Below are 57,671 nucleotides of genomic sequence, written 5' to 3' on the forward strand. Positions count from 1 at the left end.
GCTCAGTTGGTTAGAGCAACCGGCTCATAACCGGTAGGTCCGGGGTTCGAGTCCCTGAAGGTCCACCATTTTTGGGGGTATAGCTCAGTTGGGAGAGCACCTGCCTTGCACGCAGGGGGTCAGGAGTTCGAATCTCCTTACCTCCACCAAAAACTCTAAACATTTGTTTAGAGTTTTTTTATTTTTCTTAAATATATTCAAATCTAAAATAAATCTATTGATTTAACTAATCTTAAAAGTTTTCCACAAATTTAAAAAAAGAATAACAAGTTATCCACAGAAAACAAATAAGTTATCTACATATAGGGAGTATTTAGTGGATAAATATTTTAACGGAAAGATAATATATAATAATTATCTTTATATGGTATAATTTACAGTATTAATATCTTTAATGAGAATAGAAGGTGAATACCTAAAGATGTCGTATAGAATAAAGCAATTTTTATGGGCTATTTCTGCAAATTTTAAAGAGTTAGATTATAGTTATGTAAGATCAATCTTAAATGATTATGAGTTTAGTTTATTTAAGAGCTTGAAAAAAGGAGAACAGTTGCATTCTATAAAGGTTTCTAAAGATTGTGTTAATTTAGCTAAGAGGAAAGGAATAAATTTAGAGAGTGAATTAAAAATTTTTTCTAAGCTAGGATTATTACATGACATAGGAAAATTATATTATCCTTTAAATATAATGACAAAGTCATTTTTAGTGTTAGGTAAAAAAATATCTAAAAATAGAATAAGTAAATTTCAAAATATAAAACCAATATATATTTATTATAATCATGGTGATAAGGCATTTGATTATCTAAGGGAAGATGATTATGATAAAGAGTTTGTAGAAGCTATTAGAGGACATCACTCTATTAAATCTAGTGAAAACATATTTTTATGCATATTAAAAGAAGCTGATGATATGAATTAATTTTAAGAATAGGTGCATAGTTTTTAAATAAGTTTTATTAAAGCTAATATTCAGTATAAATCATGATGAAAATAAATTAAACAAGTGATAATAACTTAGTTTTACAATTTTTAGTCAGTATAAATTATGTTGAAATAATTTTAAGTTAATTTTATAGATTTAAATAATTTATTCCAATTTCAATTATAAGAATAATACTTTATATAAATATAAGAATTAAATATAAGGATAATATTTAATATAAATTTATAGGAAAATAAAAATTAATTCTAGAAAAATAAGCTATTTATGAGATGTTATTAAGATATAATCTAAAAAATATTTTATATAAACTTATATTATTTTAATTAAAGATTTATAAAAACTATATTATTTAAATTTAAGAGTTATATAAATTTCAATATTTAGATTAAGATTTATATAATATATTCTTTAGACTTTCATTTGCAAAGAGTAAAGTCTATTTAATATTGATTAAGATTTAAGTCTTATATGAATTTTAGTTTTAGTGAAATTTTATTTTATGTAATATATATGAAATGTCAAAATTTAAGGAGGGGAAGTTTTGAAAAATAAGATACTTAATACAGTTCTTATTAGTATCTTACTTCTAGTTGTAGTTTTTTTCGTTTCAACTAATTTTATTATTAATGTTCAATGGTTTAAAGAAGTAGGATATTTAAATGTATTTTTTACTAAGCTTATAGCTATATGTAAGTTATTTGTACCTATATTTATATTATATTTTGGTGTAATAGCTATATATTTATTTACTTTGAGGAAAAGTATTAGAAGCTTGGTAGGTGATACTAAGTTTAAGTCAGTTAAAAAATACTTTTTATTATCAAATTTAGTAATATCAATGTTAGGAGCTGGAGCTACTGCCACAACTCAGTGGTATAAAATTCTTCAATTTACTAATGCAGTTCCTTTTGGAGAAGTAGATCCTATTTTTGATAAGGATATATCTTTTTATGTTTTTAAATTACCTTTAGTACAGTCTATTTTTAGCACAGCTATTTCTCTAATAATTATTTTAGTTCTTATAACAGTTATCATATATTTAGCTTTAGGATTTAAAGATAAAATTTATCAAAACAAGGATAACGTTATAAATATAAATAGTAAAACTTATGGAATAAGAAAGTTTGCAGGAAAACAACTAGCAGTTTTGGCTTCAGTATTATCACTGCTTATAGGATGTAGCTATTTATTAAAGTCATATAATTTAGTTTATAGTACTAGAGGGGTATCCTATGGAGCTGGTTATACAGATGTTAAAATAACAATGATATTTTATAAGGTTATAGCTGTAGCTTGTGTAATATCTTCAATAGTAGTTTTTATTTCAATTTTAAAGTTGAAGTTTAGACCTATTATAATATCAATTGCATCAATTGCTGTACTTATTGTTTTAGAGCCTGTAGTGGCTATTCTTACTCAACAGTTTGTAGTTAAACCAAATGAAATGGAACTTGAAAAACCTTATATTTCATATAGTATTGATGCTACTAAAAAAGCTTTTAATATTGATGAAATTGAAGTTAAAGAAATGGAACCAAATGAAAATATAACTAGTGAAAAATTAGAAGATAATAAAGATATCATTGAAAACCTAAAGGTTAATTCAACAGGACCTTTATTAAGTTTTTATCAGCAAGTTCAACTTATAAAAAATTATTATGAATTTAATGATGCAGACACAGATAGATATAATATAAATGGTAAATATACTCAAGTATTTGTATCTCCAAGGGAAATAAACAGAGATTCTATGACTACATGGCAAAATAAGCATCTTAGATATACCCATGGGTATGGTTTAGCTATGAGTAGGGTTAATAGTGTAACAGAATTTGGACAACCTGACTTTGTTATGAAAGATATACCAACAGTAAATACAACAGATATTAATATTGAAAATCCAAGAATTTATTTTGGAGAAAGTGATAATGATTATGTTATTGTAAATACTGAAGGGGGAGAGTTTGACTATCCAACAGGAGATACAGAAAATACATTTAACTATAATGGAACTGGTGGATTAAAGATGACACCTTTTAATAGAGTGTTATTTAGTATTTATGAAAGAAATCCTAAAATATTAATGTCTAGTTCCATAACTTCAGAAAGTAGAATAATTCTTAATCGTAATATAGTTAAGAGGGTTCAGGAAATAGCTCCATTTTTAACTTATGATAGTGATCCATATATAGTAGTTCATGATGGAAGATTGGTTTGGATGATGGATGCATATACATCAACAGATAAGTACCCATTTTCAGAGCCTCATGAAGGAGTAAACTATATAAGGAATTCAGTTAAGGTTGTGGTTGATGCTTTTAATGGAAATGTAGATTTTTATGTAACAGATGAGAATGACCCTATAATTAATTGTTATTTAAAAATATATAAAGGTTTATTTAAGCCTTTATCAGAAATGCCAGAGGATTTAAAAGAGCATTTTAGATATCCTCAAGACTTATTTGAATTACAAAGTAAGGTGTTAACAAAATATCATGTAGATGATCCTATTAAACTATTTACTGAGGAAGATTTATGGGATAGATCACTAGAGGTTGTTAAGCATGGAGGAGAGAACCTAAGTCAAGGAGATGAAGGTAAGGAAGAATCTATTCTTAATAAGGCAAAAGAAAATAAAAACAATGAAGCTGAAAATGAAGGCCTTTATCTTATGACGAAATTACCTGATGAAGAAAATGTTGAAATGATGCTTCTAGATTATTTTAATATGAGAGGAAAACAAAGCATGGTAGCACTTTTAGGAGCTAGAATGGATGGAGATAATTATGGAGAACTAGTTATGTATAAATTCCCTCCTCAAAGAACTATATATAGTCCAATTTTATTTAAGAATAGAATACAACAGGATCCTAATATTTCTAAGGAAATAAGTCTTTGGGCTGGAAAGGGATCTGAGGTTATATATGGTGATATAATCATTGTTCCTATAGAAGATTCATTACTATATTTAAATACAATTTATTTAAAGGCAAACTCAGAAAATAGTATGCCTGAAATGAAAAGAGTAATTCTTTCTAATGGAGATAAAATAGTTATAGAAGAAAATATAGAAAAGGCACTTTTAAAGCTATTTAATTATAATTCATCTGAAGAGAATAAAAACTCAAATAAGGATGAAACTCCAAAGACTGAAACAACTTCAGATAACAGTGGAGTAAAAGAAGCTGCTGATTTATTTAATAAAGCTATAGAAGCTCAAAAAAATGGTGACTGGGCAACTTATGGAGAATTTATAAATAAATTAGGAGATGTTCTAAACAAAATGTCACAAGAGTAAATTAATTATTAGTTCTTAAAAAATAATTAAGGACTAGTTAAAAATTTTATATTTAAATTTATTTTATATAAATTTAAATAAACTTGAGTATTTTAAGTAGATTTTTTAATTTTAATTTATTAAGATTTTATAGAAATTTACTTGAATACTCTTTTTTTATATTGCTATAATTTTAGGAATCATTACAATAGTATATATATTTTATGATATAATTTTTAGTAGAATATATCTAAGAGCTAGGGGTGAAACATATGGATTATGATGTGTTGATATTAGGTGGAGGAATCATAGGATGCTCTGTTGCATATGAGTTATCAAAGTATAACTTAAATATAGCTCTTATAGAGAAGGATTTTGATATTGCAGATGATGTTTCCTTTGTTAATACAGCAATTGTATATGACGGTTCTGAATGCAAGGACAATTTAATGAGTTACTTAGAGAATATGGGAAACATGATGTTACCTGAAATAACTAAAAAATTAAATGTTCCATTTAAGAGGGTAGGACATTTAACTATAGCTGATAATGATGAAACAGTTAGAATAATTGAAGAGAACTATAAGAGAGCTAAATCAAGAGGAATAAATAATATTTATTTAATTGATGAAAAAAGAGCAAGAGAAATAGAGCCTAATTATAAAGGTGAAATAAAGAAAGCTATGTATTCAGAAAATATAGCTGTTACAAGTCCATATGATTTAGCTATAGGATTTGCTGAAATAGCTTATGATAATGGAGTAAGTTTTAGATTAGAGGAAGTAGTTTTAGATATTCAAAGTATAGCTAAAGGCTTTAAAGTAACTACAAATAAAAATAAATTTACTTGTAGATTTGTTATAAACACAACTCCAAGTGAACATTATACTATAGATCAAGATAAGGATTATGAACAAAAAAATGCTTTAAAAACATATTATCTATTATTAAATGATGAAATAAAAGAGAAAACATCAAATATAGTTGTTAAATTAAAAAATGAAGAGGAGTTTATAATTCAAAAGAATACTGTTAATGGAGATACTTTAATAGGTATAAACTCAAACAATTCATTAGGTTTTATGAAGTCATTAAAAATAGCTAAAGAGATGATAAATAGCATTAGTAGAAAGCATGTTAAGGATATTTTCTATGACAATCACAATCAGGATAGACTGATTATAGATGATAGTAGAAAAAATAAGGGATATATAAAGGTTATGGGAAATCACTATGGTGAGGTTACTATAGCACCAGCTGTATCTAAGATAATATGCGATGAGATAATAGATAAATTAAATTGTAGTTTAAATAAAAACTTTGTAGATAAAAGAAGGGAATTCTATCGTTTTAGGGAATTATCTGATGATGAGAGAAATGAACTTATATCTTTAGATAAGAGATATGGAAAGATAGTATGCCTTTGCAATGGTATTAGTGAAGGAGAAATTGTAGACTGCATAAGACGTCCACTAGGGGCAAGAACTGTTGAGGGTGTAAAAAGAAGAACAGGTGCCACCTTTGGAACTTGTCATGGAGCTTACTGTATAAGCAAAATAATAAATATATTAGCAAGAGAGCTTGAAAAAAAGCCAACAGAAATAGTTGAGGATTCAAAGAATTCCAAGGTTTTAGCATCTAGAATTAAGGAATTTGATAGAGTCTAAAGGGGTGGTTTAATGCATAAAGATATATTTACTAGTGTGGTAAGAGTTAGAGGATCTAAAAAATATAATGTAGTTCCTGTAAAAAGTAATAAACCAGTTGAGATATCTAAGTGGATTGATTTTTCAAATGTTTTAAGTAGATTATATGTTGGAGTGCCAACTAAAAGTGGAAATGTGGTATGCAAAAATATAATGAATACTGGTGTAGACATTATATGCACAAAAAATCTACCAAAAGATAGTTAAGAATTGACAAAAAGCAAATATTAAAGTATATTTTTTATATATTATGTTTAAATTAATAATAAACCGTTGATCAGGCTAGTAATGTTATATATTGCTTTCAGAGAGCTAGTGGTTTTGGTGTGAACTAGTACAATATTTTCATGAATCCACCTGTGAGGGACTGTGATGAGCAGTACGGAATTAACCGTTAAAGTTTTTAAGAGGATAAAATCTTTTTTTGATTTTATCAATTAGGGTGGCAACGCGGAGTCTTTTCGTCCCTTTTTATAGGGAATGGAGGCTCCTTTTTTATATATTTTTTTAGTTAATAAAATTTTAAATATAAATAAGGTTCTTGAAAGGAGAATGGCAATGTTAGATTTAAAAAAGTTAAGAAGTAATACTGAAGAAGTGAAAAAAGCTTTATCTAATAGAGGAGAAGACTTTGATGTAAATGTTATAGACGAAGTTATAGCTTTAGATGAAGAAAGAAGAAAAATTTTAGTTGATGTTGAGGCTTTAAAGAAACAAAGAAACGAAGTATCAGCTGAAATTCCAAAGAGAAAAAAAGCTGGAGAAGACGTTACAGAAGTAATGGCTGAAATGAGAGAAATAGGAGATAAAATAAAGGCTGATGATGCTAAAGTTGCTGAGTTAAACGATAAAATTAACTATATAATGCTAAGAATTCCTAATATACCAAACCCAGCTGTTCCAGAAGGGGAAACTGATGAGGACAATGTTGAAATAAAAAGATGGGGAGAGCCTACTAAATTCAACTTTGAACCAAAAGCACACTGGGATTTAGGAACAGATTTAGATCTTTTAGACTTCGAAAGAGGAGGAAAAGTTGCTGGATCAAGATTTACAGTTTACAAAGGAATGGGTGCTAGATTAGAAAGATCTATAATCAACTACTTCTTAGATAAACATACATTTGAAAATGGATATACTGAAGTATTACCACCATACATGGTAAATAGAGATAGTATGACTGGTACTGGTCAACTTCCAAAATTCGAAGAAGATGCTTTCAAAGTAGAAAACAATGGATATTTCTTAATACCAACAGCTGAGGTTCCTGTAACTAATATGTACAGAAATGAAACTTTAGAGGGAGATAAACTTCCAATAAAACATGCTGCATATAGTGCTTGTTTCAGAGCAGAAGCTGGTTCAGCAGGAAGAGATACAAGAGGTCTTATAAGACAACACCAATTTAATAAAGTTGAGTTAGTTAAGTTCTGTAAACCTGAGCAAAGCTATGAAGAATTAGATAAATTAGTTCAAGATGCTGAATCTGTATTACAAGGTTTAGGATTACCATATAGAATAGTTAGAATATGTAAAGGTGATTTAGGATTCACTGCTGCATTAAAATATGATATAGAAGTTTGGATGCCAAGCTACAATAGATATGTTGAAATTTCAAGTTGTTCAAACTTTGAAGATTTCCAAGCTAGAAGAGCTAACATTAAATATAAAAATTCTCCAAAGGAAAAACCACAATTTGTTCATACATTAAATGGATCAGGGGTTGCTATTGGAAGAACTGTAGCTGCTATATTAGAAAACTATCAACAAGAAGATGGATCAGTAGTTATACCAGAAGCTTTAAAAGAATATATGAGATGTGATTTACTAAAATAATTACAGTTTCTTTTAGAAGAAATATATAATTAGATTTATAGTTATATATTAAAATAAATAAGTTTAGTATAGAGTTAAAAAAACGGTATTTTAATACCGTTTTTTTATTTTTTGTGTCAAAAAATAAACCATTAACATAGTATAAATTAGGTGAAATAAAAGTGAGGTGTAATTATTATGGATAATTGTAAATATAACTATAAATGTAATTGTGGATGTAATTGGGATAAATATGAGGATAATTGTCATAAATGCAGAAAGTTAGAGAAAGTAGCTGAAGAGTTAACTAGAGAATCTGCTGAACTTAATGAAGCAGTTGAAGAAAAATTTGAAGGTATAAAATACATTCAAAAAGAGATTGATGAATTAGAAGAAAGATTAGAATGTTTAAGAAAAAAACAAAAATCTTTATTCTGTGAAGCAATGGAACTAGATAGGGAATTAGACAAGACAGTTTTTGAAGCTTTTAAACACTTATTTGCTACAATTGAATGCTATAAAAAATGCAAAAATAATGAAAAACCTGAAAGACCAGAAAAACCTGACAAACCAGGAAGACCTGGATGTGGTTGTAAATATTGCTGTAAGGATAGATAATAAACTTATTTTTGTATAGGTTTTAAATTTTATATAAAAGATACTGTATTTAAATCAAATATAGTATCTTTTATTTTTATTTTTTTTATAAAAAAAGTATTGACATAAATTTAAACCGTTGATATAATAATTATCGTACCGCGGAGAGATGGTCGAGTTGGTTTAAGGCACCGGTCTTGAAAACCGGCGTGCGTGTGAGCGTACCATGGGTTCGAATCCCATTCTCTCCGCCATTTTTTTTATAAAAAATAAAAATGGGATATTATGGAGAATTACTCAAGTGGCTGAAGAGGCTCCCCTGCTAAGGGAGTAGGTCGGGCAACCGGCGCCCGGGTTCAAATCCCGGATTCTCCGCCAAAGCATCTAGTTTTACTAGGTGCTTTTATTTATGTTTAATGTAAAATAATTTGAAGAGACATTTACTTTATAAAGTATTTTAGATAAACTTCTTTATGTAATTAATAAGTCTTAAAAACAGGTTTAAGCAAAATATTTTTATAATTTATTAAATACAAAAATTGTTAATATAAAATTTATAGATAATATAATCTTGTTTGTAGTTAAAAATGTATAATTTAATTATATGAATTTTATTGGGAGGAGATATTTTGAAAGGATCATCAGGGCCAGTTAGACCTAAAAAAACAAAAAGATCAACAGCATATACACTATCTTTATATTTAGGATGGAGTAGTATTTTTGCAGCACTATACTTTTTTATTGTAGGATTACCTTTTTCAATTCCTGGTATTATTGCTGGTTACATAGCTTTTAAAAAGCACAATGAAGGTAAATTACCATTAATATTAAATATAATAGGATTTCTTTTAACAGTATTTACTTGGGTATTATTTATGAAGATACCATTAAAATAATTATTAAGAAAAAAGATACTATAATGGAATAAAAAATAGTATCTTTTTTTATAAAAAAATAGTTGACATATAAAATGAAAATGATATAATAATAAATGTGTCAAACATGGAGAGATGGTCGAGTTGGTTTAAGGCACCGGTCTTGAAAACCGGCGTGCGTGTGAGCGTACCATGGGTTCGAATCCCATTCTCTCCGCCACAAGTGGAGAATTACTCAAGTGGCTGAAGAGGCTCCCCTGCTAAGGGAGTAGGTCGGGCAACCGGCGCCCGGGTTCAAATCCCGGATTCTCCGCCAAAAGCATCTAGTTTTACTAGATGCTTTTTTTGCTTAATTTTTATTTCTTTTAGAGAAGTCATGTTCTCTAAGACATTCCTTAATAAATAGCTTAAGCTTTTCATTGTCTTCATTTAAAAGTTCGATAAAAGCTTCCTTAAAAACCTTTTTAAAAAATCCAGTAAGTAATATATAAATAATAAAAGTAAAAAATATAAAATAAAGAAATGTACTCATATAGATTTCCCCTCCTTAATTAAAAAATATTATACCATAAATTTGAATTTAAGTAATTAAAAGTGATTAAAATAAAGAATTTTTATGAAATTTAACTAATTAACATAGTATTATTCCTAAGAATATTCCTAAGAAAAGTGATTTGAATTAGATTTATTTTCAATAAAGTTTAAATTATTTATCATAGAGCATATATTAATCCAAGAAAAATATAAATATATATGAAGCAGTATTTTATGGAGTTATGAATGAAAGTTGAAAAACTAAATGATATTAAAAATAATTCTAAGGAAATTATTTTTAATAGTAATTCTAAAATAGTCTTATTTAGTGATTGTCATAGGGGAGATGGCACATATAAAGATAGTTTAGCTCCTAATATCAACATTTATCTATCAGCTATAAGGTATTATTATAAAAATAAATTTACTTATATAGAAGTTGGAGATGGTGATGAATTATGGAAGTTTAAAGATATACAAGAGATATATGATATGAATTATGAAATCTATGAAGTTTTAGAAGAATTTAAAGAAAAAAATAGACTTTATATGATATATGGAAATCATGATAAAGATAAGAGTAAGATAAAATTTTTAAGGAAAAACAAGAGAAGAAATAGGTTTAATCACTCTGCTTCAGATTTTTATAGTACTTTAAAGATATATGAATCTTTAGTACTAGTGCATGAAGAAAGTAAAAAAGATTTTTTTGTAATTCATGGTCATCAAATAGATTTTTTAAATAATGAATTAGCTTTTTTATCAAAATTTTTAGTGAGATATGTTTGGGCTATTTTAGAGGCTTTTATGGGGTTTAAAGATCCTACAAGTCCTGCAAAGAGTAATAATAAAAGAAATTTATTTGATGAGAAAATAAGCAAGTGGGCAGAGGAAAATAAAACTAGAGTTATTTTAGGACATACACATAAAACACTATTTCCTAAAAGTAGGAATGAATCAACATACTTTAACATAGGGTGCTGTGTATTACCTAGAACTATTACAGCTATAGAAATTGAGCGTGGCGAGATTTCACTTATAAAGTGGACAATAAAGGCTGATGAAAAGGGATCTCTTTTTGTTGGAAGAGATATTATAGGTGGGCCTATTAGAATAGAAAATTATTAAAGAAAAAACTCTAATGTTATACACAAAAAACATTAGAGTTTTATATTTTCTGTTGATAATTTCAATTTTTATGTTAATAAATTATATTTTAATTATCATTCTTTCCATTATCTTTTACTTCTTTATGGTGTGCTTTTTTCTCTTTTTCTTCTCTTTCTTGCTCTTCAAGGAAACATGCCATTGGATTGCCAAGCTTAGTTTCAATTTCAGCTGTAGTATCCATAAATTTTTTGAAAGTATCACCTATTTTCATTTAAAACACCCCTTATTGGTTAATAACCATCTTTATGATTATTTATGATTTCACCATTATTATATAATGTATTGTAATCTATTTCTATAATAAAATGCCTTATATATTTTTTTTGTCATATTGCTATTTAAAAGGCATAATTAAGTATAAAATGTTATTATAAGAGGTAATAATTTGGAAATATATAAATAAATTTCGAGGTGTAAATATGGGCTTAAAAATTATATATGGAAGAGCAGGTTCTGGTAAAAGTACTTTTTGTATAAATCAAATAAAAAAGAAAATAAATAATTCACCTAATAATAAATTAATTTTACTTGTCCCAGAACAATTTACTTTTCAAACTGAGAATAAAGTGTTAAATGCCATAGGAGAAAGGTATGTTTTAAATGCTGAGGTTCTTAGTTTTAAAAGACTTGCTCACAATGTTTTTAATGAATGTGGAGGAGCAACTAGAACTATTATGGGGGATGCTGGTAAAAGCATGCTTATTTTTAAGGTACTAGAAGATTTAGGGGATAATATGACTGTGTTTAAAAATGCTTCTAGACAAAAGGGCTTTATAGACATAGCATCAAAGACAATAACTGAGTTTAAAAAGTATAATGTTAATAATGAAGTTTTAGATTTAACTATTAATGAAATAGAAGATGAAAATCTAAAAATGAAGATGGAAGAATTAAAGGATGTTTTTAATGAATTTAACTCAAGACTTCATGAGGGATATGTTGATGAAGAGGATCAACTTTTACTATTAAATGAAAAGTTAGATGGATGTTCTTTATATGATGGAGCTGAAATTTGGATAGATGAGTTTAGTTCCTTTACTCCAAATCAGTTAAGTGTTATAGGAAAATTATTAAAAAGAGCTAAAAGTGTTAACATAACTTTATCCATAGATGAGGTAAATTCACCTAAAGGGGAAAGTGATCTGTTTGTTGCTACAAAAAATACAGAAAAAAGATTAATGAATTTAATACAAGAAGAAGGAATTGCTTTTAATGGATATATTGATTTAAACGAAGATATTCCCTATAGATTCAAAGAGAATAAGGAATTAGCACATATAGAAAGGCAACTTTATGCATATCCTTTTAAACAGTATAGAGGAAAAAATAATAGTTTAAGGCTTTATAGAGCAAATAATAACTACGATGAAATTGAGTTTGTAGCTAAGGATATATTAAGACTTGTTAGAGAGAAGCAATACAGATTTAAGGATATTTCAGTAATATGCAGAGATGTAGATAATTATGAGAAGGTTGTATCAGCTATTTTTGCGGAGTATGAGATTCCTTATTATATAGACAAAAAGATAGATATAGCTAGTAATCCACTTATTGTTTTTATAAACTCAGCAGTAGATATAATAAGCAAGAATTGGACTTATGAAAGTATGTTTAAATATCTTAAAACTGGACTTATTAAAGAGTTTAGAGGGATTGAAGGAGCAGAGCTTATTGATGAACTAGAAAACTATGTATTGGCCTATGGAATAAAGGGCAAAAAGTGGATGGAAGAATGGATTAACTATAGTTCTAGCATTTTAAAAGAAGAAGAGATATCAGAGGAAAATAAGCAAAGATTAGAAAGATTAAATGATATTAGAGAGACTATAGTAGCTCCTTTAGATGAGTTTAATAAACAGTGTAAAGGAAAGAAAACCTTAAAGGAATTTGCCACAATTTTATATGAATTTTTAGACTCTAAATTAGATGTTATGGATACCATAGATAAATATGTTGATTATTTCAAGGAAAATGATATGGCTATTGAGGCAAAGGAATATTCTGAGGTAAGAGATATTTTCATAGATGTTTTAGAGCAGGCAGTTGATGTTCTAGGAAATGAAGTTATGGATTTAAATGAATTTATGAAGGTATTAAATATTGGATTATCTCAGTATGAAATGGGATTAATTCCTGTAGCATTAGATCAAGTAAACATAGGAGATATCACAAGAATAAAAAGTAGGGGAACAAAGGCTTTATACATTATAGGAGTAAATGATGGGGTACTCCCTTCAGCTAGCAAAGAAGAAGGAATATTATCAGATAATGATAGAGAGATTTTACTTGAAAAAGGAATTTCACTAGCTTCAGATACTAGAACTAAAATCTTTGAAGAGCAATTTTTAGTTTATACAGCTTTTACCATAGCAGAGGAATACTTAGTTGTTACTTATCCTTTAGCAGATTTTGAAGGTAAATCTCAAAGACCTTCTATTATAGTTCATAGACTTAAAAAGATACTTCCAAATGTAAAGGAAGAAAGTGAAGGCTTTAAATTAGTAAATGATAAGTATGAGAAGATTTCTGCTAAAATTCCTACTTTAAATGAGCTTATGATAGCAATTAGGAAAAATTATGATGGTGCTGAGATAGAGGACTATTGGAAATATGTTTATGATTGGTATTTAAGAGAACCTAAGTGGAAAGAAAGAATAGAGTATGTAAGGAAGGGGCTTGAATACACTAATTTAGAAAATAATATTTCAAAGGAAAAGGCTAAAAAGCTTTATGAAGATAATAAAAATAAAATTTCACTAAGTGTTTCAAGATTAGAAAGATATGCCCAGTGTCCATTTGCTTACTATATACAATATGGATTAAAGGCTAAGGACAGAAAAATATATGAGTTTACAGCGCCTGATTTAGGTAGCTTTATGCATGAAATATTAGATGAGTTTACCAATGAAATTAAAGAAAAAGATTTAAAATGGAGTGATTTAAGCAAGGAGAATTGCAGAAACATAATAAATTCTTTAGTTGATAATCAGATTAAAAACAATAAGTCATCCATATTAAATAGTTCAAAGAGATATTCTTATTTCACAGATAGATTTAAGAGAATTCTTACAAAATCAGTTATGGTAATTAGTGAACAGATGAAGAGAAGTGACTTTGAAATTTATAAAAATGAATTAGACTTTGGATTTTCTAAAGATGTAAATTCAATAAAACTAGACCTTCCTTCAGGAGAAAGTTTTTATTTAAATGGGAGAATAGATAGAGTTGATAAATTAAATTTAGATGGTGAAACATATTTAAGAATTATAGATTATAAAACTGGTTCTAAAAAGTTTGACTTAAATAAATTTTATAATGGACTTCAAATGCAACTTTTAGTTTATTTAGATGCTCTTATAAATAATTCAGAAAATATAGTTGAAAATCAAGCTATGCCAGGGGCAATACTTTATTTTAGAATAGATGACCCTATATTAAAGTCTAAGGGAGATTTAACAGAAGAAGAAATAAAAAGTGAGGTTTTAAAAGAGTTAAAATTAGAAGGGCTTTTACTAGATGACGTAAAAGTTGTTAAGGCAATGGATAATACTTTAGAACCTGGAACACACTCTCTTATAATACCTGCAAATATGAAAAAGGCAGGGGATTTAGGGAAAAATAAAGCTTTAATAACCATGGAGCAGTTTGAATTATTAAGAAGGTATGTAAATGAAAAAATGGTTGAGATATGCCAAAACATGATAGAAGGTAAAATTGATATAGAACCATGTAAAGAAAATAAAAATATAGTGTGTGATTATTGTAACTACTCACATATATGCCAGTTTGATTCTAGTTTAGAAGACAATAGATACAAAGTTATTCCTAAGAAGAAAGATGAAGACATATGGAAGAGTATAAATGAAAAAGTAGGTGGTGAAGTAAATGGGGACTAAATGGACTGAAGAACAAGAATTAGCTATAAACACTAGAAAATGCAATCTTTTAGTAGCGGCTGCGGCTGGCTCAGGAAAAACTGCTGTATTAGTTGAAAGAATTATAAAAATGATAACAGAGGGTGAAAATCCTGTTGATATAGATAAGCTATTAGTTGTTACATTTACTAATGCTGCTGCCTCTGAAATGAGAGAAAGAATAGGTGATGCAATATCTAAAGCTTTGGAGAAAGATCCCAGTTCTGAAGTGCTTCAAAGACAATTAGCTCTTTTAAATAGAGCTAGTATAACAACTATGCATTCTTTTTGTTTAGAGGTTATAAAAAATAATTTCCACTTAATAGACTTAGACCCAGGATTTAGAATAGGAGATCAAACAGAATGTGAGCTTATAAAGCAAGATATTTTAGCTGACCTTTTTGAGGATATGTATACTAAGGATGATGAGTGCTTTAAAGATTTAGTTGAAGCTTATGGTGGAAGTAAAAGTGATGATAACTTAAATAGCATAATATTAAAATTCTATAATTTTATAATGAGTGGTCCTTGGCCAGAGACTTGGTTAAAGGATAAGGTAGAGGAATTTAACATAAATTCTATAGAGGAACTTGAAGGTAAGAAGTGGATAGAGGTTTTAAAGGAAAGTATAATTTTAGACTTAAATAATGCCTATACAATGCTTACTCAAGCAAGGGATATAGCTGAAATGGGGGGAGGACTTGAGCCTTATTTAGTAAATATATATCCTGAAATAATTCAAGTTGAAGAGCTTAGAATTGCTTTAAGTGAAGGAATAGTAAAGTTTTATAATAATCTTATGGAAGCGAGTTTTGGAAGACTAAAATCAGTTAGAAAAGCTAGTGTCGATGATGAAAGAGCATTAGAAAAAACTAAAAGTCTTAGAGATGAAAGTAAAAAAATAATAGAGAATTTAAGGGATAATGTTTTTGAAACTTCTTTAGAAGAAGCTGTTTTAGGAATGAAAAAGATGTATCCTTTAATGAAATGTTTAAGTGGTTTAGTAATTGAATTTTCTAATAGGTATAGAGATAAAAAAAGAGAAAAGGATATTTTGGATTTTAATGACTTAGAGCATCTTTGCTTAGAAATATTAATAGATAAAGATGAAGAGGGTAATATAAAACCTTCACAGGTTGCTTTAGAATTTAAGGATAGATTTGAAGAAGTTTTAGTTGATGAATATCAAGATAGTAATACAATTCAAGAAACAATTGTAGGGATGGTTTCAAGAAGAGATGTAGAAAATCCTAATGTATTTATGGTTGGAGATGTTAAACAAAGTATATATAAGTTTAGGCAGGCAAATCCAGAACTTTTCTTAGAGAAATATATTAATTATAGAGAGTTTGAAGATTCTAATAGAAAAATAATGCTTTATAAAAACTTTAGAAGCAGAGAAGAAATAATAAATGGAGTAAACTATATCTTTAAAACCTTAATGAGCAATACTGTAGGAGAGCTTGAATATGATGAAAAAGAGGCCTTAAACCTAGGGGCATCCTATGGGGAATTAAATGAAGAAAATGTAGAGAAAGAATATATAGATGAAATAGAAAATCTAAAGGTCGCTGGTGATATAGAGATAAACATATTAAATAAAGCAGGTAACAAGGAATATAGTGATGAGGATGAACTAGGAGAAGAGGAAGAAGATTTAGATAGCATACAGCTAGAAGCTAGAATAATTGGCAAAAAGATTAATGAGCTAATGAATCCTGAAGATGGAAGTCACTATATGGTTTTTGATAAGGATTTAGTGAAATATAGAAAGATTAAATACAAGGATATTGTTATCCTACTTAGAGCAACTAAGAACTGGGCAGAAACCTTTGTTGATGAACTAGGGACTTATGGAATACCTGTTTATGCTGACACAGGAACAGGATATTTTCAAACTATTGAGATTAGAACTATATTAGCCTTATTACACATAATAGATAATCCAATGCAGGATATTTATATACTATCTGCCTTACGTTCACCAATATTTTCATTTACATCTGAAGAATTTGCAGATTTAAGATTATTAAATAAAGATAAATACTTCTTTGAAATCATAAAGGAAGTTGTAGATGGAACTTATGATGAAAGTATATCTAAGGAATTAAAAGGTAAGTGTAAGTACTTCTTAGATTATTTAAATAAGTGGAGAGAAAAGGCAGCTTATATGCCAATAGATGAATTTATTTGGTTCTTATATTCTGATACATCATACTATGGATATGTTGGAACAATGCCAAATGGAGTTCAACGTCAAGCAAATTTAAGAATACTATTCCAAAGAGCAAAGCAATATGAATCAACTAGTTTTAAGGGATTATTTAATTTTATAAACTTCATAAATAAGCTTAAAAAGTCTTCTGGAGATATGGGAAGTGCAAAGATTCTTGGAGAAAATGAGAATGTTGTAAGGATAATGAGTATTCATAAGAGTAAAGGGCTAGAATTCCCAGTTGTTATATTAGGGGGAACAGGAAAGCAATTTAACAAGATGGACTTAAGAGAAGATATACTTCTTCATGAAACCTTAGGTATAGGAACAAATTGTATAGATGTTAAGAAGAGAATAAAGTATGATACTCTTCAAAAGCACGCTATAAAGAAAAAATGTGAATTAGAAGTTTTATCAGAAGAAATGAGAATACTATATGTTGCCTTTACAAGAGCTAAGGAAAAATTAATTATAACTGGTGCTGTATCAGATTTAGAAAAGTCTTGTGAAAATTGGTGCAAAGCTTCAGCTTCTTCAGAGGATAATAGAATAAACCCTGGAAATGTTTTAAAGGGAAAGAGTTATTTAGATTGGATTGGCATGGCTTTAACAAAACATAAAGATGGAGATGCCATAAGAAATATTGGTAATGGAGATATAACTTTAAATTTAGATGACAAATCTAATTGGAGTTTTAAAAGCTGGGATAGAAGTGAGCTTTTAGAAACAAACAATAATAAAAAAGAAAAAAATAATATTGATATTTTTGAAAGTAATAATTGGATTGAATCTAAAAAAGATATAAAAGAAGTTATAGAAATAAGAGATAGACTAGGCTTTAAATATAAATATATAGAGTCTTGTAATACTCCTTCAAATATTTCTGTAACTGAATTAAAGAGAGCTCATCAAGAAGAAGAGTTTATGCAAGAAAGTTATAATATTATTGATAATGAAAGTAGTGAAGAAAATAAAAAAGAAAAAATAAAAAGAAAACCAAGATTTATGGAGGAAAGACAGGAAGAATTCTCAGCAGCTAAGAAGGGGACTATAACTCACTTTGTAATGCAACATATTGATTTAGATAAGGTAACTTATATAGATGAAATAAGAGAAGAAGTTCTTAAAATGGTTAAAAAAGAACTTTTAACAGAAGAAGAAGGAAAAGTGGTAAATGTATTTAAAATACAAAAGTTCTTTAAAAGTGATTTAGGTCAGAGAATGTTAAACTCATATAAATCTGGTAAAAAGGTATATAGAGAGTTACCATTTATAACTGAGATTCCAAGCAGTATTATAGAAAAAAATCTTGATCCTAAAATCTATGGAGAGGAAAAAGTAAGATTACAGGGTATTATAGACGCCTTCTTTGAGGAAGAGGATGGATATGTTCTCTTAGATTATAAAACTGATTATGTTAAAGAGGGAGAGGAAGAAGCCTTCATAAATAAATATAAAATTCAAATTAACTTATATAAAGACACATTGAATAAAATTTTAGGGGAAGAAGTTAAGGAAGCTTATCTGTATTCCTTCTATCTTGAAAAAGAATTAAAAATAAGCAAGGAATAATTTCCTTGCTTATTTTTCTATGTTTAGAGTAGATAAATTTAATTATATGAATAAAATTGCTTACTAAGGTTTAGTAAGTCTTCCTTATTGTTTAACTCTGGTGTTTGCATTACATTTTCAAGAAGAAAATTTAATATAACACCTATATTTTTTCCAGGTTTATAGTTAAGTTCAGTAATTAAATCATTTCCTGTTATGGCTAAGTCCTTAATAAATAGGGGTTCCTTTGAAGCTAATATATCAGAAACTCTGTTTTTTAATATATCTATACATTCAGTATCATATTCATCCATGTAAGATAGATATGATTTTTGTAAATCTAATAAATCAAAGATATTTTCAGTTCCAACTGAATTTATAAGTAGTTTTAGTTTTTTTCTTGTCATATTACATGAAATACTATTTATATTTTCTACTAAATTGCAAGTATCATTTATTGTATTATTATCATATTTAAGTTTCTTTAATATAGTTCTGCACTTCTCAACTGCATTTTCAGAATTAAAAACCTTATAGAATAATCCTGCTAATCTCACATGAAGCTTTTTAGGAAGTGAATTTATTAATCCATAAGTATCATGAATATCATCATATAAATCATAGCAATTTATTAGTTTTAAATTCTTAAATTCCTCAACTAAAAAGTCAGAAAATCCTAGCTTTCTAAGAAGCATAAGACCTCTATCAGGATCATTGCTTAGAATGATTTTAGTGAATTCGCTTTGAATTCTTTCCATGCTTATATTTTTTATTAATTTAAAATTCTTTCTTATAGATTCAGCAGTTAATTTTTCTATTTTAAAGTTTAATTGACAACTAAATCTAATTGCTCTAAGCATTCTTAAGGCATCTTCAGAGAAGCGTTTATCAGGATCTCCAACGCATCTTATTAATTTGTTTTTTAGATCTTCTTTTCCATTAAAACAATCCTTAAATCCTAAATATGGGCTATATGCCATTGCATTTATAGTAAAATCTCTTCTTGATAAATCTTCTTCTATATTAGAAACGAACTTTACGTCTTTAGGTTTTCTATTATTTAAATATTCCCCATCTACTCTATAAGTAGTTACTTCATAAGGATTTTTATCGATTAAAACTGTTACTGTTCCATGTTTAATACCAGTAGGAATAGTTTTATCAAAAAGCTCTTCTATTTTTTCAGGGAATGCATTGGTTGTAATATCATAATCTTGAGGTTTTTTATTTAATAAAGAATCTCTTACACAACCACCAACTATAAAGGCTTCAAAACCATTAGAGTCAAATTTCTCTAAGATATATTGGACATTGTTAGGTAATTTCATTAACATGTCACCTCCTAGTAGTTATTTTATCAATTAATATACATTTTAGCTATAAATAGAGTACTTATTTGTTTACAAAAAATAATAATATGCAATAATTAAAATAGAGATTAAAATGGAAAGAAAGGATAGACTTATGGAAATACCGGTAAAAAAAATAGGTGAGTTCGTTAAAGGAGAAAGAGTCGAAGGTTTTTTTCTTTTAAAATCAGTTACTTTAAAAACTACTAATTCTGGTGGAAAAAAATATTTAGATTTAGTTTTAAGTGATAAAACTGGTGATATATTAGGTAAAGTATGGGAGATTAAACCTGAGCATGAAGAATTAAAAAGCAATACAGTATTTAAGATTAGAGGTACGGTGAATAGTTGGCAGGGAACTTTACAGTTAAAGGTAGAACAGGCTAGCAAAGTTACTGAAGAAGATAATATAAACTTAGATGATTTTGTTCAGAGTGCGCCATATACTAGCGATGAAATGTTTAATACTATAAAAGACACTGTTGATAATGTGAATGATGTGGATATAAAAAATATTCTAAATAGAGTTTTAGAGATTAATAAGGATAAACTTATGTACTATCCAGCAGCAAAGTCAAATCATCACTCTATAAAGGGTGGACTTTTATATCACATAACAACTATGTTAAAGTTAGCTGATAATATTTGTGGAATATATGATTTCTTAAACAGAGATTTAGTTTATGCAGGGGTAATACTTCATGATATGGCCAAAATCAAAGAGATGTCTTCTAATGAAATGGGAATAGTGGATGAATATACTTTAGAAGGAACTTTACTTGGGCATATTACTCAAGGAATAAAGGAAATTGAGGTAATAGGAAAAGAAGTTAATGCAGATAGCAAGATTATAATGTTACTTCAACATATGGTCTTATCACATCACTATGAGCCTGAATACGGAAGTCCTGTTAAGCCTCTTATACCAGAAGCTGAGATGTTACATTATTTAGATGTAATGGATGCTAGAATGTACGATATGAAAAAGGCAATTAAGGAAACTAAGGAAAATGAATTCTCAGAAAGAATTTGGTCTTTAGATAGTAGAAGAATATATAATCACGGAATGTATGAAAAAAATAATTAAAAAAACAGCTCATAATGAGCTGTTTTTTTAATTATTTACTTAAGATTTTTATTGAGATTTTAATATTTTTTTATTTAATAGGAATCATTAATATTTCAGTGATTTAAATAATTTAATTCATTAGTAGATACTTTGACACACAAAGAGCAGTAGCAGCTAAACAACCATTAAAATCGTGATATTTTTTTATTATAAAATTTTGTCTTTCATTATCTGATAATAAATTAATATTTTGATTTAAAGATTCTTTTAGTAAGTCTACTAATAGTGGTTCATTAAACAGTTCACTATGAATTATTACTTTATCTGAATCAATTATCATAGCTAAATTATTTATGGTAATTGATATATATCTAATAGCGGAGTTAAGTATTGTTATTACTCCTTCATCTCCCAATTTATATGCTTTTAATATAGTTTCTATTGTTATCTCATCTCTTGAAGAAACTAATTGTTTTAGGTAAGTATTATTTGAATTATCAAATAGTATTTGAGATTTCTTTATAATACAAGATTCACTTCCGTAAGTTTGGAGACAACCTCTTTTACCACATCCACATAATTCACCATTTGGATGAACAACTATATGTCCTATTTCCCCTACTAGAAAATTATTTTCTGCATAAAGCTTTCCATTATACATATATGAGCAAAACATTCCTCTACTTATATGAAAGAATATAAAATTATCATTGTTATTGTTACTACCAAATAATCTTTCAGCTAATGTCATGCATTTAACATTATTTTCAAAATAAATTGGTAATTTAATAGTTTTAAATAGCTCTTTTAAATTGAAACTTTTCCAAAATGGATTATTAGTAATTATGGATTTATTTTTTTGATCAAAATGACCAGGAAGAGCAATACCAATAGCCTGAGGTTTATATTTTTTACAAGACTCAATAAATTCATTTAATTTATAAATATAAAAAGATTCTGTTAATGTGTTTAATTCAATAACATTTTTCTTTAGTATTTCACCAGTATTATTGGCAAGGCAAAACGAAATATACTTTGTTGATAATTCAGAACCTATATAGAAGCTATGGTTCGAAGTAATATCTAATAATATTTTTTTTCTACCAGATTTATTTTGTGGTGATAAATCTTCTCCTACTTCATGAACAAGCTTTTCATTAATCATATTATAGGTTATTTCGCTAACCGTTGCTGGAGTAATACCTGTTTCCTTTGAAATTTCAATTCTAGAAATAGGACCTTTAGAATAAATTTTATCTAATATTTTAAATCTTAATTCTTGCTGCTTTTTTGTAAGTTTCATGTATAATCTCCTCTATTTTAATATATTAAAATAAATTTTATAAATAGGATTTAATTAATTATTTATAAATTATAAAAAATAAAATACAATATAACTATTTACATTTATAAATAGTTAGTTATAAAAATATTATATACCTTTTTATGGATGCAATATAAACAAATTTATAAGCGTAATTAAGTATAATAATGAAATTTCATTCCTATCAATTATAACTCTTAATAATAAATTATAAAATATAATTTATTAACTAATATACAAAAAGAAAATAATAAAAATATTAGTATGAGATAAATTATTGAGTTTAATATAAAATTATATAAATAAATTAGTAGTTCTCTCTTAAATTAATAAAGTATATTTATTATAAAATATAATTAAAAAATACAAAAAAACATTTACATTTAGATAAAATTGATATATTATATATTTAATGATTATAAAATATAACAATGTAAATGTTTTATATGATATAATTATTTATTATTTATAATTTATTATTAAAATTAGGGGGTTGAAAAGTTTATGAAGAAAAATGAGTCTTTTTTAGAAACAAAGATGTTACCTATTGCAGCTAAAATAGGATCTAACAAAATACTAATTTCAATACGTGATGGTATTACATTAAGTATGCCTCTTATCATTATTGGTTCATTATTTCTTGTAATAGCTAGTTTCCCAATAAAAGCATGGACTGATTGGTTAGCATCTATAGGAATTGAATCTTATCTATTGAAGGGAGTAGATAGTAGTTTTGGATTAATGGGGTTAATAACTAGTTTTGGAGTTGCTAATAGTTTATCACGTCAATATAACGTAGATGGTATATCAGCAGGTGTTATTTCCTTATCATCCTTTATTGTTGTAACTCCTTTTATTTCGGGTGAATCTGGTGCAGGAATTCCAATTGGATATATGGGAAGTAAAGGATTATTTGTCGCTATGATAGTTGGTATAATTTCTGCTTTGATTTTTAAAGAATTTATAAAACGAAATATTCAAATTAAATTACCAGATTCAGTACCGCCAGCAGTAGCTAGAAGTTTTAGTGCACTTATTCCTGGCTCAGTTATTATAACTTTATGGTTAATAATTTTCGTGATTCTTGAAATTATTAACATAGGAAATATACATGATTTAATGATGATAGTTTTAGGGGGGCCTTTGGGATTACTTGGAAATAATATATTTGGGACAATCTTTGCGATATTATTAAATAGTTTATTATGGTTTGTTGGAATACATGGTGGAAATATTGTAAATAGTATTCTTAGTCCAATTTGGTTGATTAATTCGGATGCAAATAGATTATTATTCCAAGCAGATAATACTGCTAATTTACCTAATATTATTACATCTCAGTTTATGGATAATTTTGTGTATATTGGTGGTGGTGGAGCCACAATTGGATTAGTAATTGTTATTGCTGTCATTGCTAGAAAAAAACGAGCAAGTAAAGTAACAAAAGCTATGGCTCCATTAACTTTAGCACCTGGAATATTTAATATAAATGAGCCGACTATGTTTGGATTACCAGTAGTAATGAACTTTTCATTATTAATACCATTTATTTTAGCACCAATAGCTAACGCAATAATATCATACTCAGCTATGGCATCGGGACTTGTTGCTAAAACAACAGGAATTGCGGTTTCATGGACAATGCCTCCTATTATTAGTGGATTTCTTACAACTGGAGGTCATATAAGTGGATCTATTTTGCAGATTATATTGATAATTGTTGATATATTAATTTATTGGGGATTTTATAAAGTAGTAGAAAAAAGAAATTTAGAATTAGAGTCAGTACAGAATAATTAAATTATTATATAAATTTATGGTTAATTAAAAAAAGAGATTGGAGATAATAATTATGGGAAAAAGATTGATTAGTTCAAATGCTTCAGAAATATTAAAAATGAATGCTGCTGAATTAAAACAAAGTATTAAAGCTAGTGAGGGAAGAACTATAATTTCAGAAAATGTGGTTATTAGAGAATCATTTATAGGTGATATTACTAATTCTGAAATTGCTAGAGCTTTTGGAGCGGATTTAATTTTGCTTAATTGTCTAGATGTTTTAAATCCAAAAGTTTTTGGGTTAGATGTAAAAGAGGGTTCATTTGTTGATGAATTACATCGTTTGGTAGGACGTCCAATTGGAGTTAATTTAGAACCTGTAGATTTAAGTGCAGATATGTCTGAAGACATTTATACTATAAGTAAAGGTAGACAAGCTACTCTTGAAACAATTAATGAAATTGAAAAGCTTGGTATGGACTTTGTTTGCTTTACTGGAAATCCAGGAACAGGAGTTACTAATTTACAAATAGAAAAAACAATTAGTTTAGCTAAAGAAAATTTTTCAGGACTTATAATTGCAGGTAAGATGCATGGAGCAGGGGTCAATGAACCTGTTGCCGATATAAAGGCTGTTGAGAGATTTATAGAAGCTGGAGCAGATATTATATTAGTGCCTGCAGTTGGGACAGTACCTGGATTTGATGATAGCGAATTAAAGGAAATTGTTAAAGTTGCTCATAGTAAAGGTGCTCTTGTATTAACTGCAATTGGTACTAGTCAAGAAAGTTCTGATGAGGATACTATAAAACAGATTGCAATAAGAAATAAAATTTGTGGAGCAGATATTCAGCATATTGGGGATGCTGGTTATGGTGGATTAGCACCATTTGAAAATATATTTGCTATTAGTAAAGCAATTCGTGGAGTTCGTCATACTGTATCAATGATTGCTCGTTCAATTAATCGTTAATGTAATAAGAAAGGATTGAGAAATATGAAAGTAACAATTATGTTAGTATGTGCTGCTGGTATGAGCACTAGTTTAATGGTAGAAAAAATGAAAAAGGCTGCTGAAAATAAAGGAATTGAAGCGGATATATTTGCTGTCTCATCTGGAGAAGCGGATAATTATTTAGAGAGTAAAAAAATAGATGTATTACTTTTAGGACCTCAAGTACGTTTTATGAAATCAAAATTTGAAGAAAAAGTTGAGCAGTACAATTTTGCATTAGATATTATACCAATGGTTGACTATGGAATGATGAATGGGGAGAGGGTATTAGATCAAGCTATTAATTTATTAAATCAGTAAAAAAGTTTTTATATATAATTTTAAATTAGAAGATATAAGGGGTAAAAATAAAAGTTTTAGAGGTGAGTTATGAAAAAAAATAAAATATTAAGTTTTATTACAGTATGTACAGTGATGGTTCTCGTAGGAACTAATGTTACGGTAAAATCATTAACTCAAGAAAAAAATAATATAAGAACGCAATATGATTTGGTAAAATTAAATAAGAATTTAATTAAAAATAGTAGTTTTGAAAATGGATCTCAATATTGGAAAACTAAAGGAGAGGCTCAAGTTTCAAATTATGAAAATGCAGCGGCAACAGGAGATAAATTTGGATTATTACCTATCAATACTAAAGATTCTGTTATTTATCAAATTATAAATGTAAAACCTAATACTAAATATGTCGCTAGGGCTAAAGTATTAGTTGCTAAAAAAGGTGGAAAAGCATTTTTTAATGTAAAGACACCAGACTTAAGTTCATTAATTAATAATGCTGAAGTTACTGTTAATTATGATGAAAGTTATGATTGGAAGTATCAGGACATAAAATTAGAATTTAACAGTGGAAATAACAAAGAAATTGCTCTTAGTGTTATGAAGTGGACAGAGAGTAATATGGGGCCTATTTATGAAGGACAAGTCTATGTAGATGATATATATTTAGAGGAGAATAATTCAGAAGCCGAAAATAATGATTATAAAATTATATGGGCTGATGACTTTAATAATAAAGAGTTAGATGAATCTAAGTGGGAGTATGAATTAGGATCAATTCGTGGAATAGAGCAACAACACTATGTAAACGATAAAGAAAATGTTTTTATTAGAGATAATGAAAGTGGTGGAGAATTAGTTTTACAGGCAACTGATAGACCAAAAGATCTTCAATATATTAATCCTCGTTCTAAAGGTACAAATGATGAGAGAAAAGTTATTTATAACTCAGGAAGTATTAGAACACATGGAAAGCAAGAATTTTTATATGGACGTATTGAAATGAAAGCTAAATTACCTAAGGGACAGGGGGTATTTCCTGCATTTTGGACATTGGGATCAGATTTTACTCTTGATGGGGATATAAGTAAATCACAAGGGTATGGATGGGCTAGATGTGGTGAAATTGATATTATGGAATTAATAGGTTCTAGAGAAAATGGGAACGGAAATAAAACTGTATATCAAACAATTCATACAGCAGATACATCAGATGATAATACATATCAAAAATTAGGTGGAACTAGTTATAAAATTGATGATGATTTTTATGATGATTATCATATATTTGGAGTTGATTGGTCAAAGGGAAAAATCCAATGGTATGTAGACAATGATATAGTTGCTACTGTTGATTACAAAAATAACCCAGTAGCTTCTAAAGCATTAGATAGACCACACTATATTCAAATGAATTTAGCAATGGGAGGAGCATGGCCAGGAAAAGTTGCTACAGATTTAGGAGGAAAATTAGAATCTCAATATGCTATAGATTATGTTTATTATGCACAAAATAATCAACAAAAAGAAGATGCTGAAGAATATTATAAATCTTCGCCTAAAATAGAAGAGGCAAAAGATATTGTTATTTATGAAGGTGATACTGATTTATTATCTAATGTAAAAGTTAGTAATAATGCAAGTGTTGATTTCTCAATAACTGATTATCCACAATTTGGAGATAAGGAAAAAAGTGCTACAAGTGAAGACCCTATTACTAGTGTAGATTTAGTGTGTACAGGCAAGAATGATCTTACTAGTTTAGCTAATTTACCAGCTGGTAAATATTAACTATATTATACTGCATTACCAAAATATTTAAAATTAGATGATAAAGGTATACCAGATGGAAAGCAAAATTATAAGTTTGATAGAAAAGGATATAATCTTCTTATAAAGAAACGTAGTTTAGACTTAGAAAAGGATAAATAGATAATAGAAATAGTATTTAATCTAGAGTTAAGATTTTTATAGGGAATTATTAAATTAATTTAGGGAGTTGTTGTTAGTGGAAAATCAAAAAAATCTAGAAGTTATTATGAACTTAATTATGTATGGTGGAGATGCTAAAAGCAATGCTATTGAGGCTATACAAGCTGCTAAAAATGGTGAATTTGAATTAGCTAATACTAAGATTTTAGATGCAGAATCTTCATTATCAAAAGCTCATAATTCTCAAACAGAATTATTAAGCGAAGAAGCAAAAGGAAATGAAACAATAGTTTCATTATTAATGGTACATGGGCAAGATCATTTAATGAATGCAATAACTTTTACTGATTTAGCTAAAGAATTTATAAATATGTATGAGAGAATTTCAGATATTGAAAAGAATAGTATAAAATAATAGAATTTAAATTAAAGTTGTTAAGCTAAAGTAATTTTAACAATATAAGAAGAAGTATGGTTTATTAAATTAATCCATACTTCTTCTTATATAATGGTTTTATAAAAATATATTAAAATTAATAGAACATTTTAGTATATTATTATTTTTGAACCATTTTTTACATTATCATATAGCCATTTAGAATCTTCAACTGATAATCTTATGCATCCGTGGGAAGCTGGTACCCCTAAGGTTGGATCTGATATTGTAGTTTTATCAGAATCAAATGGGATTGAGTGAAATAAATAGTTACCCATAAATTGAACATAGTATTTTCCACCTTGTCCGTATTTAGGTGAGAAAAACCAAGGAGCTCTATTTTGTACAGTAAATACTCCTACAGGAGTTTCCTTTCCTTCAATACCAGTTGAACATGTAAATGTCTTAGCTAAAGTCCAATCATTTTTTGAGCCTTCATATACATAAGTTTTTTGTTCAGCTATATTTACAAAAACCAAATAATTAGTGTTACTAGTTATATCAAATTGATTTATTGTATCTTCATTTAATTTTTTATAATATTCCATAACTGGAGCAGTTCTAGCTGTGGCTTTATCTATATTCTTTTGGCTATAAGCTTCAAGATGCTCCAATCTAAGATTTTCTAATTCATCTCTTTTTTTCTGTAATTTTGGATCATCAGGTAGAGAATTTATTTTAGAATCTAAATATTCTATTCCTTTTGAATATTTTTCATTAGATATATATTCATCTACAGTTTCTAAAATAGGTTCTCTTATTTTATCTAAGCAAGTTTCTTCATATTCTAGTGCTTGAGCTTTACAATCTGAAAGATTATGTACACTTTTAAAGTAGTTTAAAGCTTCTAAATAATTTTCTTCATCTAGCTTAGAAATTCCAATATCAAAGGAATCCTTTGAATTTTTTATTAGAGGAAGTGTATTTTTAAAATTTAAAATTTCCTCATTAGACGTATTTAAGGATAATAGTCCATTTAAATCTTCTACAGTTTCTTCTTCAGATATATCTCCAGAATAATAATCATTTTCTATTTCTGATAATTTTTCTATGATTACATTATCTGATGATTTAAGAAAAGTTTTTCTTAATATAATATTCTTTGTCCCATTATTAAAACAATTGGAGGCAGCTTCATAATTATTTAATGCTAAATCCTCTTTAAATTTGTTTAAGTTGTTTGAGAATGACAATATAAAGTATGCAACAATTATAATTAATAATATTAATATTGTTGAAGAAATTGAAATTAAAAGTTTTTTGTTTTTCATTTTTTACCTCTATTTAAATTTAGTAATTTACCTTAATTATGGACAATAATACCAACATTAATCATTATAGGGTATTTTTACTCATTAATAAATGACAACTATTGTATTTTTTTTGTGAAACAGTCATAATATTAGTATAAAGTAATGGTTTTAACAGAATATTAACAATTTTTATGTAAGGTGGTGTTGAGCATGAAGAAAGTTCATGAAAGGTTTTTAGAATATGTAAAAGTAGATACTAAATCAGATGAGACAACAAGGGTTACTCCTAGTACAAAGGGTCAATTAGAACTAGGAAAAATGCTTGCAGAAGAACTAAAGGAAATCGGAGTAGATGAAGTAAGAATAAGCGAAGAAGGATATGTATATGCTTGCTTAAAGAGCAATTGTAATAAGGATATTCCGAAAATAGGATTTATTTCACATATGGATACTGCACCAGATATGAGTGGAAAAAATGTTAATCCTAAAATTGTTGAAAATTATGATGGTAAAGATATTGAACTTGGAAATGGATATACATTATCACCAAGCTTTTCACCAGAGCTTCCAATGTATAAAGGACAAACTTTAATAACTACTGATGGAACTACTCTTTTAGGCGCTGATGATAAAGCTGGAATAGCGGAAATAGTAACAGCTATTGAATATTTAATAAAACATCCAGAAATAAAACATGGTGATATTAAAATAGGATTTACTCCAGATGAAGAAATTGGAGAAGGAGCAGATCACTTTGATGTTGAAGGCTTTGGAGCAGATTTTGCTTATACATTAGATGGTGGAAGAATAGGTGAATTAGAATATGAAAACTTTAATGCTGCAAGTGCTAAGGTTGAAATAATAGGTAAAAATGTTCACCCAGGAAGTGCTAAAGGAAAAATGATTAACTCTATTTTAGTTGCTCATGAATTTGTTTCTATGCTTCCTTTAGATGAAGTTCCAGAAAAAACAGAAGGATATGAAGGGTTCTCATTCTTATTAGATATACAAGGTGAAGTAGAAAAAACTTCATTATCATTTATAATAAGAGATTTTGATAAAGAAGGCTTTAAAAATAGAAAAGAAAGATTTAATGAAATAGCTAATGAATTAAATAAAAAGTATGGAGAAGGTACTGTTACAGTAACTTTAAAAGACCAATACATGAACATGAAGGAAATGATAGAACCTAGAATGCATATTGTAGAAACTGCTGAAAAAGCAATGAAGCTATGTGGAATTGAGCCAATCAAAAATCCTATAAGAGGAGGTACTGATGGAGCAAGATTATCATTTATGGGACTACCAACACCAAATCTATTTACTGGCGGAGAAAACTTCCATGGAAGATATGAATATATATCAATAAATTCAATGGAAAAAGCTGTTGAAGTAATACTAAACATAATAAAAATCTATGCTGAAAAATAAGAGTAAATAAAATAAACCTATAAATATATTTAGATAATTAATCAAAATATATTTATAGGTTTTAACTTTTAATTTATTTTAATAATTTATAATAAACTTACTTTATTAAGGTTCTTTTGTATCCCCTAAAAAGAAGACAGCTAATGTTCCTATACCTGTGTGAGAACCTATAACTATTCCTATATAATCTATAAGTATGTCTTTTACAGGATATTTTTCTCTAATCATTTCTGCTAAAGTCTCTGCATCTTCAACACAATCACTGTGAGCTATAAAAATTGTTTGTTCATCAGGGTTTACAATACGCTTTTCAAGCTCTTGGAATAACATTTTTAAAGATTTTTTTCTTCCTTTAGCCTTAGCAAAGTTATGAAGTTCTCCTGCATCATTTACATATAGCATTGGTTTTATACTTAATAAACTACCAATAGCTGCTGCTGTAGATGAAATTCTTCCACCTCTTTTTAAATGATCTAGGCTATCTACAGTAAAGTAATGACATAACTTATTTTTGTTTTCTTCTACCCAAGAGTAGATTTCATCTATAGACTTTCCATCCTTCTTCATTTGAGCAGCATAATAAACTAGTAATCCTTGGCCTAAGCAAGCAGCTCTAGTATCTATTATCTTTATATCAGCATCAGGATATTTTTCTAATAATTCCTCTCTAGCTATAAGTGAACTATTATATGTTCCGCTTAGAGCTGATGAAAATGCTAAATATAGAATAGATATATCTTGTTTAACATATTCTTCAAAGGCTTCAACAAATCTGAATGAGTTTATTTGACTTGTTGATGGCATAACTCCTTCTCTTAATTTATTATAGAAAGCTTTTGGAGTTAATTCGCTATCAATATTGTCAATGTATTCTGTATTATTAATATTACATATAAGTCCTAAATAATTAATATCTAAATCTTTTACCATGCTTTTTGGCAGATCAGCTGCCGAATCAGTAAATAAAACAAATTTTTTCAAAATAAATTTTCCTCCTTTTCTTAATAGAGTTATTCTAAATAAGTATAATATTTAATGTAAAAAATATCTAGGGCGTATAACACAAGAATTGCCCATAAATAAAATATTTAATAATAATTTAAGCTTTGGGAATAATATGGAATATCTTGATTTATTAATGAATATATGATATTATAAGTCTGTTAATATGCGGTGGTAGCTCAGCTGGATAGAGTAGTCGGCTACGAACCGATTGGTCGGGGGTTCGAATCCTCTTCGCCGCACCAATTTTAAGGGTTACAAGTTTTTGTAACCCTTATTTTTATGCAATTTTTTAAATAGAGAATATAATAGGGTTATAATAAATTATAGAATTTAACTAGGGTAGAGAGAAAAAGATATATTTTGAAAAGTATATAACTTATAAAGTTAAATATAAAAATTAAAATATACAAAAGGAGAGAGTTATGAAAAAAGAGGAACAATATTTTTATCATGTTGTTACAGAAAAACCTATGAAATTAGGACAAGTTATAATTTTTGATAAGGATAATCATAATGGAGTATATGAGAGAAGTTTAAATTTTGATTTTAGAAATTCAAAGGGAAAGACAGCAATTGAAATAGTAAGAGAAAATATTAAGGATGGAAAACTTAATTTAAATAAAGAGGATACTGAGATATTAAGTAATTACTTAGAATGGTCAACAAAGGGTTATAGAGAGTTAATATTAGAAATTGAGAGAAGAAAAGAAAATATTAATGCTCCTTCAAGAATGGCCTGTTTATATGTATCAAGAGATTTAAAAGATGCTAAGAAATGGGCAAAAAGTTTTATTTATTTTGGTAGACCTACATTTCAAATAGTAAAATTAAAGGCAATGGGAAATTCCTTTGATGGCAATTCATACAATATAAAAACTGAGACAGTTTCAATAAAGAAACAATTTGAATTTGCTAAAAATTATTGGAATAATGAGTTTTGTGAAAATGAATTAATAGAAACAATTATAGATGGCAGGATAGAAGTTGTAGAAATTGTTGAAGAGTTTAATTAGGTATAATAGTGTATTTAAGTTAGAATAAAAAAATTTACTTAGGTGAAAATAATTATAAAATGAGCTTAATTCATCAAGAATTTTAGTCCGATTATCTTATAAATAAGATAAAATAATATGCTAAAGGTGATAATATGAATTATGATTTTATAATTACGATTTTAGATGAACATAATGAATCAAGTATTTTATTAGCTGAAAAGTTAAAGCCTAAAGAGATAATATATTTATATAAAAAGGATGAAGAATTAAAGGTTTTAAATTCATTGAAACAGTTTTATTTAAATAAATTTCCTAATTGCAATTTTAGTGATGAAAAATTAGGGAAGGATACTATTTCATCCATAGAAGAAATTATAAAAAAAATAAAAAGCAAGAACGTAGCTATATGTTTAAATCAAGGGGATAAAAAGGATATTTTAATAATGTATACCATAGCGTTAAAACATAATATAGATGGATTCTTTCTTGATATACCTAAAGAGGAACTTTTAAAGTTAAATTTAGAAAGTGTACAATGTAAAAATTGTAATTTTGTAGATTTGGATGTGGAAGACATTATAGATAGTATAGGGGCTTCTATTGTTGTGGATTCAACAGAAATTTCAGAGATAAATATTATAGAGATTATGACTAACTATATAGCTGATAATTTAGATCTTTGGAAAAAGTATAAAATAAGGTTAAGTGATAATTCTGTTTTTATCCATGATGAATCAAATCCTAGAAGTATAAAAATAGATAAGGAATTATTGAGCAGAGAAGAAGTTATGCTTCTTGATAAAATACTTAACTTTTTAGAGAAAAATGGCCAAATAAAAGTAAAAGAATTAGAGCAATGTTTAAAGGTAACATTCCAAAATGAATTTATAAAAGGATTTATTTTTAAAAGTGGAACATGGCTTGAAGTTTTAACAAAAAATATTATTGAAGAAATAAAAAGCATTGATGATATAAAAAGTGGTTTATTATTTCTTTGGAATGATAAAGAATCTAGAGTTAAAAATGAGCTAGATGTTGTTGCCATAAAGGATTCAGTGCTTATTTGTGTTTCTTGTAAGGATTCAAAAAAATATGATGAAGTTGCCTTAAATGAATTAAATGTTTATTCTGAGCAATTAGGAGGAGAAAATGTAATAAAAATATTAGTAGCAACACACCCTCCAATTAAATCATCTATTTCAAAAAGAGCTAAAGAGATGGGGATAAACTTAGTTGTTTTTGATGGGAATAAAAAAGCATTTAAAGAAGAATTAGAAAAAATAATAAAATAAAATTTTTATTTGGGATAAATAAAGAAAATAGGGAGAAAATAAATTTAAATTCTCCTATAATCTTATTTTATAAAAAGGGGCTGTATCAAAATATAATAAAACTTACAAACATATTCCGAGAATTACTAAATTTCTCTTCATACTGTTTGTAAGTTTTATAAAAGTTATTTTGATACACGCCCTTTTTAACTATTTGTGACCAATAGTTTCACCCATATTAACTTTAGTTTCAAAACCTAATTTAGTTTGTTCAACTATATCACTATCTATTTTTATAGCATCTTTCTTAAAGAATAAGATAGTAGTTGAACCACCAAACTTAAAGTATCCTTTTTCCTCTCCTTTTTTTACTCTCTTTTCAGGAGAATATGTTTGAAGTATTGTACCAACACAAGTAGCACCAACTTCTACATGAAGAATTTCACCAAAATTATCAGAGTTAAAAATAGACCATTCTCTTTTGTTCTTGCAGAAAAGTTCAGATATATTATTAAGAGCTATAGGATTAACTGAATAATAAAAACCTGAAATTTTCTTGCTTTCACTACAAGTTCCACTATCTACGAAGTGAAATCTATGATAGTCAGTTGGGCATAATCTTAGTATAAGACAAGTTCCACCTTCAAATTCTTCAGCTACTTTAGGATCATCTATTAATTCTTTTAAAGAATATGTATATCCTTTTATCTGAACAACTTTATTAAGATCTATATTTTCAAATGCAGATAATCTGCCATCTCCAGGAGAAATTAAAATATTCTCACTATAATCAATAGGTCTAGCTTCAGGAGTTAAGGTCCTTGCAAAGAAATCATTAAAGTTTTCAAATTCATCTATATTTTTATTGCAAAGAGACATATCAATATTAAACTCATCAATAAAGGCTTTAATTTTTTTCTTACTTAAAGAAGAATCGCAAAAATTTCCGTAAAGTTTTGAGAACATCTTCTTTTTAATAAATAATTCTAAGAAGCTTTTTCCTATAGGAGATGCATAAGACCAATTTATATATTTAAGACCAGCTACTTGCTCAACATCATAAGCTTTTGTTTTCCTGTTATAAATTTTTATCATAAATTATAATCTCCCTTTAAAAATTATGTTAAATACATATATTATATTATTATATATATAAATTCAACTTGTAAACAAGAAATTACAAATTTATATTATTGATTAAATAAAATAAGTGGTATATGATTAAATTGTTTTAAGAATAAGTGTTGGAGTGGGTAGTATGAATAGAACTAAGAAAGCTATTTTTGAAGCAGCTATAAACGTTTTTGCTACTTCAGGTTATAATGGATCAACTGTAGATGAAATTGCATCCAAAGCTAATGTTGCTAAGGGAACACTTTATTATAATTTTAAAAGTAAAGAGGAAATTTTTAATTTTGTAATTAGCAAGGGGTTAGAAATTTGGCATGAAAAATTAACTAAGATAGAAAATTTAGAAGATGAGCCTATAGAAAAATTAAAAAAACTTTTTAAAATGCAATTTGAATTATTATATGAAAATAGAGCATTTTTTAAAATGGTAATGAGTCAGCTTTGGGGAAAAGAAACTAGGCAGGATGAACTAAGAAATAAAATAACTGAGTATATTGAAGGAATAGAGAGAATATTAAAAGAAGCTATTTCAAAAAAACAAATAAGAGATTGTGATATTTCCTTACTAGCTCACAGTTTATTTGGAAGTCTTATATCAACATCACTATATGAATTAAGTAGGGATAAGGAGTTTAATGTTAATAAGGTTATAGATGAAATTACAATTAACATCTTAGATGGCATAGTGATAAAATAAGATTTGTTGACATATATTAGTTAAAGAGTTAAAATTATTATAAAATTCAAATAAGTCTCCATAGTTCAATGGATAGAACAATCCCCTCCTAAGGGATAAATGTAGGTTCGATTCCTACTGGGGATACCATGGTTTTAACTGTGAAGGAAAAACTCCATATTTATATGGAGTTTTTTAAATATTATTATTTAATATGAAATTTTTGTATAATATAATAATTATATAGGAAAATAAAAAAAGAAGAAAAATATATAGAATAATAGGAGGGGTTTATTTGGACCCATATACGTTTCAAATTGTGCTTCTTATTATCTTGATAATTTTATCAGGATTTTTTTCAGCCTCAGAAACAGCTTTAATGGCTTTAAGCAGAATAAGAGTAAGGCATATGGTTGATGAGGGAGTAAAAGGAGCTAAGTTATTAGAAAAATTATTAGAAGATCCTAATAAATTATTAGGTGGAATCTTAATAGGAAATAATATAGTTAATATAGGTGCATCATCATTAGCATCAACACTTGCGTTTAGAATATTTGGTGATGGTGGAGTTGCTTTAGCTACTGGAGTTATGACAATACTAGTATTAATATTTGGAGAAATAACACCTAAATCCTTAGCTAAGCAAAATGCAGAAAAGGTTTCTTTAGGCGTAGCTCCTATAATAAATATAGTGGTTACAGTTTTCAAACCTCTTGTTTGGTTATTTTCTTCAGTATCATCCCTAATAGTAAGATTATTAGGTGGAGATTTAAATAAAAGTGAGCCATTTATAACAGAGGAAGAATTAAAAACAATGGTTGATGTAAGTGAAGAAGAGGGAGTTCTTGAAGTTGAAGAAAAAGAAATGATATTCAATGTTTTTGAATTTGGAGATCTTCAAGTAAAAGATATAATGGTTCAAAGGGTAAATGTCATTGCAGTAAATGTTACAGCTACCTATGAAGAAGTATTAAAAGTAATAAAAGAACAACAATTTTCAAGAATACCAGTTTATAATGAATCAATAGATGATATTGTTGGAATTTTAAATGTTAAAGATTTAATTCTTTTAGATAGTGATGAAGAAAATTTCAATGTAACAGAATACATGAGAGAACCTTTTAGAACCTTTGAATTTAAAAAGATAACAGAATTATTTGCAGAGATGAAAACAACTAGAAATCACATAGCAGTAGTACTAGATGAATATGGTGGAACAGTTGGTATTGTTACTATTGAGGACTTAATAGAAGAAATCGTAGGAGATATTGAAGATGAATACGATGAGAGAGATAAAGATATAGAAGTTATCAAAGAAAATGAGTTCGTAGTAGATGGTAGCACAAGACTTTCTGACTTAAGCGATATGATAGGATTTGAAATAGAATCTGAGGAATTTGATTCTATTGGAGGATATGTAATAGGTTATTTAGGAAGAATGCCTAAGGTTGGAGAGGAAATTAAAACTAATGACTTTAGAGTTATTGTTGAAGAATTAGATAGAAATAGGGTAAAAAAGGTTAGAGTTTACACATATAAACGAGAAAAAGAGGAGAGTTAAGGGTGCTTAGTTTAGCTTTGGAAGAGGCAGAAAAAGCAAGAGAAAAGGGAGAAGTTCCTGTAGGAGCTGTAATAGTAAAGAATGGAGAAATCATTGCAAGGGCTCATAATTTAAAGGAGACCTTAAAAGATCCAACAGCCCATGCAGAAATTCTTGCCATAAGAGAAGCTTGTAATAAACTAAATAATTGGAGACTTAATGGTTGCGAGATGTATGTTACTTTAGAGCCTTGTCCTATGTGTGCTGGAGCTATTCTTCAAAGTAGACTTTCAAAAATTTATATTGGTACCTTTGATGATACAACAGGAGCAGCTGGTTCTGTAGTTAATATTCTTCAAAATCATAATCTAAATTATTTTCTTGAAGTAGTTTGGGAGAATGATGAAAAATGTAGTAAAATATTAACAAAATTTTTCAAAGATAGACGAGGGTAAGTAATGATTTACTTACCCTTTTTATGTTATACTGAGAATACAAATATTGGTGGGGGTGCATTATGAGCAAATTAGATATGATGGTAGGATATGAAATGAATTTCTATGAAAAGAAATTTGAAGAAAACATAAAGAAATTATCTTACTATATGCATAGATGTTTTAATGAAACTATAGGAGAAAAAGTGGCAGGAATAGCTATAGAAGAAAATCTTTTATATGCTTGGTCATATTACTTCGTTACAATAGCTGATGAAGATCCTAAAATGGGTGACAGAATAATGATGGGGCTTATAAATCACTTTAATACATTATTAGAAGATGAAAATGTAAGAATAAATGGTAAAGAAGGGGCAAAATTAATGATAGATCCTTCTTTCTGTAGAGTATGGTTTGGTACAAGTTTAAATGTTATGTTAGTTAAAAAATATGGTGAAGAGGACTATAAAGAAGTTTTCAACTATATAAAAGATAACTACTTACAAAAAGAATGTAAAATAAGATCACTAAAGGTTTCATAATATTTTTTAATCAGTAAGTAAAGCTTTACTTACTGATTTTTCTTTATGTGCTATAATTAATAAAAATTTATAGTGTTTTTATCTAAAGAAATTAATTTGAAAGAAGTGTTTTTATGAAAATAAATAAAAGATATTTAGTTGCCTTTTTAATCTTATTAATTATTGAGGTTTTTATTGCACTATTTGTACATGATAATTTTATTAGACCTTATATAGGTGATGTTTTAGTTGTAATAGTTATATACACATTTATAAGAGGAATAATAAAAAGAAAAATAAAAAATTTACCCATATATATCTTTTTATTTGGTGTTTTAGTTGAGATTTTACAATACTTTAGAATAGTTGAGTTATTACATCTTCAAAATAGTAGATTTTTTACAATACTTATAGGGACATCCTTTGATGTAAAAGATATTATATGCTATTTTGTAGGAACTTTAATTTTAATCTTTTGGGAAGTTATCAATAAAGAGTAATGATTTTTAGTGAGCTCAAGTTTTGGGCTCACTTTTTTTACATAAATAAGAATAGGATAGCATATTATTTATAGAGAATATTATGTAATAGTATTAGGAGGATCCTATTGTGAAGGAAGACCAATTTAACATAGAAACTTTAATAGTAGCAATATTAGTAATGTTAACAATTATAAACATAGATGTGGTTCATGTAACAGAGGCGCAGAGTGTAAAAATAGAAATAGAAACAGAAGAGGATATACCAATAGTTTCAGATGTTTTTATAACAGTAAATGATGCTAAGAAATGGGCACAAGGAAAAGGAGCCACTAAGGAATTTGTTGAACTTGCTGATTTATATTGGGAATATTCAGATGAACATGGGGATGTTAATCCAGCTTTAGCGTATGTACAAGCAGCTAAGGAAACTGCCTATGGTAATTTTGGAGGGGTATTAGATGCTTCATATCACAATCCATGTGGGTTAAAAACAAATAAGGGTGGGAGCGATAAAGACCCTAAAGCTCATATGAAATTTAAAAATTGGAATGAGGGAGTAAAGGCTCATTTAGATCATTTAGCCTTATATGCAGGGGCAGAAGGATATCCAAAGGCTGAAACAAAGGATCCTAGACACTTTGCTTCAATATTTGGGAAAGCTAATTCGGTAATTGATTTAAGCAAAAATTGGGCACCAAGCCCTACCTATGGAGAAGAAATTCTTGGAATGTACAATGAGATGATGGAAGGGGCAGGAAATAAAGACATGGAGGTAATGAATATATTTTAAGTTAGAGAAATTATATAAGAAATTTAGGTATAAAAATTGGGATATAAAAAGCTTATAAAAAAGCTTTTTATATCCCATTAATTTATATAATTAAATTTTAAGTTCCACAATATGTTACATAAGGAGTGTTACTTTTCTCAGGTAACTTAGTGTACTTTTCTAAATCCTTAGAATAACTATAAGGATTCTTTAGTGCTTCTAATAGATTATCCATAAAAGTAAAATCACCTTTTTCAGCATTTTTAAGAGCTTCTTCAACTAAGTGATTTCTAGGAATTATATAAGGGTTATTATTCATCATTAAATTCCTTACTTCTTCCTTTGGTCTATTTTCTTCTTTTAATCTATTTTTCCAAAGAGCATACCAAGTTTTGAATTCATCACTATTAAATACTTTTTCATCTTCAAATTTATTAAGAGTTAAAGATACAAAGGTATTAGTAAAATCTGCTTCATATTTTTGCATTGTGCTTAAAAGCCCTTCAATTAGCAATTCATCATTTTCTTTTTCTGTAAAAAGACCAAGTTTAGCTCTCATTTTATTGAACCAATATTTTTTATATAGTTTAGAAAAGTTTGATATGGACTTTTTAGCAATATTAACAGCCTCATCTAGGTTAGGGTTTAGAAGAGGAAGTAGTGCTTCTGAGAATCTAGCTAAGTTCCATAAGGCCATATTAGGTTGATTTCCATAGGCATATCTACCAGCATAATCAATAGAACTAAATACTGTGTTTGTATCATAAGTATCCATAAATGCACATGGTCCATAATCTATAGTTTCTCCTGAGATTACCATATTATCAGTGTTCATAACCCCATGAATGAATCCAACACTTTGCCACTTAACTATAAGTTCAGCTTGACGATTTATTACCTCTTCAAGAAATAAAATATATTTATTTTCACTCTTAGCTATATTAGGAAAGTGTCTTTTAATAGTATAGTCAGCAAGACTTTTAAGATCCTCTAAAGTACCCCATTGAGCTGCATAAGCAAAAGTTCCAACTCTAATGTGACTAGAAGCTATTCTTGTTAATATAGCACCTTGTTCGAATCTTTCTCTTAAAACTTCTTCACCAGTACTTACTACCGCGAGGCTCCTAGTTGTAGGAATTCCAAGACCATGCATACCTTCACTTATTATATATTCTCTAAGCATAGGTGCAAGGGCAGCCTTTCCATCTCCACCTCTTGAATAGATTGTTCTACCAGACCCTTTTAATTGAACATCATATCTTTTATCATCTTTAGTTACATGTTCTCCTAATAAGAGTGCTCTACCATCTCCTAGCATTGTAAAATGACCAAATTGGTGCCCAGCATAAGCCTGTGCAATTGGTATAATCCCTGGAAAGGTTTCATTTCCTGCAAATATATTAAGTCCAAAATCGCTGTTTAAAACTTCTTTATTAAGTCCAAGTTCTTCAGCAAGAGAAGTATTAAACTTAATAAGTTTAGGATTTTTTGAACCCTTGGGATTTTGCTCGCTAAAGAATATATTTGGAAGAGTTGAATAGGTGTTTTCTAAGTTAAAACCTGTTTTTGATTGAAAATTTTTATTATCCATATTAAAATCCTTTGCCTTATAATTTATTTCAAATTTTATTCCATCCCTTATATTATGCGTAAAATTTTTTATTAAATTAAAAAACAAGATTTAACTTATTATAGCACTAATAATTGTAAATTTTTATATTAAAAATAAGTTTAACAATTTAGAGCGGGTAAGGTTAGAGGTGTTTAATTGAAATTTGAATTGTATTCAAAAATATTTTAAAAAATATTCAAAAATTAGTGAGGTTATGGTAATTATATGGTATAATTTCAGTGCAAGTGTTAATCGTTATCAAAAAAGGGGAGATTAATACTTGAAAAAAATTAACGGGGGATATAAAAATGAAAAGAAAGATTTGTAAGGCACTTATTTGTGCTACGCTAGCAACTAGCCTATGGGCTGGGGCATCAACTAAAGTCTACGCTTGGGATGGAAAAATTGATGGAACAGGAACTCATGCTATGATTGTAACTCAAGGAATTTCAATCTTAGAAAATGATCTGTCCAAAAATGAACCAGAAAGTGTAAGAAAAAACTTAGAGATTTTAAAAGAGAACATGCATGAGCTTCAATTAGGTTCTACTTATCCAGATTATGATAAGAATGCCTATGATCTATATCAAGATCACTTCTGGGATCCTGATACAGATAATAATTTCTCAAAGGATAATAGTTGGTATTTAGCTTATTCTATACCTGACACAGGGGAATCACAAATAAGAAAATTTTCAGCGTTAGCTAGATATGAATGGCAAAGAGGAAACTATAAACAAGCTACATTCTATCTTGGAGAGGCTATGCACTATTTTGGAGATATAGATACTCCATATCATCCTGCTAATGTTACTGCAGTTGATAGCGCAGGACATGTTAAGTTTGAGACTTTTGCAGAGGAAAGAAAAGAACAGTATAAAATAAACACAGCAGGTTGCAAAACTAATGAGGATTTTTATGCTGATATCTTAAAAAACAAAGATTTTAATGCATGGTCAAAAGAATATGCAAGAGGTTTTGCTAAAACAGGAAAATCAATATACTATAGTCATGCTAGCATGAGTCATAGTTGGGATGATTGGGATTATGCAGCAAAGGTAACTCTAGCTAACTCTCAAAAAGGAACAGCGGGATATATTTATAGATTCTTACACGATGTATCAGAGGGTAATGATCCATCAGTTGGAAAGAATGTAAAAGAACTAGTAGCTTACATATCAACTAGTGGTGAAAAAGATGCTGGAACAGATGACTACATGTATTTTGGAATCAAAACAAAGGATGGAAAAACTCAAGAATGGGAAATGGACAACCCAGGAAATGATTTTATGACTGGAAGTAAAGACACTTATACTTTCAAATTAAAAGATGAAAATCTAAAAATTGATGATATACAAAATATGTGGATTAGAAAAAGAAAATATACAGCATTCCCAGATGCTTATAAGCCAGAAAACATAAAGGTAATAGCAAATGGAAAAGTTGTAGTAGACAAAGATATAAATGAGTGGATTTCAGGAAATTCAACTTATAATATAAAATAATAAAAGTAAAAAAATAATTATTGGTTTTGGTGGTATTTACAAAATAAAAGCTTAGGAAAGATAAAGTCTTTCTTAAGCTTTTATTTTACTTATTTTTAGTGATTTAGGGATTATTACTTTAAGTAATAATCCTTTTGTTTTAAGAATATAATCAATAAGAATATGGTTTCTATATTAGGAGGATTAAATGAAAGTAGATATAATTTCAGGATTCCTAGGAGCTGGCAAAACTACTTTAATAAAAAAGCTTTTAGATACCTTAGTAAAGGATGAAAAGGTAGCTATTGTGGAAAATGAATATGGAGAAGTTGGAATTGATGGAGATTTACTTAAAGATAGAAGAATTGAAGTAAAAGAAATTAATTCTGGGTGTATATGTTGCACCATAAAGGGTGACTTTAAACAAAATATCTTAGACATAATATCAAATTACAGACCAGATAGAATCATAATTGAACCTTCAGGAGTAGCTAATTTTTCTCAAGTTCTTGAATCTATAAAAGAAGCTCATATAGAGGGCTTAAGAATAAATATGAAAATAACCATGGTTGATGCTCAAAATGTTCATATGTATATGAAAAACTTTGGAGATTTTTATAGAAGTCAATTAGTAAATGCAAACACAATAATATTAACTAGGGTAGAAAAACTTTCTGATAAGGAAATTACTCATGTTTGTAATGAAATAAAAACAATAAACAATAAGGCTAACATTATAACCACTGAGTTAAGTAAGTTAAGCTCAGAAAGAATAATTCAAGTTTCAGAGAAAAAAGTTGAAAGTTTAATAGAAAATATAAATATTAAAAAGCCTAAAAGAATAGGTTTAAGAAGAGTTTTTGCACCTGAGTTCTTTGAAAATTGGGGAGTGGAGACACCAAAAACCTTTGAATATTCTGAGTTAGTAAAAATTTTAAATGAATTTCAAAACAACAAGCATGGTGAGGTTTTAAGGGCAAAGGGAATAATAAAATCTAAAGATAATAAGTGGTTTAAATTTGATTTTGTACCAAATGATATTTCTATTGTTAATTATAAAAGTGATTATACAGGCAGAGTTTGTGTTATAGGAAGAAATTTAAATAAAGATAGCATAGATAAATTATTTTCTTAAAAATAAGGGAGAGGGTTATGTGAAAAAATGTTCAGTTGATTTAATAACAGGTTTTTTATCATCAGGAAAAACATCCTTAATAAATCACATTTTAGATGATTTTTCTAAGGAGGAGGTTTTAGTAATACAATGTGAGCGTGGGCAGGAAGAATTAATAAATTGTAGGAAAAATATTAATGTAAAAAAGTTTTATAGCATGGATGAATTAAAGGAAGAGGATTTAATAAGAAGCTTAAAGTTTTATGCGCCTAAGAGAGTTTTTATTGAGTGCAATGGGGTTAGTGAAACTAAAAAGTTTATAGATAAAGTTACAAATAGTAAGCTTAAGGAATATTTAAAGATTGGGATTATAGTTAATTTAATTGATATGACAACTTTTAATATGTTTTTAAAGAACATACCTTCAATGATAATACCCAACATATCACTAAGCAATCTTATTGTCTTAAATAAATGTAATGAAATAAGTGAAAATGCTTTAAAAGAATATAAAGATATGATAGAAAGATTTAATCATAATGCCCATATAGTTAATTGCATAGGTAAGGAAGGAACTAATATGAACTTTAACAAAGAAAGACTTATAAACAGGATGATGGGATAAATATGGAGCTTTTAAATAAATTTTCTATAGTCTTTTCTAGTATAGTAATAGAAGCACTGCCTTTTATACTTATAGGGGCAGTGCTAGCTTCCTTTATGCAAGTTTATATTTCAAATAATATTTTTAATAAAATCATATCTAAAAATAAATTATTAGGATCAATTGAAGCTGGGATAATAGGAGTTTTTTTACCTGTTTGTGAATGTGCCACAGTGCCTATAACAAAGGGATTATTAAATAAAAAGGTACCTTTAAATGTGGCTATAACTTACATGTTGGCGGCTCCTATAGTTAATCCACTGGTTATATTGTCAACATATTATGCTTTTGATGGAAACATAAAGGTAGTATTGTTGAGAGTGGGCGTAGGCTTTTCAATAGCTGTCATAGCTGGGCTACTTATGCTTTGTTTAAGTGGAGAAAATAATATTTTCATAGATAATGGTGAGGGAGAATTACAAGGAAAATGTCTTTGTGGATGTTCAGAGATAGATGATAATTCTAGTAAACCAATAAGGCTTTTAAAACATACATCCTTAGAGTTTTATGAAATAGGAAAATATTTTATAGTTGGAGCAACTTTAGCTGCCATATTTCAAACCTTTGTACCAAGGGATATTATTTTTTATTTTGAAAATAGTGCAGTTTTATCAATAATAATCCTTATGGCTTTTTCATTCTTAATTTCCTTGTGTTCAGAGGCAGATGCCTTTGTTGCTAGTACCTTTATGAATAGATTTTCTTTAGGATCAATAACTGGATTTTTGATTATAGGTCCCATGATAGATTTAAAAAATACAATAATGTTATTTTCTATATTTAAAAAATCATTTGTTATTAAACTTTTATTTGTAGTCTTTTCACTTTGTTTCATAGCTTCAGCTTTGATATTTTAAGGAGGAACCTTTATGAGAAAATTTAATTTTAGTGAATTTATATGGTTTCTTATATTATTTTGCTTTGAATATTTAATAGTAAAAATGTTTATGAGTGAAAAGATTTTTTTGATTATATCAAGAGATATGAAGGCATATGTAATTTTGTCCATAATATTATTATTTTTGATTTTAGTTATACAATTTTTCAATATTTTTAAAACATCAACTAGAAGAAGTTTTAAGAGTGGATATTTAATTTTTATTTTTGCTTTAGTTATTTTAAATATAGCCAATGGATTAAATATTAATCAGGTATCCTTAAACTTAAAAGGGGTTAAGTTATATCATGATAGACATAAAGAGAGTGAACATAATCACCTGCACTCTAATGAAAAATTAAATAGTAATGAAGCTTTAGTATTTACAGAGAAAAATTTTCATAGTTCCTTAGAAGAATTAATACTTCATCTAGAAGATTTTGTAGGAAAAGAAATTTCTATAGAAGGGCTTTTATATGTTAGTGAATTATATGAAAAAGAAGAATTTGCAATTACTCAAATAGATATGACTTGCTGCATAGCTGATTCAGTGTACTTAGGAGTATTATGCAAGGGCGATTTGCCAGATTTAAAAAATGGAAGTGAAATAAAAGTTAAGGGATTAGTTGAATCTAAAAAGATTAAAAATAGTGCAGGAGAAGAAATTGAAATTCCATTTATAAATGTATTTTACACAGATACATTACAGTAAATTTAATCAATAAAAAATTAAAGAGACTTTTCAATAAATTATCTTATGTATGAATATATCAATAAAAATTAATACTAGCTTAAAACAGGATTCTAAATATAAAACTAAATAGATAAGATAGAAGCTTAATAATAAGACTGTTATATTACAGATTTTATTATTAAGTTTTTTTATAATATTTTTATTTAAATGAGAATGATACATATTTACTTAATAATTTTACTGTAGTATTATTATAAAAAATTAAAAGGAATGGGAGAGGTTAGATGAATCCAGTAGCATTTTCAATTGGTAGTTTTGAAGTAAGATGGTATGGCATAATCATAGCATTAGGAATTTTAATTGCAATGACCTTAGTAAGTATTAACGCAAAGAAAAAGAATTTAAACTTTGATGTTATCTTAGATTTATTTTTATGGTGCTTTCCTTTTGCTATTATAGGGGCTAGAGCATATTACGTGCTTTTTGAGCTTGAAAATTATCATAGCTTTTGGGATATGATAAACATAAGACAAGGTGGCTTAGCAATTCATGGAGGAATAATAGGAGCTTTCTTAACTGCGTTTATTTATTGTAAGGTTAAAAAAGTAGATTTTTTAGCCTATGCAGATATTGTTGCTCCAGCTTTTATATTAGCCCAAGGAATAGGTAGATGGGGGAATTTCTTTAACCAAGAGGCGCATGGTGGACAAGTAACTAGTGAGTTTATCAGTAAATTTCCTGAGTTTATTCAAAGGGGTATGTACATAAATGGAGAATATTATCACCCTACATTCTTATATGAAAGTATATGGGATATATTTGTGGCCATTTTATTGATGATAATTTTATATAATATTACAGATAGATATAAGGGTGTAGTTATTTCTGCTTATATATCTTTATATTCTCTAGGAAGATTCTTTATTGAAGGGCTAAGAACAGATAGTTTATATTTTATGAATATTAGAGTTGCTCAATTAGTTAGCTTACTAGGAATTATTATTGGAATTGTGGCAATAATAATTATTGTTTCAAGAGGAAAGAAAAAGAGAAAAGGTATATTTATAAATTAGATTTATATGTGGCTGTATCAATTTTATTTAGAAGATATTATTTTTAATTTTCTTTTTAAGCTTTGATACAGCTCATTTTTAAGTGATTATATTAAAATAAATATAGGATAAAAGTATTGTTCAAATTAAAATTTCTAATTTATACTAATTTTATTCATATAAGTATAATAATTATAATTAAATTTTCAGTATTGAATTGGTTAGACTTATATGTTAGAATGAAAAAGTATTACAAATTAATATTTATTATGGAGAGATGTCCGAGTGGTCGAAGGAGCACGCCTGGAACGCGTGTGTAGGGGAAACTCTACCGAGGGTTCAAATCCCTCTCTCTCCGCCATGCCGTGCTAGATGGGGAGTTAGCGGTGCCCTGTAACCTGCAATCCGCTACAGCAGGATCGAAGTCCTCATAGAGGCTCTAACTTGTGGAGTCTGCCCTATGTAAGTGGTGTTGAGAGTTGGGCCCCACGCAATGGAAACCTGTGAACCTCGTCAGGTCCGGAAGGAAGCAGCGATAAGCAGTCATTTTCATGTGCCGTGGATACGTCTGGCTTGAGCTAACTGCATAGGTAACGTTCATAAGTTATTGTCGAAGTGAGGTGCACGGTTTTATTATGTAATTAAACTTTTAACAGAGTATGTTAAGAGTTTTTTTTATTTTGTAAAATTATGTTTTCTATATGTTTACGAAACATTAATAAAAAGTTTTAGACTTGTTGGTATAATTATGTACGTATGCTTATGACAAAAATGTAATTTTACGGAGGAAGTTATGGGAAGAAAACTTTTAGTAGGAATACTGTGGGTAACTTTATCGCTTTTCGTTCTTGGATGTAGTACAAGCGGTGAAAAAAATGCAATCAATATTCCTAGAGAAAAGAGTAGGGAAGAAGAGAAACGTAAAGACGAAGAAGAGTATATAGAAAAAATTTCATCAACTATTGTTAATATGAGTGTAGATGGCTCTATAAAAAATATGAGAACAATATCTGAAACTGGCAAATTAAATGATATAATGATTCAGCAGTTAGAGAAGTCAAATAATTTTTTTCAGTGTTTAGTAGAAGATTTCCAAGGTTTAAAGGTTCCAGAGGCATTTGTTTCATATAATGATGATATATTGAGTCATTTAAATAAAGCTAAAACTTCTTTAGAGACAATGAAAAATTCTCATGATAAAGAAATTATAAAAAGTAATGCAAAGATTTTTATAGAAAGTAATAAGGAGGTATCTAACTTAGTAGATAAAATATTAGTTTACTATGCTGGATGCTAATAAATTAATAATATTAGTTATAAAAAATAAGTAAGTTAAATTTAAACAAAGTTATTTTATGTTATTTATAGAATTTTCAAAGTTTTTTTAATATTATATCATTAATTCCTATTGACTTTTTATGGTTTAACAATTAAAATTCTATTAAGATAATAAATTGAAATTTGGAGAGTATGATAGTATGAAAAATTTAAATTTAACTAGAGCTTCAAAATTAAATACCTTTTACTTTAGCTATTATAGTTAAGTTTGCGTTTATGATATATAAAAGACTCATAGATGCAAACTAGGGTTTGTATCTATGATGGCTAAGTTTAAAATGCATGTAGAGCCACATAGATAAACACTATGTGGCTTTTTATTTAAGGCACTAAGGCCACATAGTTTTACACTATGTGGCTTTTTTATATGAAAAATATAAATTAATTAGATTGGGGTTGTAAAAAATGAACAAAAAGAAAGATATATTAGTAATAGGATTTGCCTTATTCTCTATATTCTTTGGGGCTGGAAATCTAATATTTCCTCCATACATAGGATTAACATCAGGAAGTGAATGGTTAATTAGTTTTTTAGGATTCATAATATCAGACGTAGGAATAATATTTTTATCCATAGTTGCAGTTTCTAAGGCAGGATCTTTCCAAGGTGTTGTTGGAAGAGCAGGTAAGAAGTTTGGTATTACCTTAGAAATTTTAATGATGCTTTGTTTAGGACCTATATTAGTAGTGCCAAGGACTGCAGCAACAACATTTGAAATGAGTATTTCTCCACTTTTAGGGAATATAAATCCATATGTATTTTCAGTAATATTCTTTTTAATAGTTTTTGTGCTTACAATAAAGCCTAATAAGGTTATGGATATAATTGGAAAGGTTCTAACACCATTATTACTTATATCATTAGCAGTATTAATAATAAAGGGTATTATAAATCCTATTGGAGATTTAGAAAAAGTTAATTCAGGTAAGTTATTTATGACTGGAATTACTCAAGGATATCAAACAATGGATGCTTTAGGAACTGGAGGGATTGTAGCATTTGTTATGGCTTCATTTGCAAGTAAAGGCTATAAGGATAAAAACGAAAATAGAATGCTTACAATAAAATCTGCCTTAATTGCATGTATTGGACTAGCTATTGTTTATGGAGGATTAACATTCTTAGGGGCTACCTCTTCAACTTTATATGATAGCAGTATTTCACAAACAACATTACTTATGAATATAACTAATGCAATTTTAGGTTCAACAGGTACTATTATGTTAGCAATAGTAATAGGACTTGCTTGTCTTACAACGGCTGTAGGATTAACTTCTGTTACGGCTAAATATTTTGAAGATGTATCTAACAAAAAATTAAAATACAAATATATAGTAATAGCAATATGTGTATTTAGTGCATTAGCTTCTAATTTAGGAGTAGATAAAATAATAGAAATTGCAGTACCTGTACTAAGTTTAATTTATCCAGTTTCTATATTATTAGTAGTAATGAATATATTTGAAAAATTCATTCCAAATGATGTAGTGGTAAAAGGAGCTACTTATGCAACTCTTTTAATAAGCTTACTTACTGTAATTGATAGCTTAGGAATAAAAATTGAATTTGTTCATAAGTTACCTCTTGCAAACCTAGGATTTAACTGGGTTGTCCCAGCTATAGTTGGTGGCTTAATAGCATGGTTAGTATTTAGAAAAAGAGAAGTTGTATCTTTAGAAGAAGATTGTTAAATTAGTATAAATGTATTTAACATATAATTAGTTAAATAGTAATATATTGATTAAAAAATAAAGATATTTATAAAATTTATTTCAATTTTATAAATATCTTTAATTATTTTATAAAATAAAAATTAAAAAAATAAAAATAAAATAAAATAAATGAAAAATATGGTTAAATATTAATTGATTTACAAAAAAGGTATAAAAGTATAAAATTTTTATTGAAAATATGATTTATAGGGGGAATAAACATGAAAAAATCATTAAAAAGATCAGGATTAATTTTATCTGCAGCATTAGGTATATCTTTAATAGGACAAGTTGCTTATGCTGCACAAAGTACTTATGCACAAACTCCAATTATCTATAGTTTTAGATTGCCAAAAACAGGATATATGACTACTAGTAGCGTAACTAAAACTAATAGGGACAATTACGCAGAGAATTATGTATCATATTTTGGTTGGCCAGGTTCAGGGGTTGACTGGTGGATATGTAACAGTGCTGGAACTGAACTTACTGGTACTGGTCATTTTGAGGGCACTACAACAAGTGGGAATCCATCAAGGGCCTACTATAAAGGAAGTTATGGAAGTGATTATTATGGTCACAAAGTTTATGCCAAAATAAAAACAGATGCATATACATGGAATGAATGTGATGTGAAAGGAAAAATTTATCCTTAATAAAAAATGATAACAATATATAATTAACATTAAAAGATATTTTTAATTTATAACTCAACTATAAACATATAATCTATAGTTGAGTTATTTTTACAAGATAAACTACATTTTAGAAGATGAAGGATGTGTTTTAAATTTGAAATATTATTTTAAAAACGAATTAAAAAGAGCTTTGTTTGGAAAAAATGCTATTATATCTTTTTCAATTACACTAGGGATTTTCATTGCAGCATTTATGAAAGAGTTTGGCTTTGAATCAATAAGGTATATTTCGCAATATCCAACTTTTGATGCAATAGATGCTTTTCTAATCGTAATGTCAAGTACTATAGTTATAGTATTTCCACTATTATCAACTATTATATTTTCAGATTCATACTTACAAGAAAAAGAAAGTGGATTCACAAAGTTTATTTATACAAGGATGCCATTAAAAAAATATGTTTCTATTAAAGTTATAGTAAACAGTATTTCTAGTGCATTAGTTGCAGGGGCATCAAGCCTTTTTATGCTTATTTTTTTAGTAGTTGCAGTTGGTATTAGAAATCCTCAGATTGCTTCTTATACTAATAATATAAATGGACCATTAAGTTATTTACTTGATTCGAGAGATACAAGATTAATATATGCTTTAATAATTATTTTATTATTTAGTATAGCGTATATGGTTACAGCAACATTAGCTTTAGGTATATCAGCTTGGGTTAAAAATAGATATTTAGTTTTAATTACCCCATTCTTTTATTACATTTTTTGTGGAACTATAGTAGAAAGATTGGGAATTAATAGGATTTTTGATTTTCATTTAGCGAGAGTTATCTCTTTGAAAAGATCTATGACCACCCTTCCCAATGTAGTAATTTATCCATTATTAATATTTATTGTAGGAGTAGCTTTATTTTATATAGGAGTGGTTATTAAAAATGAAAAGGATTTATAATTATATATCATTTAAAATTCATTCTACAAAGTTATTAATGTTTTTTACTATATTAGTGATTTATCAGTTTTCATTATTATTATCATTAATTTTTGATGGTAGAAGTTATAATGTTTATGATTTTATTTGGTCTAACTTTTCATATTTAGCATTATTCTATTTCACAAGTTTAATTTTTTTAATTATGATTTACAATATTTTTGAGAAAAAGAATTTTTATAATTATTTAAGTATTAAATTTGCTTCAAGGCAAGAAATGTATATAGCAAATATACTTACAGCTTTAATTTTTTCTATAATGTTCCTTATAGCTATAAATATTATATCTATACTAATGGGAAGTTTTATGAGTTTTGATAATTCATGGAGTGAATACTTTTTGGATATAAGTTCAAATAAAATAAACTTAGATTTTGCTGATGATACTGTTAAACTTGTTACTGACAGTTTAACTCCTATATCATATGTATTTATTACCAATATCTTTGTTATGTTATACTTAGTTTTTATTTCTATTTTATTTATTGTATTTAATTTAATTTTTAAAAAAAGAGCTCTTTCTTTTATTTTAATAATTATATTAAATGGTATTAATATGGCTATTGATAATAGTAAATTATTATTCACTAATAATATTTACATATTAAATTCTAAAGCAATTGAAGTAACTAATGGCACTTATATAATATCAAGATTATGTTATTGGATAATTTTAATACTATTAGTTTCTTTTATAGGTTTTGTATTGACTAAGAAGAAAGATTGTAATTTTGGTGATTAGATATGAAAAAATATTTAAATATTATAAGTAATAATTTAAGATCAATATTTTCCATTAAAAATTTAATTTTTATAATTGTTATTTTTATTTATGTTTTTTCAGTAAAAATTAATAATTATGATTCCAATTTTAGTTTTAATGAAATTCTTGAAGTTATATTTGCTGGACCAATTAATTTAGATAATATATCTGAAATATTTACATGGACATTTTATCAAGCTTTTTTAATATATATTATTGGAAATTATATATTTAATGAACTTAGTACAAGAAGTATCTATGTTATACCACGATTAGGAAATAAACAGTATTGGAATATCTGTTTACAAATTACGTGCTTTTTAGCTTGTATTATATATTTTGCTTTAGGAACTTTTATTGAATTTATATTTACAGCTATATTAAATAAAGGTTTTAATTTTAGCAATATAATTGATACTTTACAAATTGTTGTATTATTATCATTATCCAGTTACTACGCTATAACTGTGTATATTTTTAATATAATGGTTACTAAAAGTCACATTAAATCATTTTTAATTTTAATAGTAGAATTTTATGTATCAATTTCCATAGGAAATATTTTTAATATAGATAAGTTTATTCCATTAAATCAAGGGATATTATCAAAACATATAATTTATAATTTTAGTTATAATTGGTCATTTATATTTTTAGGAATACTTATATTTATTAATTTAGTTATTATTAATAGATTAATAGTAAAGAGAGATTTATTAGATATTACGTATTAAACATATAGGGGTAGGAGGAAAAAATACATGGGAAATAGAAATGTTGTAGAAATTTCTAACTTAACAAAAGATATAAAAGGTACAAAAGTACTTAATAAAGTTAATTTACAACTTGAGAGTGGGAAAGCATATGGAATAGTTGGTAGGAATGGATCAGGAAAAAGTATGTTATTTAAAGCTATTTGCGGTTTAATTAATACAACAGAGGGTAGTATAACTGTATTTGATAAGGTTATAAAGAATGGAAGTTTTCCAGATGATGTAGGAATGATTATTGAAAATCCGGGATTTTTACTTCAATATTCTGCTTTTAAAAATTTAAAAATATTAGCTAGTATAAACAATAAAATAAGTGATGAAAGAATAAAAGAAACAATCGCTTTAGTAGGGCTAGATCCTGAAGATAAAAAAACAGTAAAGAAATTTTCTTTAGGTATGAAGCAAAGATTAGGTATTGCCCAAGCTCTTATGGAGAATCCTAAACTATTGATACTTGATGAACCTATGAATGGTCTTGATTCAGAAGGTGTAAAACAAATTAGAGAAATTTTATTAAAGCTAAAGTCTAACTCTGTTACAATTTTATTAGCAAGTCATAATAGTGACGATATAGATGAAATATGTGATTGTGTATACACTATGGAAAATGGAGTTTTGAGCGAAAGAATATAATTTGCTTTTAATATTATTTACCGAATATATTTTATTGATATTTTTCAATTAAAATATATTCGGTTTTATTATATATTATAAAATTTCATATATTACATATTTAAATTTAGTATCATTCTCTTCATAAATAGAACTTTCGTAAGTTTTTATCCATTTAGAATAATCTACTTTAGGAAAATAGGTATCTCCTTTATATTCCTTTAAGACTTCAGTTATATATAATTTTGAAGCATATTTTAAAAGCTCAGAATATATTTTTCCACCACCTATTACAAAAATTTCTTCCATGCTATCTTTATACTCAGAAATAAGCTTATTTAAATCATTATAAATAATTACGTCCTTATGGTTATAAGAAAAATCTTTTTTTGTAGTTAAAACTAAATGAGTTCTTCCAGGTAAAACAAAAGGAAGGGATTCAAAGGTTTTTCTTCCCATTAATATTTTTTTACCCATAGTAAGTTCTTTAAATCTTTTTAAATCAGATGGAATATTCCAAGGCATTTTATTATTAACTCCAATGATATTATTAATACTTTTGGCAACAATTATAGAAAACATATAAAAAATCCTTTCAAGGTTAACATAAAAATATTATTAAGATAATTATATATTTATTTTTAAAAAAGAAAATATTAATCATGATATAATGGTTTAACTAAGAAAAATATAAAATAAGTGTGATAGGTATTATGGCTTGTTTTGATGTATAATAATTATATGTTAATACAGGCTTAGAGAGGTGAATAATTTGGCATATAAAGCTTTGTATAGAGAGTGGAGACCACAAACCTTTAACGATGTTGTAGGTCAAGAGCATATAACCACTACATTAAAAAATCAGATAATAAATGAAAGAACAGCTCATGCATATTTATTTTGTGGTACTAGAGGAACTGGTAAAACCTCTACAGCTAAGGTAATGGCTAAGGCTTTAAACTGTTTAGATTTAAAAGACGGAGAGCCTTGTAATCAGTGTGAGATGTGTAAAAAAATAAATGAAGGATTAGCAATAGATATAACTGAACTTGATGCAGCTTCAAACAATGGGGTAGATAACATAAGGGATATAATTGATGATGTTCAATACCCGCCTCAAGAAGCTAGATTTAAAGTTTACATAATGGATGAGGTTCACATGCTTTCTATTGGGGCAGTTAATGCTTTTTTAAAGACTTTAGAAGAGCCACCAAAGAATGTAGTCTTTATTTTGGCTACAACAGATCCTCAAAAATTACCTATAACTATACTGTCAAGATGTCAAAGGTTTGACTTCAAAAGGATTAGTAGAAAAGATATAACAGGAAGATTAAGAAAAATAGTTACTGAGCAAGGTATATTCTGTGATGATAAGAGCTTAGACCTTGTTGCAAGAGTATCTGATGGAGCTATGAGAGACTCTTTAAGTATATTAGATCAAGCTATTTCTATAGGGGATGGTAAGGTAGATTATGATGAATTAGTTTCTATGTTAGGTCTTGTAACTAATGATAATTTATTTAAAATAGTAGATTCTATAATAAAAAGAGATATAGAAAGTGCTATGGAAATAATAGAAGAATTAGTTCTTACAGGAAAGGATATGACTCTTTTCATAAAGGACTTAATAGTTCATTATAGAAACTTGCTTATGATAAAGGTAACTTCAAATCCAGAGGAAGTTTTAGATACTGCTGAGGAAAATATAGAAAAACTTAAAGTTCAAGGTGCTAAGTTAAAGGTTGAAGAAATCATGAGATGCATAAGAATTGTGCAAGAATGTGATGAAGAGGCTAAACTTAGCAAGCAGGCTAGAGTTTATTTAGAGCTTGCAGTAATAAAAATGTGCAAAATAGAGTATGATACATCTAAGGAAGTTATGCTTGCAAGAATAAATAAGTTAGAACAAGCAATAAGAAGTGGAAATATACAGGTTAATACTAATTTAGAAGAGGTTAAATCACAAGTTTCAAATGAGACTTCAAATAATAAAACTTTAAATAATAAACAACAGAATGTTACTCAAAGTTCAAATAATTATGAGGTAGTAAATGAAAATTCAACCCTAACACCAGAGTATTTAAGAAAGGTTTGGAAAGATATACTTGAAACCTTTAAGAGCAGAGGAAAGTATATGGTTTATATAGCCTTAGCAAAGGGTATAAGCAAAGTTTCTTGTAACAAAGGTGTTGTTGAATTTAGATATACTTATGAATATAGACATAATAAAGAAAGACTTGAAAAACATGATTTCTCTAAAATAGTAAATGATATATTTTCAGAAGTTTTAAAGGAACCTGTAAGAGTTGTATATAGTGTAGAACAAGGAACAGAAGAGGAAAAAGCTGAGGAAGCTGATTTAGAAGCTAGACTTTCAGGTATTATGGGTGATGGTCTAGAAATAGTTGAAGAATAGAATAAAATTGTAACCAAATAATAATGGTTAAGCATATAATCTAATATTATAGTAAATTTTTCAAAAATACTATATAATATTAAGGAGTTAATTTTTAAGGAGGATGTAAGTATGGCAAGAGGTGGATTTCCAGGCGGAATGGGAAACATGAATAATTTAATGAAGCAAGCACAAATGCTTCAAAAACAAATGCAATCAATGCAAGAGGAAATCGAAGCATCAGAATTCGAAGGCTCAGCTGGCGGCGGTGCAGTTGTTGCAAAAGTTAACGGAAAGAAAGAATTAATCGCACTTAATATAAAGCCAGAAGTTGTAGATCCAGATGATGTTGAAATGTTAGAAGATCTAGTTTTCTCAGCTGTTAAGCAAGCTTTAGAAAAAGCTTCTGAAGAAACTTCAGAAAAGATGGGTAAATTAACTGGTGGAATGGGAATGCCAGGATTATTCTAATAGAAATACTTATTAAATTTGAAAACTCTGCTGAAACTTCTCAGCGGAGTTTTTTATAAATAGAGAGAATTTAGTTTAAATAATAGGAGGAAAAAGGATGGAATTTTATCCAGTAGCTATAGAAAAGTTAATTGAAGAGTTTGCAAAATTACCTAGTATAGGAAAAAAATCAGCTCAAAGGTTAACTTTACATATTTTAAATTTGCCAAAGGATGAGGTAGAGGAATTTGCAAATGCCTTAGTCAAAGCAAGAGGAACTATTAAATATTGTTCTGTATGTGGTAACTTTACAGATACAGATCCATGTGCAATATGTTCAAATCCTAATAGAGAAAAAGATATAATATGTGTGGTTGAACAACCCAAGGATATTATGACAATGGAAAAAGTTAAAGAATTTAATGGTTTATATCATGTTTTACATGGAACTATTTCTCCAATGCAAGGAAGAGGACCACAGGATATAAGAATAAGAGAACTAGTAGCAAGAATGAGCGGAGACGTAAAAGAGGTTATTGTAGCTACAAACCCTACTATTGAAGGGGAAGCTACAGCTATGTATATTTCAAAGATATTAAAACCATTAGATGTTAAGGTTACTAGAATTGCAGCAGGAATCCCAGTTGGGGGAGATTTAGAGTATGCAGATGAAGTAACTTTATCTAAAGCCTTAGAAGGTAGAACTGTTATATAAATATTATTTAGGGCTTGTGATTCTAAATAAGATATAAATTATTTTATAATACAAATTGAGCTTAAAATACAGTATTAAATCTTTATAATGGTAATTAAACAATATAAACACAAGGGGAATTAACTAGTTAAAAAGTTAAAATACAAAGTTAAATCTTTATAACACCTGAATATAACTTGGACATTTTGGAAATAATTCCAAAGGAATAAGTTGGAGGTGTTAGTTATGGATAAAAAGAAAATTTCTGATTACTTAATAAAAAAGATAGATTATTCAAATCAAGATGAGGAAATATTAAAAGCTATTGAGCAAACCATACTAGAAATGGAGGTTGCAAGATCAGCTTTTCAAAATGCTTGTGATGATAAACTTATAGAATCTTTAATATATAAAGAGCAAGATATTAACGCTAGATATGAATACCTAATAAGAGAAGCTAAAAAAAGAGGTATAAAAGTTAGTATGGAACATATATTTAAGAATGCT

General features: G+C 27.6%; 51 protein-coding genes, 8 tRNA genes, 1 other RNA gene and 1 other annotated feature (1 of these 61 running past the window's edge). Of the genes, 51 read left to right on the forward strand and 9 right to left on the reverse strand.

Going from position 1 to position 57,671, the window contains the following annotated elements; genetic code table 11:
- Positions 1-73 precede the first annotated feature (73 nt).
- The 12 genes from ACYUCG_RS13615 (at position 74) to ACYUCG_RS13670 (ending at position 9,535) form a co-directional block, all read left to right on the forward strand.
- A tRNA-Ala gene (locus ACYUCG_RS13615) sits at positions 74-149 on the forward strand.
- Positions 150-421: 272 nt separating this feature from the next.
- Positions 422-925, forward strand: coding sequence for an HD domain-containing protein (locus ACYUCG_RS13620; RefSeq protein ID WP_240297335.1), 504 nt, complete (start codon positions 422-424; stop codon positions 923-925).
- A gap of 565 nt (positions 926-1,490) precedes the next feature.
- The gene (locus ACYUCG_RS13625; RefSeq protein WP_460268757.1) at positions 1,491-4,247 is read left to right on the forward strand and encodes a UPF0182 family protein; all 2,757 of its coding nucleotides are present in this window, start codon (positions 1,491-1,493) and stop codon (positions 4,245-4,247) included.
- Positions 4,248-4,498: 251 nt separating this feature from the next.
- A complete protein-coding gene (locus tag ACYUCG_RS13630; protein ID WP_460268758.1) occupies positions 4,499-5,893 on the forward strand; it encodes an FAD-dependent oxidoreductase in 1,395 nt (464 codons plus the stop codon).
- A 12-nt stretch (positions 5,894-5,905) separates the two neighbouring features.
- Positions 5,906-6,139, forward strand: coding sequence for a DUF1667 domain-containing protein (locus ACYUCG_RS13635; RefSeq protein ID WP_003450903.1), 234 nt, complete (start codon positions 5,906-5,908; stop codon positions 6,137-6,139).
- 57 nt (positions 6,140-6,196) lie between these two features.
- Positions 6,197-6,404, forward strand: a binding site (T-box leader).
- 86 nt (positions 6,405-6,490) lie between these two features.
- A complete protein-coding gene (gene serS, locus ACYUCG_RS13640; protein ID WP_003450982.1) occupies positions 6,491-7,768 on the forward strand; it encodes a serine--tRNA ligase in 1,278 nt (425 codons plus the stop codon).
- Between the two features lie 177 nt (positions 7,769-7,945).
- Positions 7,946-8,365: a hypothetical protein gene (locus ACYUCG_RS13645; RefSeq protein ID WP_460268759.1), complete on the forward strand. Its 420-nt coding sequence runs from the start codon at positions 7,946-7,948 to the stop codon at positions 8,363-8,365.
- A gap of 142 nt (positions 8,366-8,507) precedes the next feature.
- Positions 8,508-8,598: transfer RNA gene (locus tag ACYUCG_RS13650), tRNA-Ser, on the forward strand.
- Positions 8,599-8,631: 33 nt separating this feature from the next.
- Positions 8,632-8,722 (forward strand) — tRNA-Ser (locus ACYUCG_RS13655).
- Positions 8,723-8,973: 251 nt separating this feature from the next.
- Positions 8,974-9,240, forward strand: coding sequence for a hypothetical protein (locus ACYUCG_RS13660; protein ID WP_060796402.1), 267 nt, complete (start codon positions 8,974-8,976; stop codon positions 9,238-9,240).
- A gap of 108 nt (positions 9,241-9,348) precedes the next feature.
- Positions 9,349-9,439: transfer RNA gene (locus tag ACYUCG_RS13665), tRNA-Ser, on the forward strand.
- 5 nt (positions 9,440-9,444) lie between these two features.
- Positions 9,445-9,535, forward strand: a tRNA-Ser gene (locus ACYUCG_RS13670).
- 33 nt (positions 9,536-9,568) lie between these two features.
- On the opposite strand, the gene ACYUCG_RS13675 is transcribed toward ACYUCG_RS13670, so the two are convergent.
- Positions 9,569-9,751: a hypothetical protein gene (locus ACYUCG_RS13675; RefSeq protein WP_003450940.1), complete on the reverse strand. Its 183-nt coding sequence runs from the start codon at positions 9,749-9,751 to the stop codon at positions 9,569-9,571.
- A 248-nt stretch (positions 9,752-9,999) separates the two neighbouring features.
- On the opposite strand from ACYUCG_RS13675, the gene ACYUCG_RS13680 reads away from it, so the two are divergent.
- Positions 10,000-10,881, forward strand: a complete 882-nt coding sequence (locus ACYUCG_RS13680) for a metallophosphoesterase (RefSeq protein ID WP_004456753.1) — start codon at positions 10,000-10,002, stop codon at positions 10,879-10,881.
- A gap of 88 nt (positions 10,882-10,969) precedes the next feature.
- Here ACYUCG_RS13680 and ACYUCG_RS13685 read toward each other — a convergent pair whose 3' ends face one another.
- Complete coding sequence (locus ACYUCG_RS13685) at positions 10,970-11,134, reverse strand: hypothetical protein (protein ID WP_165489639.1); 165 nt, start codon at positions 11,132-11,134, stop codon at positions 10,970-10,972.
- A 208-nt stretch (positions 11,135-11,342) separates the two neighbouring features.
- On the opposite strand from ACYUCG_RS13685, the gene addB reads away from it, so the two are divergent.
- Both addB and addA read left to right on the forward strand, forming a co-directional pair.
- A complete protein-coding gene (addB, locus tag ACYUCG_RS13690) occupies positions 11,343-14,819 on the forward strand; it encodes a helicase-exonuclease AddAB subunit AddB (RefSeq protein WP_460268760.1) in 3,477 nt (1,158 codons plus the stop codon).
- Entirely contained in the window at positions 14,809-18,624 is a 3,816-nt protein-coding gene (addA, locus tag ACYUCG_RS13695; protein WP_460268761.1) for a helicase-exonuclease AddAB subunit AddA, read from the forward strand. Before addB ends, addA begins: the two co-directional genes overlap by 11 nt.
- Positions 18,625-18,662: 38 nt before the next feature.
- Here the strand turns inward: addA and ACYUCG_RS13700 are convergent, their stop codons facing one another.
- Complete coding sequence (locus ACYUCG_RS13700; protein ID WP_060795568.1) at positions 18,663-19,931, reverse strand: CCA tRNA nucleotidyltransferase; 1,269 nt, start codon at positions 19,929-19,931, stop codon at positions 18,663-18,665.
- Positions 19,932-20,046: 115 nt separating this feature from the next.
- Here ACYUCG_RS13700 and ACYUCG_RS13705 point away from each other — a divergent pair, with 115 nt between their 5' ends.
- Positions 20,047-21,039: a 3'-5' exoribonuclease YhaM family protein gene (locus tag ACYUCG_RS13705; RefSeq protein WP_415294635.1), complete on the forward strand. Its 993-nt coding sequence runs from the start codon at positions 20,047-20,049 to the stop codon at positions 21,037-21,039.
- Positions 21,040-21,151: 112 nt separating this feature from the next.
- Here ACYUCG_RS13705 and ACYUCG_RS13710 read toward each other — a convergent pair whose 3' ends face one another.
- On the reverse strand, positions 21,152-22,324 hold the full coding sequence (locus ACYUCG_RS13710; protein WP_415319736.1) for an ROK family transcriptional regulator: 1,173 nt from the start codon (positions 22,322-22,324) through the stop codon (positions 21,152-21,154).
- A 525-nt stretch (positions 22,325-22,849) separates the two neighbouring features.
- Between ACYUCG_RS13710 and ACYUCG_RS13715 the strand changes: the two genes are divergently transcribed.
- From ACYUCG_RS13715 to ACYUCG_RS13735, 5 genes are all read left to right on the forward strand, one after another.
- Positions 22,850-24,145: a PTS sugar transporter subunit IIC gene (locus tag ACYUCG_RS13715; protein WP_415319737.1), complete on the forward strand. Its 1,296-nt coding sequence runs from the start codon at positions 22,850-22,852 to the stop codon at positions 24,143-24,145.
- A gap of 52 nt (positions 24,146-24,197) precedes the next feature.
- Positions 24,198-25,097, forward strand: coding sequence for a DUF7916 family protein (locus tag ACYUCG_RS13720; protein WP_004456755.1), 900 nt, complete (start codon positions 24,198-24,200; stop codon positions 25,095-25,097).
- A gap of 24 nt (positions 25,098-25,121) precedes the next feature.
- Complete coding sequence (locus tag ACYUCG_RS13725) at positions 25,122-25,439, forward strand: PTS sugar transporter subunit IIB (RefSeq protein ID WP_415319738.1); 318 nt, start codon at positions 25,122-25,124, stop codon at positions 25,437-25,439.
- 69 nt (positions 25,440-25,508) lie between these two features.
- Entirely contained in the window at positions 25,509-27,209 is a 1,701-nt protein-coding gene (locus tag ACYUCG_RS13730) for a family 16 glycosylhydrolase (protein WP_460268762.1), read from the forward strand.
- A gap of 217 nt (positions 27,210-27,426) precedes the next feature.
- Entirely contained in the window at positions 27,427-27,765 is a 339-nt protein-coding gene (locus ACYUCG_RS13735) for a PTS lactose/cellobiose transporter subunit IIA (protein WP_415319740.1), read from the forward strand.
- Between the two features lie 131 nt (positions 27,766-27,896).
- Here ACYUCG_RS13735 and ACYUCG_RS13740 read toward each other — a convergent pair whose 3' ends face one another.
- Positions 27,897-29,057 (reverse strand): L,D-transpeptidase, encoded by a 1,161-nt coding sequence (locus ACYUCG_RS13740; RefSeq protein ID WP_460268763.1) that lies wholly within the window; start codon positions 29,055-29,057, stop codon positions 27,897-27,899.
- A 192-nt stretch (positions 29,058-29,249) separates the two neighbouring features.
- Between ACYUCG_RS13740 and pepT the strand changes: the two genes are divergently transcribed.
- Positions 29,250-30,470, forward strand: a complete 1,221-nt coding sequence (gene pepT / locus ACYUCG_RS13745) for a peptidase T (RefSeq protein WP_460268764.1) — start codon at positions 29,250-29,252, stop codon at positions 30,468-30,470.
- A 105-nt stretch (positions 30,471-30,575) separates the two neighbouring features.
- Here the strand turns inward: pepT and ACYUCG_RS13750 are convergent, their stop codons facing one another.
- On the reverse strand, positions 30,576-31,451 hold the full coding sequence (locus tag ACYUCG_RS13750) for a DegV family protein (RefSeq protein ID WP_139934265.1): 876 nt from the start codon (positions 31,449-31,451) through the stop codon (positions 30,576-30,578).
- A gap of 189 nt (positions 31,452-31,640) precedes the next feature.
- On the opposite strand from ACYUCG_RS13750, the gene ACYUCG_RS13755 reads away from it, so the two are divergent.
- The 3 genes from ACYUCG_RS13755 (at position 31,641) to ACYUCG_RS13765 (ending at position 33,762) form a co-directional block, all read left to right on the forward strand.
- A tRNA-Arg gene (locus ACYUCG_RS13755) sits at positions 31,641-31,717 on the forward strand.
- A 180-nt stretch (positions 31,718-31,897) separates the two neighbouring features.
- Positions 31,898-32,488: a DUF2441 domain-containing protein gene (locus ACYUCG_RS13760; protein ID WP_460268765.1), complete on the forward strand. Its 591-nt coding sequence runs from the start codon at positions 31,898-31,900 to the stop codon at positions 32,486-32,488.
- Between the two features lie 134 nt (positions 32,489-32,622).
- Positions 32,623-33,762, forward strand: a complete 1,140-nt coding sequence (locus ACYUCG_RS13765; protein WP_460268766.1) for a Card1-like endonuclease domain-containing protein — start codon at positions 32,623-32,625, stop codon at positions 33,760-33,762.
- Positions 33,763-33,951: 189 nt separating this feature from the next.
- Here the strand turns inward: ACYUCG_RS13765 and ACYUCG_RS13770 are convergent, their stop codons facing one another.
- On the reverse strand, positions 33,952-34,836 hold the full coding sequence (locus ACYUCG_RS13770; protein WP_460268767.1) for a phosphatidylserine decarboxylase: 885 nt from the start codon (positions 34,834-34,836) through the stop codon (positions 33,952-33,954).
- Between the two features lie 163 nt (positions 34,837-34,999).
- Here ACYUCG_RS13770 and ACYUCG_RS13775 point away from each other — a divergent pair, with 163 nt between their 5' ends.
- The 7 genes from ACYUCG_RS13775 to ACYUCG_RS13805 all read left to right on the forward strand — a co-directional run bounded on the left by ACYUCG_RS13775 (position 35,000) and on the right by ACYUCG_RS13805 (position 39,315).
- Positions 35,000-35,569, forward strand: a complete 570-nt coding sequence (locus ACYUCG_RS13775) for a TetR/AcrR family transcriptional regulator (protein ID WP_060796725.1) — start codon at positions 35,000-35,002, stop codon at positions 35,567-35,569.
- Between the two features lie 54 nt (positions 35,570-35,623).
- Positions 35,624-35,698, forward strand: a tRNA-Arg gene (locus tag ACYUCG_RS13780).
- Positions 35,699-35,843: 145 nt separating this feature from the next.
- A complete protein-coding gene (locus tag ACYUCG_RS13785) occupies positions 35,844-37,109 on the forward strand; it encodes an HlyC/CorC family transporter (RefSeq protein ID WP_415319878.1) in 1,266 nt (421 codons plus the stop codon).
- A gap of 2 nt (positions 37,110-37,111) precedes the next feature.
- Positions 37,112-37,543: a nucleoside deaminase gene (locus tag ACYUCG_RS13790; RefSeq protein ID WP_003472656.1), complete on the forward strand. Its 432-nt coding sequence runs from the start codon at positions 37,112-37,114 to the stop codon at positions 37,541-37,543.
- Positions 37,544-37,605: 62 nt separating this feature from the next.
- On the forward strand, positions 37,606-38,064 hold the full coding sequence (locus tag ACYUCG_RS13795; protein WP_003450846.1) for a hypothetical protein: 459 nt from the start codon (positions 37,606-37,608) through the stop codon (positions 38,062-38,064).
- Positions 38,065-38,177: 113 nt separating this feature from the next.
- Entirely contained in the window at positions 38,178-38,543 is a 366-nt protein-coding gene (locus ACYUCG_RS13800; protein WP_060794577.1) for a ribosomal maturation YjgA family protein, read from the forward strand.
- A gap of 109 nt (positions 38,544-38,652) precedes the next feature.
- Positions 38,653-39,315 (forward strand): glucosaminidase domain-containing protein, encoded by a 663-nt coding sequence (locus ACYUCG_RS13805; protein ID WP_221400435.1) that lies wholly within the window; start codon positions 38,653-38,655, stop codon positions 39,313-39,315.
- 97 nt (positions 39,316-39,412) lie between these two features.
- On the opposite strand, the gene ACYUCG_RS13810 is transcribed toward ACYUCG_RS13805, so the two are convergent.
- Positions 39,413-40,885: a protein adenylyltransferase SelO gene (locus ACYUCG_RS13810; protein WP_460268768.1), complete on the reverse strand. Its 1,473-nt coding sequence runs from the start codon at positions 40,883-40,885 to the stop codon at positions 39,413-39,415.
- 329 nt (positions 40,886-41,214) lie between these two features.
- Between ACYUCG_RS13810 and cpa the strand changes: the two genes are divergently transcribed.
- The 15 genes from cpa to ACYUCG_RS13885 all read left to right on the forward strand — a co-directional run bounded on the left by cpa (position 41,215) and on the right by ACYUCG_RS13885 (position 53,646).
- A complete protein-coding gene (gene cpa, locus ACYUCG_RS13815) occupies positions 41,215-42,411 on the forward strand; it encodes an alpha-toxin (RefSeq protein ID WP_057258320.1) in 1,197 nt (398 codons plus the stop codon).
- Positions 42,412-42,598: 187 nt separating this feature from the next.
- A complete protein-coding gene (locus ACYUCG_RS13820) occupies positions 42,599-43,525 on the forward strand; it encodes a CobW family GTP-binding protein (RefSeq protein WP_197908085.1) in 927 nt (308 codons plus the stop codon).
- A 19-nt stretch (positions 43,526-43,544) separates the two neighbouring features.
- Positions 43,545-44,129 carry a GTP-binding protein gene (locus tag ACYUCG_RS13825; RefSeq protein ID WP_060794580.1) on the forward strand — a complete coding sequence of 195 codons (585 nt, stop codon included), beginning with the start codon at positions 43,545-43,547 and terminating at the stop codon, positions 44,127-44,129.
- A gap of 2 nt (positions 44,130-44,131) precedes the next feature.
- Positions 44,132-45,025 (forward strand): permease, encoded by an 894-nt coding sequence (locus ACYUCG_RS13830; RefSeq protein WP_060794581.1) that lies wholly within the window; start codon positions 44,132-44,134, stop codon positions 45,023-45,025.
- Positions 45,026-45,037: 12 nt separating this feature from the next.
- Positions 45,038-45,757, forward strand: coding sequence for a TIGR03943 family putative permease subunit (locus tag ACYUCG_RS13835; RefSeq protein ID WP_460268769.1), 720 nt, complete (start codon positions 45,038-45,040; stop codon positions 45,755-45,757).
- 266 nt (positions 45,758-46,023) lie between these two features.
- A complete protein-coding gene (gene lgt, locus ACYUCG_RS13840) occupies positions 46,024-46,812 on the forward strand; it encodes a prolipoprotein diacylglyceryl transferase (RefSeq protein WP_164806807.1) in 789 nt (262 codons plus the stop codon).
- Between the two features lie 250 nt (positions 46,813-47,062).
- Positions 47,063-47,152, forward strand: a tRNA-Ser gene (locus ACYUCG_RS13845).
- A 2-nt stretch (positions 47,153-47,154) separates the two neighbouring features.
- Positions 47,155-47,419: signal recognition particle sRNA large type (gene ffs / locus ACYUCG_RS13850), an RNA gene on the forward strand.
- 165 nt (positions 47,420-47,584) lie between these two features.
- Entirely contained in the window at positions 47,585-48,088 is a 504-nt protein-coding gene (locus tag ACYUCG_RS13855) for a hypothetical protein (protein WP_228572310.1), read from the forward strand.
- A gap of 446 nt (positions 48,089-48,534) precedes the next feature.
- The gene (gene brnQ / locus ACYUCG_RS13860) at positions 48,535-49,821 is read left to right on the forward strand and encodes a branched-chain amino acid transport system II carrier protein (protein WP_460268770.1); all 1,287 of its coding nucleotides are present in this window, start codon (positions 48,535-48,537) and stop codon (positions 49,819-49,821) included.
- A 242-nt stretch (positions 49,822-50,063) separates the two neighbouring features.
- Positions 50,064-50,498 (forward strand): hypothetical protein, encoded by a 435-nt coding sequence (locus ACYUCG_RS13865; protein WP_460268771.1) that lies wholly within the window; start codon positions 50,064-50,066, stop codon positions 50,496-50,498.
- A 136-nt stretch (positions 50,499-50,634) separates the two neighbouring features.
- Positions 50,635-51,438, forward strand: coding sequence for a hypothetical protein (locus tag ACYUCG_RS13870; protein ID WP_415319884.1), 804 nt, complete (start codon positions 50,635-50,637; stop codon positions 51,436-51,438).
- A 346-nt stretch (positions 51,439-51,784) separates the two neighbouring features.
- Positions 51,785-52,219, forward strand: coding sequence for a hypothetical protein (locus ACYUCG_RS13875; RefSeq protein WP_460268772.1), 435 nt, complete (start codon positions 51,785-51,787; stop codon positions 52,217-52,219).
- Between the two features lie 2 nt (positions 52,220-52,221).
- Entirely contained in the window at positions 52,222-52,974 is a 753-nt protein-coding gene (locus ACYUCG_RS13880) for a hypothetical protein (RefSeq protein WP_111936246.1), read from the forward strand.
- Between the two features lie 27 nt (positions 52,975-53,001).
- Positions 53,002-53,646, forward strand: a complete 645-nt coding sequence (locus ACYUCG_RS13885) for an ATP-binding cassette domain-containing protein (RefSeq protein ID WP_003464014.1) — start codon at positions 53,002-53,004, stop codon at positions 53,644-53,646.
- Between the two features lie 75 nt (positions 53,647-53,721).
- Here the strand turns inward: ACYUCG_RS13885 and ACYUCG_RS13890 are convergent, their stop codons facing one another.
- Entirely contained in the window at positions 53,722-54,207 is a 486-nt protein-coding gene (locus ACYUCG_RS13890) for a dihydrofolate reductase (RefSeq protein WP_283720025.1), read from the reverse strand.
- Positions 54,208-54,397: 190 nt separating this feature from the next.
- Here ACYUCG_RS13890 and dnaX point away from each other — a divergent pair, with 190 nt between their 5' ends.
- From dnaX to ACYUCG_RS13910, 4 genes are all read left to right on the forward strand, one after another.
- Complete coding sequence (gene dnaX, locus ACYUCG_RS13895) at positions 54,398-56,041, forward strand: DNA polymerase III subunit gamma/tau (RefSeq protein WP_415320008.1); 1,644 nt, start codon at positions 54,398-54,400, stop codon at positions 56,039-56,041.
- Between the two features lie 111 nt (positions 56,042-56,152).
- Complete coding sequence (locus ACYUCG_RS13900; RefSeq protein WP_003458189.1) at positions 56,153-56,491, forward strand: YbaB/EbfC family nucleoid-associated protein; 339 nt, start codon at positions 56,153-56,155, stop codon at positions 56,489-56,491.
- 97 nt (positions 56,492-56,588) lie between these two features.
- A complete protein-coding gene (recR, locus tag ACYUCG_RS13905; RefSeq protein WP_003450875.1) occupies positions 56,589-57,185 on the forward strand; it encodes a recombination mediator RecR in 597 nt (198 codons plus the stop codon).
- A 225-nt stretch (positions 57,186-57,410) separates the two neighbouring features.
- Positions 57,411-57,671: the 5' portion of a YaaL family protein gene (locus ACYUCG_RS13910; protein ID WP_003450842.1), read on the forward strand. Its footprint extends 18 nt past the window's final position; only the first 261 of its 279 coding nucleotides appear in the window; the start codon lies at positions 57,411-57,413; the stop codon falls past the right edge of the window.

The organism is Clostridium sp. CTA-17, assembly GCF_054767895.1.

What these genes read in the sequence shown, in the direction of transcription:
- ACYUCG_RS13620 (WP_240297335.1), top strand. Translation starts at nt 422, where the DNA reads ATGTCGTATAGAATAAAGCAATTTTTATGGGCTATTTCTGCAAATTTT.
- ACYUCG_RS13630 (WP_460268758.1), top strand. Translation starts at nt 4,499, where the DNA reads ATGGATTATGATGTGTTGATATTAGGTGGAGGAATCATAGGATGCTCT.
- ACYUCG_RS13635 (WP_003450903.1), top strand. Translation starts at nt 5,906, where the DNA reads ATGCATAAAGATATATTTACTAGTGTGGTAAGAGTTAGAGGATCTAAA.
- serS (WP_003450982.1), top strand. Translation starts at nt 6,491, where the DNA reads ATGTTAGATTTAAAAAAGTTAAGAAGTAATACTGAAGAAGTGAAAAAA.
- ACYUCG_RS13645 (WP_460268759.1), top strand. Translation starts at nt 7,946, where the DNA reads ATGGATAATTGTAAATATAACTATAAATGTAATTGTGGATGTAATTGG.
- ACYUCG_RS13675 (WP_003450940.1), bottom strand. Translation starts at nt 9,751, where the DNA reads ATGAGTACATTTCTTTATTTTATATTTTTTACTTTTATTATTTATATA.
- ACYUCG_RS13680 (WP_004456753.1), top strand. Translation starts at nt 10,000, where the DNA reads ATGAAAGTTGAAAAACTAAATGATATTAAAAATAATTCTAAGGAAATT.
- ACYUCG_RS13685 (WP_165489639.1), bottom strand. Translation starts at nt 11,134, where the DNA reads ATGAAAATAGGTGATACTTTCAAAAAATTTATGGATACTACAGCTGAA.
- addB (WP_460268760.1), top strand. Translation starts at nt 11,343, where the DNA reads ATGGGCTTAAAAATTATATATGGAAGAGCAGGTTCTGGTAAAAGTACT.
- addA (WP_460268761.1), top strand. Translation starts at nt 14,809, where the DNA reads ATGGGGACTAAATGGACTGAAGAACAAGAATTAGCTATAAACACTAGA.
- ACYUCG_RS13700 (WP_060795568.1), bottom strand. Translation starts at nt 19,931, where the DNA reads ATGAAATTACCTAACAATGTCCAATATATCTTAGAGAAATTTGACTCT.
- ACYUCG_RS13705 (WP_415294635.1), top strand. Translation starts at nt 20,047, where the DNA reads ATGGAAAGAAAGGATAGACTTATGGAAATACCGGTAAAAAAAATAGGT.
- ACYUCG_RS13710 (WP_415319736.1), bottom strand. Translation starts at nt 22,324, where the DNA reads ATGAAACTTACAAAAAAGCAGCAAGAATTAAGATTTAAAATATTAGAT.
- ACYUCG_RS13715 (WP_415319737.1), top strand. Translation starts at nt 22,850, where the DNA reads ATGAAGAAAAATGAGTCTTTTTTAGAAACAAAGATGTTACCTATTGCA.
- ACYUCG_RS13720 (WP_004456755.1), top strand. Translation starts at nt 24,198, where the DNA reads ATGGGAAAAAGATTGATTAGTTCAAATGCTTCAGAAATATTAAAAATG.
- ACYUCG_RS13725 (WP_415319738.1), top strand. Translation starts at nt 25,122, where the DNA reads ATGAAAGTAACAATTATGTTAGTATGTGCTGCTGGTATGAGCACTAGT.
- ACYUCG_RS13730 (WP_460268762.1), top strand. Translation starts at nt 25,509, where the DNA reads ATGAAAAAAAATAAAATATTAAGTTTTATTACAGTATGTACAGTGATG.
- ACYUCG_RS13740 (WP_460268763.1), bottom strand. Translation starts at nt 29,057, where the DNA reads ATGAAAAACAAAAAACTTTTAATTTCAATTTCTTCAACAATATTAATA.
- pepT (WP_460268764.1), top strand. Translation starts at nt 29,250, where the DNA reads ATGAAGAAAGTTCATGAAAGGTTTTTAGAATATGTAAAAGTAGATACT.
- ACYUCG_RS13760 (WP_460268765.1), top strand. Translation starts at nt 31,898, where the DNA reads ATGAAAAAAGAGGAACAATATTTTTATCATGTTGTTACAGAAAAACCT.
- ACYUCG_RS13765 (WP_460268766.1), top strand. Translation starts at nt 32,623, where the DNA reads ATGAATTATGATTTTATAATTACGATTTTAGATGAACATAATGAATCA.
- ACYUCG_RS13770 (WP_460268767.1), bottom strand. Translation starts at nt 34,836, where the DNA reads ATGATAAAAATTTATAACAGGAAAACAAAAGCTTATGATGTTGAGCAA.
- ACYUCG_RS13775 (WP_060796725.1), top strand. Translation starts at nt 35,000, where the DNA reads ATGAATAGAACTAAGAAAGCTATTTTTGAAGCAGCTATAAACGTTTTT.
- ACYUCG_RS13795 (WP_003450846.1), top strand. Translation starts at nt 37,606, where the DNA reads ATGAGCAAATTAGATATGATGGTAGGATATGAAATGAATTTCTATGAA.
- ACYUCG_RS13800 (WP_060794577.1), top strand. Translation starts at nt 38,178, where the DNA reads ATGAAAATAAATAAAAGATATTTAGTTGCCTTTTTAATCTTATTAATT.
- ACYUCG_RS13810 (WP_460268768.1), bottom strand. Translation starts at nt 40,885, where the DNA reads ATGGATAATAAAAATTTTCAATCAAAAACAGGTTTTAACTTAGAAAAC.
- cpa (WP_057258320.1), top strand. Translation starts at nt 41,215, where the DNA reads ATGAAAAGAAAGATTTGTAAGGCACTTATTTGTGCTACGCTAGCAACT.
- ACYUCG_RS13820 (WP_197908085.1), top strand. Translation starts at nt 42,599, where the DNA reads ATGAAAGTAGATATAATTTCAGGATTCCTAGGAGCTGGCAAAACTACT.
- ACYUCG_RS13830 (WP_060794581.1), top strand. Translation starts at nt 44,132, where the DNA reads ATGGAGCTTTTAAATAAATTTTCTATAGTCTTTTCTAGTATAGTAATA.
- ACYUCG_RS13835 (WP_460268769.1), top strand. Translation starts at nt 45,038, where the DNA reads ATGAGAAAATTTAATTTTAGTGAATTTATATGGTTTCTTATATTATTT.
- lgt (WP_164806807.1), top strand. Translation starts at nt 46,024, where the DNA reads ATGAATCCAGTAGCATTTTCAATTGGTAGTTTTGAAGTAAGATGGTAT.
- ACYUCG_RS13855 (WP_228572310.1), top strand. Translation starts at nt 47,585, where the DNA reads ATGGGAAGAAAACTTTTAGTAGGAATACTGTGGGTAACTTTATCGCTT.
- brnQ (WP_460268770.1), top strand. Translation starts at nt 48,535, where the DNA reads ATGAACAAAAAGAAAGATATATTAGTAATAGGATTTGCCTTATTCTCT.
- ACYUCG_RS13865 (WP_460268771.1), top strand. Translation starts at nt 50,064, where the DNA reads ATGAAAAAATCATTAAAAAGATCAGGATTAATTTTATCTGCAGCATTA.
- ACYUCG_RS13875 (WP_460268772.1), top strand. Translation starts at nt 51,785, where the DNA reads ATGAGTTTTGATAATTCATGGAGTGAATACTTTTTGGATATAAGTTCA.
- ACYUCG_RS13880 (WP_111936246.1), top strand. Translation starts at nt 52,222, where the DNA reads ATGAAAAAATATTTAAATATTATAAGTAATAATTTAAGATCAATATTT.
- ACYUCG_RS13885 (WP_003464014.1), top strand. Translation starts at nt 53,002, where the DNA reads ATGGGAAATAGAAATGTTGTAGAAATTTCTAACTTAACAAAAGATATA.
- ACYUCG_RS13890 (WP_283720025.1), bottom strand. Translation starts at nt 54,207, where the DNA reads ATGTTTTCTATAATTGTTGCCAAAAGTATTAATAATATCATTGGAGTT.
- ACYUCG_RS13900 (WP_003458189.1), top strand. Translation starts at nt 56,153, where the DNA reads ATGGCAAGAGGTGGATTTCCAGGCGGAATGGGAAACATGAATAATTTA.
- recR (WP_003450875.1), top strand. Translation starts at nt 56,589, where the DNA reads ATGGAATTTTATCCAGTAGCTATAGAAAAGTTAATTGAAGAGTTTGCA.